Origin of the sequence: Brevibacillus halotolerans (genome assembly GCF_026891775.1) — a bacterium.
Lineage (GTDB): Bacteria > Bacillota > Bacilli > Brevibacillales > Brevibacillaceae > Brevibacillus_B > Brevibacillus_B halotolerans.
On record NZ_JAPTNK010000006.1, the window covers coordinates 57,672 to 115,342 of the forward strand.

47 protein-coding genes and 1 pseudogene (2 of these 48 cut by a window edge) are annotated in these 57,671 nt (G+C 39.6%); 5 read left to right on the forward strand and 43 right to left on the reverse strand.

The window, feature by feature from the left end; translation table 11 throughout:
• The 3 genes in view from O0550_RS10150 to nadE are tightly spaced (at most 14 nt apart) and all read left to right on the forward strand, a layout consistent with a single transcriptional unit that may run on beyond the window.
• Positions 1–1,254, forward strand: the 3' portion of a protein-coding gene (locus O0550_RS10150) for a nicotinate phosphoribosyltransferase (RefSeq protein ID WP_258426218.1). The gene continues 381 nt to the left of window position 1, outside the view; only the last 1,254 of its 1,635 coding nucleotides appear in the window; the start codon falls outside the window, past its left edge; the stop codon is at positions 1,252–1,254.
• A 14-nt stretch (positions 1,255–1,268) separates the two neighbouring features.
• On the forward strand, positions 1,269–1,907 hold the full coding sequence (gene nadD / locus O0550_RS10155) for a nicotinate (nicotinamide) nucleotide adenylyltransferase (protein WP_003342037.1): 639 nt from the start codon (positions 1,269–1,271) through the stop codon (positions 1,905–1,907).
• 1 nt (position 1,908) lies between these two features.
• Positions 1,909–2,730: an NAD(+) synthase gene (gene nadE, locus O0550_RS10160; protein WP_258426220.1), complete on the forward strand. Its 822-nt coding sequence runs from the start codon at positions 1,909–1,911 to the stop codon at positions 2,728–2,730.
• A 152-nt stretch (positions 2,731–2,882) separates the two neighbouring features.
• On the opposite strand, the gene O0550_RS10165 is transcribed toward nadE, so the two are convergent.
• From O0550_RS10165 to O0550_RS10325, 34 genes and pseudogenes are all read right to left on the reverse strand, one after another.
• Positions 2,883–3,779: a macrolide 2'-phosphotransferase gene (locus O0550_RS10165; protein ID WP_258426316.1), complete on the reverse strand. Its 897-nt coding sequence runs from the start codon at positions 3,777–3,779 to the stop codon at positions 2,883–2,885.
• Between the two features lie 660 nt (positions 3,780–4,439).
• Positions 4,440–4,829 carry a DUF6941 family protein gene (locus O0550_RS10170; RefSeq protein WP_181748533.1) on the reverse strand — a complete coding sequence of 130 codons (390 nt, stop codon included), beginning with the start codon at positions 4,827–4,829 and terminating at the stop codon, positions 4,440–4,442.
• Between the two features lie 26 nt (positions 4,830–4,855).
• Complete coding sequence (locus tag O0550_RS10175) at positions 4,856–5,272, reverse strand: hypothetical protein (RefSeq protein ID WP_258426221.1); 417 nt, start codon at positions 5,270–5,272, stop codon at positions 4,856–4,858.
• Positions 5,269–5,802, reverse strand: a complete 534-nt coding sequence (locus O0550_RS10180; protein WP_309304376.1) for a MauE/DoxX family redox-associated membrane protein — start codon at positions 5,800–5,802, stop codon at positions 5,269–5,271. The genes O0550_RS10175 and O0550_RS10180 overlap by 4 nt, the downstream gene beginning before the upstream one ends.
• Positions 5,799–6,233, reverse strand: coding sequence for a peroxiredoxin family protein (locus O0550_RS10185; RefSeq protein ID WP_258426224.1), 435 nt, complete (start codon positions 6,231–6,233; stop codon positions 5,799–5,801). Before O0550_RS10185 ends, O0550_RS10180 begins: the two co-directional genes overlap by 4 nt.
• A 4-nt stretch (positions 6,234–6,237) precedes the next feature.
• Positions 6,238–8,019 carry an ATP-binding cassette domain-containing protein gene (locus O0550_RS10190; RefSeq protein ID WP_258426225.1) on the reverse strand — a complete coding sequence of 594 codons (1,782 nt, stop codon included), beginning with the start codon at positions 8,017–8,019 and terminating at the stop codon, positions 6,238–6,240.
• 71 nt (positions 8,020–8,090) lie between these two features.
• Positions 8,091–8,576: a hypothetical protein gene (locus tag O0550_RS10195; protein ID WP_258426226.1), complete on the reverse strand. Its 486-nt coding sequence runs from the start codon at positions 8,574–8,576 to the stop codon at positions 8,091–8,093.
• 88 nt (positions 8,577–8,664) lie between these two features.
• Positions 8,665–8,826 carry a laterosporulin family class IId bacteriocin gene (locus O0550_RS24655; protein WP_138976957.1) on the reverse strand — a complete coding sequence of 54 codons (162 nt, stop codon included), beginning with the start codon at positions 8,824–8,826 and terminating at the stop codon, positions 8,665–8,667.
• A 245-nt stretch (positions 8,827–9,071) separates the two neighbouring features.
• Positions 9,072–9,749: a helix-turn-helix transcriptional regulator gene (locus O0550_RS10200; RefSeq protein WP_258426227.1), complete on the reverse strand. Its 678-nt coding sequence runs from the start codon at positions 9,747–9,749 to the stop codon at positions 9,072–9,074.
• 496 nt (positions 9,750–10,245) lie between these two features.
• A complete protein-coding gene (locus tag O0550_RS10205) occupies positions 10,246–10,791 on the reverse strand; it encodes a DUF4241 domain-containing protein (protein WP_101668171.1) in 546 nt (181 codons plus the stop codon).
• A 554-nt stretch (positions 10,792–11,345) separates the two neighbouring features.
• Positions 11,346–11,831 (reverse strand): GAF domain-containing protein, encoded by a 486-nt coding sequence (locus O0550_RS10210; protein ID WP_258426228.1) that lies wholly within the window; start codon positions 11,829–11,831, stop codon positions 11,346–11,348.
• A gap of 124 nt (positions 11,832–11,955) precedes the next feature.
• Positions 11,956–12,129 carry a hypothetical protein gene (locus O0550_RS10215; RefSeq protein ID WP_176489375.1) on the reverse strand — a complete coding sequence of 58 codons (174 nt, stop codon included), beginning with the start codon at positions 12,127–12,129 and terminating at the stop codon, positions 11,956–11,958.
• 114 nt (positions 12,130–12,243) lie between these two features.
• Positions 12,244–13,113: a GNAT family N-acetyltransferase gene (locus O0550_RS10220; protein WP_258426229.1), complete on the reverse strand. Its 870-nt coding sequence runs from the start codon at positions 13,111–13,113 to the stop codon at positions 12,244–12,246.
• 12 nt (positions 13,114–13,125) lie between these two features.
• Positions 13,126–13,551 (reverse strand): MarR family winged helix-turn-helix transcriptional regulator, encoded by a 426-nt coding sequence (locus O0550_RS10225; RefSeq protein WP_003337385.1) that lies wholly within the window; start codon positions 13,549–13,551, stop codon positions 13,126–13,128.
• Positions 13,552–13,573: 22 nt separating this feature from the next.
• Complete coding sequence (locus tag O0550_RS10230) at positions 13,574–16,060, reverse strand: excinuclease ABC subunit UvrA (protein WP_258426230.1); 2,487 nt, start codon at positions 16,058–16,060, stop codon at positions 13,574–13,576.
• A gap of 201 nt (positions 16,061–16,261) precedes the next feature.
• Positions 16,262–19,546 (reverse strand): collagenase, encoded by a 3,285-nt coding sequence (locus tag O0550_RS10235; RefSeq protein WP_258426231.1) that lies wholly within the window; start codon positions 19,544–19,546, stop codon positions 16,262–16,264.
• A 364-nt stretch (positions 19,547–19,910) separates the two neighbouring features.
• Positions 19,911–21,096 (reverse strand): annotated as a pseudogene (locus tag O0550_RS10240) (IS3 family transposase).
• Between the two features lie 103 nt (positions 21,097–21,199).
• Positions 21,200–24,493 carry a CBM96 family carbohydrate-binding protein gene (locus O0550_RS10245; RefSeq protein WP_258426232.1) on the reverse strand — a complete coding sequence of 1,098 codons (3,294 nt, stop codon included), beginning with the start codon at positions 24,491–24,493 and terminating at the stop codon, positions 21,200–21,202.
• A 62-nt stretch (positions 24,494–24,555) separates the two neighbouring features.
• Complete coding sequence (locus O0550_RS10250; protein ID WP_258426233.1) at positions 24,556–26,877, reverse strand: RCC1 domain-containing protein; 2,322 nt, start codon at positions 26,875–26,877, stop codon at positions 24,556–24,558.
• Between the two features lie 13 nt (positions 26,878–26,890).
• Positions 26,891–28,615: a glycine-rich protein gene (locus O0550_RS10255; RefSeq protein ID WP_258426234.1), complete on the reverse strand. Its 1,725-nt coding sequence runs from the start codon at positions 28,613–28,615 to the stop codon at positions 26,891–26,893.
• A gap of 162 nt (positions 28,616–28,777) precedes the next feature.
• Entirely contained in the window at positions 28,778–30,955 is a 2,178-nt protein-coding gene (locus O0550_RS10260) for a hypothetical protein (RefSeq protein WP_258426235.1), read from the reverse strand.
• A gap of 15 nt (positions 30,956–30,970) precedes the next feature.
• A complete protein-coding gene (locus O0550_RS10265) occupies positions 30,971–31,579 on the reverse strand; it encodes a hypothetical protein (RefSeq protein WP_050816503.1) in 609 nt (202 codons plus the stop codon).
• 35 nt (positions 31,580–31,614) lie between these two features.
• Positions 31,615–32,115 (reverse strand): hypothetical protein, encoded by a 501-nt coding sequence (locus O0550_RS10270; RefSeq protein ID WP_003342097.1) that lies wholly within the window; start codon positions 32,113–32,115, stop codon positions 31,615–31,617.
• Between the two features lie 191 nt (positions 32,116–32,306).
• A complete protein-coding gene (locus O0550_RS10275) occupies positions 32,307–33,143 on the reverse strand; it encodes a hypothetical protein (protein WP_258426236.1) in 837 nt (278 codons plus the stop codon).
• A gap of 13 nt (positions 33,144–33,156) precedes the next feature.
• The gene (locus tag O0550_RS10280) at positions 33,157–34,248 is read right to left on the reverse strand and encodes a cell adhesion protein (RefSeq protein ID WP_258426237.1); all 1,092 of its coding nucleotides are present in this window, start codon (positions 34,246–34,248) and stop codon (positions 33,157–33,159) included.
• Complete coding sequence (locus tag O0550_RS10285; RefSeq protein ID WP_258426238.1) at positions 34,249–37,704, reverse strand: hypothetical protein; 3,456 nt, start codon at positions 37,702–37,704, stop codon at positions 34,249–34,251.
• A 23-nt stretch (positions 37,705–37,727) separates the two neighbouring features.
• Positions 37,728–39,554, reverse strand: a complete 1,827-nt coding sequence (locus O0550_RS10290) for a hypothetical protein (RefSeq protein ID WP_258426239.1) — start codon at positions 39,552–39,554, stop codon at positions 37,728–37,730.
• 57 nt (positions 39,555–39,611) lie between these two features.
• The gene (locus tag O0550_RS10295; protein ID WP_003342108.1) at positions 39,612–41,081 is read right to left on the reverse strand and encodes a hypothetical protein; all 1,470 of its coding nucleotides are present in this window, start codon (positions 41,079–41,081) and stop codon (positions 39,612–39,614) included.
• Between the two features lie 33 nt (positions 41,082–41,114).
• Positions 41,115–43,436, reverse strand: a complete 2,322-nt coding sequence (locus tag O0550_RS10300) for a PKD domain-containing protein (RefSeq protein ID WP_258426240.1) — start codon at positions 43,434–43,436, stop codon at positions 41,115–41,117.
• A gap of 13 nt (positions 43,437–43,449) precedes the next feature.
• Complete coding sequence (locus O0550_RS10305) at positions 43,450–43,836, reverse strand: hypothetical protein (RefSeq protein ID WP_003342111.1); 387 nt, start codon at positions 43,834–43,836, stop codon at positions 43,450–43,452.
• A 507-nt stretch (positions 43,837–44,343) separates the two neighbouring features.
• Positions 44,344–45,165 (reverse strand): SPL family radical SAM protein, encoded by an 822-nt coding sequence (locus O0550_RS10310; protein WP_258426241.1) that lies wholly within the window; start codon positions 45,163–45,165, stop codon positions 44,344–44,346.
• Positions 45,166–45,222: 57 nt separating this feature from the next.
• Positions 45,223–45,936 carry a 2OG-Fe(II) oxygenase gene (locus tag O0550_RS10315; RefSeq protein ID WP_258426242.1) on the reverse strand — a complete coding sequence of 238 codons (714 nt, stop codon included), beginning with the start codon at positions 45,934–45,936 and terminating at the stop codon, positions 45,223–45,225.
• Positions 45,929–46,477 (reverse strand): methylated-DNA--[protein]-cysteine S-methyltransferase, encoded by a 549-nt coding sequence (locus O0550_RS10320; RefSeq protein WP_258426243.1) that lies wholly within the window; start codon positions 46,475–46,477, stop codon positions 45,929–45,931. The genes O0550_RS10315 and O0550_RS10320 overlap by 8 nt, the downstream gene beginning before the upstream one ends.
• Positions 46,461–47,081: a bifunctional transcriptional activator/DNA repair enzyme AdaA gene (locus tag O0550_RS10325; RefSeq protein WP_258426244.1), complete on the reverse strand. Its 621-nt coding sequence runs from the start codon at positions 47,079–47,081 to the stop codon at positions 46,461–46,463. Before O0550_RS10325 ends, O0550_RS10320 begins: the two co-directional genes overlap by 17 nt.
• A 146-nt stretch (positions 47,082–47,227) precedes the next feature.
• Between O0550_RS10325 and O0550_RS10330 the strand changes: the two genes are divergently transcribed.
• Positions 47,228–48,334, forward strand: a complete 1,107-nt coding sequence (locus tag O0550_RS10330) for an Ada metal-binding domain-containing protein (protein ID WP_258426245.1) — start codon at positions 47,228–47,230, stop codon at positions 48,332–48,334.
• 209 nt (positions 48,335–48,543) lie between these two features.
• Here O0550_RS10330 and O0550_RS10335 read toward each other — a convergent pair whose 3' ends face one another.
• From O0550_RS10335 to O0550_RS10370, 8 genes are all read right to left on the reverse strand, one after another.
• Positions 48,544–49,470 (reverse strand): DMT family transporter, encoded by a 927-nt coding sequence (locus O0550_RS10335; protein WP_003342125.1) that lies wholly within the window; start codon positions 49,468–49,470, stop codon positions 48,544–48,546.
• Positions 49,471–49,515: 45 nt separating this feature from the next.
• Entirely contained in the window at positions 49,516–50,181 is a 666-nt protein-coding gene (locus O0550_RS10340) for a GntR family transcriptional regulator (RefSeq protein ID WP_003342127.1), read from the reverse strand.
• 259 nt (positions 50,182–50,440) lie between these two features.
• Positions 50,441–51,457, reverse strand: a complete 1,017-nt coding sequence (namA, locus tag O0550_RS10345; protein WP_258426246.1) for an NADPH dehydrogenase NamA — start codon at positions 51,455–51,457, stop codon at positions 50,441–50,443.
• A gap of 50 nt (positions 51,458–51,507) precedes the next feature.
• Complete coding sequence (locus O0550_RS10350) at positions 51,508–52,533, reverse strand: LLM class flavin-dependent oxidoreductase (RefSeq protein ID WP_258426247.1); 1,026 nt, start codon at positions 52,531–52,533, stop codon at positions 51,508–51,510.
• A 119-nt stretch (positions 52,534–52,652) separates the two neighbouring features.
• Positions 52,653–52,958, reverse strand: coding sequence for an ArsR/SmtB family transcription factor (locus O0550_RS10355; protein ID WP_003337371.1), 306 nt, complete (start codon positions 52,956–52,958; stop codon positions 52,653–52,655).
• Between the two features lie 61 nt (positions 52,959–53,019).
• The gene (gene yfcE / locus O0550_RS10360) at positions 53,020–53,565 is read right to left on the reverse strand and encodes a phosphodiesterase (RefSeq protein ID WP_003337370.1); all 546 of its coding nucleotides are present in this window, start codon (positions 53,563–53,565) and stop codon (positions 53,020–53,022) included.
• Between the two features lie 52 nt (positions 53,566–53,617).
• Positions 53,618–54,454: a protein phosphatase 2C domain-containing protein gene (locus O0550_RS10365; RefSeq protein ID WP_258426248.1), complete on the reverse strand. Its 837-nt coding sequence runs from the start codon at positions 54,452–54,454 to the stop codon at positions 53,618–53,620.
• A gap of 149 nt (positions 54,455–54,603) precedes the next feature.
• On the reverse strand, positions 54,604–55,833 hold the full coding sequence (locus O0550_RS10370) for a D-alanyl-D-alanine carboxypeptidase family protein (RefSeq protein ID WP_258426249.1): 1,230 nt from the start codon (positions 55,831–55,833) through the stop codon (positions 54,604–54,606).
• A gap of 185 nt (positions 55,834–56,018) precedes the next feature.
• Here O0550_RS10370 and O0550_RS10375 point away from each other — a divergent pair, with 185 nt between their 5' ends.
• Positions 56,019–57,398, forward strand: a complete 1,380-nt coding sequence (locus O0550_RS10375; protein WP_258426250.1) for a class II fumarate hydratase — start codon at positions 56,019–56,021, stop codon at positions 57,396–57,398.
• A 108-nt stretch (positions 57,399–57,506) separates the two neighbouring features.
• On the opposite strand, the gene O0550_RS10380 is transcribed toward O0550_RS10375, so the two are convergent.
• On the reverse strand, positions 57,507–57,671 hold the 3' end of the coding sequence (locus tag O0550_RS10380; RefSeq protein ID WP_003337365.1) for a GTP pyrophosphokinase. Its footprint extends 669 nt past the window's final position; the window shows 165 of its 834 coding nt (coding positions 670–834); its start codon lies beyond the right edge, outside the window; its stop codon occupies positions 57,507–57,509.

Genomic DNA, 57,671 nt, shown 5'->3' on the forward strand with positions numbered 1-57,671 from the left:
AGTGACATTGAATATCTGCGGTCCAAGGGCATGTATGAGGAAGCTTTCCTGTCAGAACTTCGCTCACTACGTTTTACCGGGAGCTTGCAAGCAATGAAAGAAGGTCAAATCGTCTTTCCAAACACTCCTTACATACGAATGATTGCCCCTATCATGGAGTGTATCTGGATCGAAGCACAATTGCTTAATACAGTGAACAGTGAATCCCTGCTCATGACAAAAGCGTCTCGAATTGTGACAGCAGCAGATGGGCAAAGTGTAATTGAAATGGGAAAAAGACGTGCTCAGGGACGTGACGCATCCGTACAGGGAGCTAGATCAGCCTATATCGCAGGATTTGACTACACCTCTAATCTGAAAGCTGGGAAAAAATATGGTGTTCCTACTACAGGTACACATGCTCATTTATTTGTTCAATTTTTCCCAAATGAACTAGATGCCTTTCTCGCCTTTGCTGAGGTTTTTCCCGCTAAAAGTATTCTTCTTGTCGATACCTTTGATGTTTTAGGTTCAGGTATTCCCAATGCCATTAAAGTGGCTAAACGGATGGAGGAACATGGTCAGAAGCTTACTGGCATTCGTTTAGATAGTGGCGATTTAGCCTTCTTATCTAAACGAGCTCGAAAAATGCTAGATCACGCAGGGTTTCCCTATGTAAAAATTGCCGCATCCAGTGACCTAGATGAGCACACGATTACCTCTCTGAAGCATCAAGGAGCTAAAATTGATATTTGGGGCATTGGAACCAAATTTATCACTGCCTATGATACTCCTGCCCTAGGTGGTGTACACAAAATTGTTGCAAGAAGAACCGAAAAGGACTGGGTGGCTCTAATTAAAGTCTCTGAAAATATAGACAAGATTATTAATCCTGGTTGTAAAAAAACCTATCGGATATACGATCAGGATGGTATGGCAAAGGGGGATTATATTTGCCTTGAGCATGAGAATATTCAAGGCCTCAAGGAGATTCAACTGAAGCATCCAGTGAATCCATTAAAAATGAAGCGTGTAAGCCATTTTACAGCAGTCCAGCTATTAGTTCCTATCTTTGAAGAAGGAAAGCTGATTTATGATAAACCAGCTCTGGAAGAAATCAAGCAGTTCCATCAAGCCCAAAAGAATACATTCTGGGAGGAATATCTTCGCTTAGACAATCCAGAGGTATATCCCGTTACTTTATCTGATGAATTACGGGAGCTGAAAGATAAAATGATTAACGAAATACGCGAGCTTGCTCTCATAGAATCTTAAAGGAGGAACCCTTCATGCGATATGGTATTTACGGAAGTAGCTTTGATCCTATTACCTATTCACACCTTTTTACAGCTGCTGCTGTGGCAAAACGTAAACGTCTGGACAAAGTGTTTTTTATTCCCTGCTCTTCCTTGCGTAGAGATAAGATACTTCAGACTGAAGATCACCATCGCTTACATATGCTTCAGCTTGCCTTAGAAACGTGCAAAAACAAGAAAAATCGTTTTGGGGAACCTTTATTTGAAATCTCTACCGTTGAAATGAACGCGTTACCCGGTGAAACATATACCTTTGACACAATGAATCATTTCAAAAATCTGTATCCGCAAGATGAAATCTTTTTTATCATGGGAGCAGATCTTTTAGAGGGCATATCCGCCTGGGGGAATGCTGAAAAATTGGTGAAAAACAACAAGTTTATAGTTATGGCAAGAGAAGGCTATCATTCTGATGATTTAATCGCTAAGGACCCCTTATTACGCAATAATGATGAAAATTTCCTGACAATGTCAAAAGGAATCAGTATGGGAATTAGCTCTAGCTACATTCGCGGTGAGCTTCGCAATGATGGTGAAGCTAGTTTTCTCCTGCCTGAGGAGGTTTTGGATTACATCAAGGAACATCAATTATATGTGAGTGAGGTCCGTTGAGATGGCAAAACAAACAGAAATAATCAAAAAGCTCCATGTTCATGTAGATGCACAGCCCAAACGTGAATTTCGTGACAGGGTAGATTTTTTAAAGCAATACCTTCTTATATCTGGAGCTAATGGATACATTGTGGGAGTAAGCGGCGGAATTGACTCTACCTTAACAGGTATCATGGCCCGGGTTGCTTGCGATGAGCTGACGCATGCGACGGATAAACGATATCAATTCACGGCTGTTCGTCTTCCCTACGGAACTCAAATAGATGAAGCTGACGCCCAGAAGGCACTTCAATTCATCAAGCCAAATCAAAATATGCTGGTTAATATCAAGCCGGCCGTTGATACTTCTCTTGAACAGCTTAAACAATCAACGGGGATTGAACTGTCAGATTTTCACAAGGGTAATGCAAAGGCAAGAGAACGCATGAAGGTTCAATATGATATAGCCGGTCACTTAGGACTATTAGTTCTTGGGACTGATCAGGCAGTCGAGGCAACTACCGGATTTTTCACTAAATATGGAGATGGAGGCGCTGACGTTGTCCCCCTTTCCGGTCTGACCAAGGGGCAAGTAAGACAAATTCTGCAATATCTAGGAGCACCTGAAATTTTATATTTGAAAGTTCCTACAGCCGATCTTGAAGATGACCATCCTCAATTACCTGATGAAACCGCCCTTGGCTTTTCTTACGATGATTTAGATAACTATTTAACCCTGAAGCCCGTATCTGCTGAAATCGTGGAAAAAATCGAAGAAAAGTATGATAAAACCGAGCACAAGCGCCGCTTACCAGTAACTCCATTCGATGACTGGTGGAAGTAAAAAGTCCCCTCCAAGTAGAGTGTACCACCCTCCGTCAGGTGGGTGAGCTTTTTACACTGTCTACTTGAAGGGGATAATATCATGCTTTTTCGAAGGGGCAGCTTTTTCAATCCATACATGTTCAATCTGAGCCTGCTCTCCTTATCAAGGAATTATACACCCAGCACTTGTTTGGCCATCTGCTTGTACTCTTCTAGCCCTGATTTTTCGGCAAATTCAGCAATGGCAACAGGATAACTAGCAGCTAATTCAATAACATGATCAGTCATATTCGGCCAAACGTTTCCACCTGCTTGCTCATAGTGATAGATTAATCTTTGCAGAGCTTCTTCTCCAAAAGTCCGATAATGAGCCACAAAATCATGGGCAGGATCAGTTACCCTTGCCTCTGTCCAATCAATCAAGCCTGTTACTCGTGATGCTTCATCAACTAGGATATGTCCCGCATGCAGATCCCCATGAACGAGTACCGTTTCCGTGGGCCAAAGCGTATCATTTGCAAGCCAATTTTGCCAGCGATTCCAGAGATCATTACTTACTCCAAATGTCATTTTGATTTTATCCATCCTCGCTCTCATCGAGGCCCTTGCTTCTTCAGCAGTCTCCAGTTCTATCCCCGCCTCTCTGCAAGTGTTCGGATTAATCCGATGTAGGGAGGCGATTGCAAGGGCAAGCGTTTCATGAAAGACATCTGGTACATTTTTTTCGTTAATTTCCCAAATATATGCCTTTGCTTCTGGATCAATCGTTCCTGCTGGTACACCTTTTAACAACTGATAGGCAATCAGCTCTTCTGAGTAAATTCTCCAAATCGGTACTTGTACCGACACTCGCGATTCTATCAGGGTTAGAATCTGTCTCTCTTTTTTTGCCGAGGGTAGCACGTCTATTCGTCTTGGATACCGTAACACCCATTGTACTCCATTCAGATCGCGCGCCATAACAACCTGAAAATCTATTCCAGAATCATTTCTCTGTAACGAATCCTCTTTTAGTAGCAGTCCATGCTTTTTCGCATCCGCCAGAATTTGTTCGTCTGTTTTTATCATCATATGCTGCACGTCCTTTATTTTAGTATTTTTACACCCGAAACTGTGTCAAAACAAAATACACAGGCATTGCTACCTGTGCTTGAGTAACGGGAAAAGAACACCAAAAATAAGTCGGGTGCCATTTACGTTGTTCGTGTGAGACGGCGCGATACAAGAGAACATGTAAATAGTTGGTGCAAACCTACTCTTTACTAGCTATCAGGGTAGTAAAACAGCGTGCTTCTATCCCAAAATGATGATCTTACCAATACACGCGTCTCTTGGCTTACATAAATTTACGATACAAAAAAAGACAGACAGCGAATGTCCATCCCTTTTTTATATCGTTCTCATAGAGTTTTCTTATAAAAAGGCAGACTAATCCCGATTACTCTACACACAGGCAGAGCCTTTGATCACTATTAAATTAGTGGGACAAAGTAGTAAATCGGAATCTTATGTATGCCATGAGAAAACCCTCCGTTCAATAAATTTGTTTCAGAATACCATAAATCTTAAAAAAATACAATTTTTTCTTGCTTATACCGCTTTGTCAGCGCCTTTCACATTTAGTTGTCTTTTTGCAATTCCGAAAAGCCCTAATGAATAACGAAGCTTAGGTAGCTTCATAAAATGATCATTCACTATCTATTGCAATAAAAAGCAGGCTTCCTGTTCCTATGATGCTTGCTCCAGCCGTACATGGACTGGATGAGTTGTAATCACTTCTCCATCATAATATAGTTCTGCTTTATATGTTCCTTCCAAGCTAAGTACCGTAGACATTTTTAACGATGTTTCCATTTCAGAGGATTGCTCATTCTTGCGTTCATGATACATTGTGATGGGACTCGAAATCCCAACATCTTTTCCATTCCGATCTTTGATTTTCAATTGAAGCTCAAAGGTTGCCTGATCAGGTAATTCTTTCAGAGCGATAAACATCTGAAAAGTATACACGTAGGGCAATGCTGGAATCGTGATGTCATGAAGAATTTGCCCTATGTCGTGTTTTTTATGTTCCTTGCTAAATTCGATGTTATCTACTACTACCAATTGACTATGCATGAATGACAAACACCTCGCTTGTAATTTTAATACGTATGAAAGCGTACAATCGATATTTTCTTGAAAACCTCCTGGTAAGTAAGAAAAGCAGGAAAAGCTGAAATCCCTAAATCATCAGACACGATCCCCTGTTCATCAACCCGTAGCTTCGTATGTTCATTGATTTGGCGAGAAAACACCCTTGCTTTCCATTCAGGCGCCTTATAGATGATATAGATCTGATAATCAGGGAAGCGGTGGCTGATTTCCGCAAGATATTCAGCATTGCTAGGATCTGTATAAGATAGAAAGAGAAAAATACTCTTGTCATGCAGATCCGTAATCTCCTTACTGCCAGAAACATAGATTTGAAGATACCTTTTATAATAGAAGGCTTTGGTTATCTTCATCCCGATGATCAAAACAAGTATGATGCCCCCAACACTTAACAAGAAACCCATCATGGCACCAGCATCCTCATTTTCTTTCTCAGTTTAGATAAAATGGTCAATTCCTTGTAAATAGGTATGAAAAACGCAGCTACAATGAGACACGGCATGATCTGCTCAGGGGGATTTGGTATTGCCTCTAGCTGGTTAGCTATCCAAAAACCTCCGATCGCTCCAAGCAATAACAAGCAATTTCGCAGGATGGCAAGTTTTATGTTTGTCTTTTTGGTACTACCCCCAAAACAGCTACAGGCAAAGCTTTTTTTCTGCTTACTTGCTCGTATAAAAAGTCCGGTAAAAAAAATCATCAGCAAACCAGTTAGGATAAAAGCCGCATGTAAAAAAGCAAGCTGGGCAAAACAAATCGCTAAGACAAATTCCATAAGAATAACCAGAAAGGAGCTGAGCATCACATATTTTCTCGATATAACATCAAAGTGTACAATCGATTGTCTGAATTCAAACATTGAAAAGCACTTTGTAATAGCGGAAACAAAGAACATGAACGCAAAACCATACGGAAGTAAGAGCAGATATGACATCATTGGAGTGTTACACTTTCTAGAATTTTATGAAAATCTTCTGCCTTGTAGATATCTCCTTTGCTAGTAATCACACCCTTTGAATCAGTAAGAAGGAGGAACGGGTGGTAGCTAACCTTAAAGATTTCGTTCATTTCCTGATGTTTCAGTTGAATCACGGGGAAATTCCATTCAAAATAATCTGCCATTTCTGCGTGATCCTCGATTTCTCCATCTGAAAAAAGATAAAGCTGCATATCCTGACTCTGACTTATCGATCCAAGGTGGGGTAATAAATCGATACAATAGGAGCAAAAGACGGAGACGAAAACTAAAGCAGCCCCTTTAGGCAAAAATTTCAGCTCTAGTTGTGATGAATCCCAATTTGTGAAGTGAATGGGTGGAATGGTTGTACCTATTTCTAAACCGGTATCACGAACTAGTTTTTTTGACATGGTATTATGACCCCCTATTTTCGTAGACTAATTCTGAATTGTACCACTCGCTTTGGCGTTCCCAGGTTCGATAGTATTCACCCTTTGCATCCATTAATTGCTGGTGAGTTCCTTGCTCGATAATACTTCCTTGCCTCATATAATAGATGCGATCTACCTTTTTCCCGATTCCAATTCGATGAGAAATAATGAAGAGTGTCTTATCCTTCGCTAGCTCTAGGATATCGTCAAATACCTTCACTTCACTGTTTGGATCTAATGCTGAAGTGGGTTCATCTAAAACCATCAGATCCAGATTGCGATATAATAATCTAGCAAGTGCGATTCTTTGCCATTGACCACCGGATAGGTCTACCGAATCCTCATGAATGTCTCCAAGCTTGGTAGACAAACCGTTTTTTAACCGATAAAAATCTTGTATATTCAGATGTTCAAGCAAATGATACAGCTCCTGATCATCTTTCCTTTCATTTCCCAAGCAGATATTATCCTGAATCGATACCTTGTATTTCATAAAATCCTGAAAGATTGCCCCACAGCTTTTCCATAAACCTGCAACATCTAATTGCTTTTGCTCCACACCATCATAAAAAATCGTATTATCCGGTGCCTGATATAAGCCTAGCAATAGCTTGATCAGCGTAGATTTTCCTGCTGCATTATCCCCAATAATAGCAATCTTCTCCCCTTTTTTTATCGAGAGATTGATCTTATGAAGTGCGGGTTCCTCCCTATTCGGATAGGTGAAGGTTAAATCGATTACCTCTATCCCCTGCTTTAGCTGAAAATCTGTTATCGCTGCTTGGTTTTCCCTCTTGCTCGGAGTAATCAAATCTAATTTCTGATACTCATCTACATAGCGCAGGTTTTCTAATAGATTTTTGCACTGGAGAAATAAAGACAGGATATTTCGTTCAGCCAACGAGGCAGCCAAAGATATTGCAACGAAATCTCCGATAGTCATCCTCTTCTCTACCACAAGGAAGACCATCATCACCATAATCATTAATCTGCTGCATACCGTTAACAAATTACTTATAAATTCTGGTCTTACATTTAATTTCGTGATTTCTATATTCATGTTCATGATGTTTGTTTTTGCATCGAGCCATTTTTCTTTAAAAAAGGAGAAAGCCTGAAATAAGAGAAACTCTTTTTGTGCCTCTTTTCGAACTAGCAGATCGCGAAAATATGTAGATAGGTTATGGGCCCGCGCCATTTGTAAATTCATAGAAACCAGCGGATCGATAACCTTAAACACAAATACACTTTTTACAAGGGAAAACCCAATAATAATAGCACCGATAAGCCAATACCCACTTACCAGCACATAAATGGAAATTCCCCCCGTCAGTAATGCTTTTACACATTGTATTCCGGATTGAAAGGTAGCTTGTATTTTCATCAGTCCAAGCGACCATACCTGTATCTTTCCTAAAAAGCTGGGATGCTCACGCTCTAGCAATTGCATACCTGCTAGCTTGTCAAATAAGATTTGTTCCCTGTAAATTCCAAATTGTTCATCACATTTCGTATTATAGAATCGCAAGAAAAGTTCAAACGTCTCCTGAAGCAGTTCAAGGAACAGCATTATTCCAATTCCAAGTAGTGCAAGATAGATTTGTGAACTGACAAGATTATCGATTGTATATTTATTCGCAACAATAATAGCGTTTGATTGCAGAGCAAGAATAATACTCAAGGAGCAGACCAAAAGCATATAGGTTTTGTTAAAATTCCAGATGATTTTACATGCATACAGGAATAATTGTTGTCTGTGTCGCATCTTTTGAAAAAATCCCAAATGCTCTCGGTTGCTCGAGCTATGTACAGAACTCTTGCCATTTAGGCTCATTTTTACATATTCTCCAAGGAGTAATAGACATCCAGAAACGGTTCCATTCTCATCTCAAGTGACTCCACTTCATTGCGAAAACTACCGCAAGTGATAATTTGGCCTACACGATTCATAGCAATCATAGTGGGAACCAACTCTATAAATAATTTTTCCCCTATCTCTTTTAAATCCGTTAACTCGATCGGAATAGAGATTCCATACTCTTCCTTTATCTGCTCTTTATATTCCTCTGATCCATATAAGAAAATCAGATGATTAAACTTATTATATTTATCAGCGAATTCTTTTATCGCATCATATTTACAAAAATTGCATGTTTCACTCATGATGTAAATAACGGTTCCGCAAGCCTCTTTACGAACCCATGTAAAATCTATGGCCGGTCCATCCTTCATTACATTCATTTCTTCCGGAAAATAAGTCCCGATCTTTTCCAAAAAACGATTGGGGTTTTTGAGAAATTTTTTATGATTATCTGTTTCCATTCTTTTATCCTCTCCTTTACATAAAGGACCAGGAACACTCTATATGAATATAGAGTGTTCCTTTTCTTCCCTTATTAATGTGTAGAACCTAGCAGCTGCTACCCCACTCTGTTCTGCAATATACTTGAGTACCGTTCATGCAAATTGCATAAACATGTCTATACATTTTATTCTCCAAACCGTGACACTGGTAATCTGTATGCGTCCAACCTGAGATCGCATCTGGACATTGGCAAGCCATATTCTTCATCCTCCATTCAAATGTTTGAATTTTTTGAATTTAATTAATTTTGTTTTGTGGTACAGACTTCATACTCTATTCCATGGAAAAAGCGCACTAGAGATATAAAGACCTGCGAACCACTTCGAAAAATTACCAGTAATGAATACTGAGGTAAAACTATCAGGTGATTCAATGTGGTAACTTTTACACTTTTATTATATTATATCCAATTTCATTTAAAATCACCTTCAGGGGGGATTTTTCTACTGTAGTTATACAAATCTTCTAACTAAGTCCACTCTATTATTTACTCCAACCTTATTGTATATATTTTTTACATGGGTTCGAACCGTCTCTACCGATATAAAATGATGTTTCGAAATATCTTTAATTGAAATATTTTCAAGAAGACTATGGACAATCTCGCATTCTTTCTTGGTTAACTGAAAATCTTTACATTTTTTCTCCAGTTCCTGCTCTTTGTGAGAAGTACTTACATTGTTTAATCGCCATTCTACTGTTTTTATGATGTAGCAAAAAATATTCACTATGTAGGAGATATGCTCTTCTGATTGATAGTTTAGGCTAATATATCCCTTTTTTGTATTATTAATAAAGATCGGACTTCCAAGACTGATCCATCCTGGCAGTTCATTTGGAAACATTTCATTTCCATAGCAAATTGCGGGATTTCTTGTAGAACTTGCCTCTTGGATCGTTTCCATTGATAACGATATCATTTTCTTCTTAAAAGAGTCATCCAGCTCCTCATTCATCGTCTTTCCATCTGAGCACATGAAATCTATGCTGTTCGCATCCTTGTTGGTAACAATGAAGAAATGAGGATTATGAAAAAAAGGCTGAACAAAGTGAATTTCTTCTTTAAGATACGCTAGCAAATGGTTAATTGTCACTATCGGTATCTCTGTGTGCTGTTGCAACGATAACACCTCACTAATATTTATGTTTTAATAAAACCTAACATATATTGTAAATTAAAACAAAAATATATAACAGATGTCGACTGAAAATTATATTTTTTCAAAAATTAAACATTTTTATTACCCGCATAAAATTATATTTAAGTTATCAACTAAATGTAGGATATCCAGTCGTACAATTCCGCTACCCTTGCTATATATCATTACTTTCACGAATTCCTAAAAATAAAAAAACCTTTTTGTTGCATGTCTATCCAAAGAGAGAAGACAACAAAAGGTGAGGTTACTATCTTATCATTCTTTGTATAGGTGCCGATATCTATAAATTTATCTAATTTGTATGTAAACTTTTTCTTCATGGGCTTCTCCTTTCATGGACGTATCCCTACCCCCCACTCTTCTATAAAGCTGACTTGACTTGAATGTATTTGATAACGAGAGCAGTAGTAGAAATATTGAAAAATAATGCAAAAAAGGAACCGTCCAGGTCCCTTTGGATGTCAGGCTACTTCTCGTCTTCCTCATCTTCCTCCTCTTCAAGTAAATCCTCTTCAGTAATAAATACGATCTGTACCGCTATTACTTTTCCTTCAGCATTTTTCGCGATAAATGCCTCATAGCCACCGTCGCCAAATCCTGAGCTAGATACGACACCACCATTAATCACTCCAGCTTGGAGTTCACTCAATGTCTGGTCGCAACAGGAAGAATACCATCTTTGCTCAGGCATGAATTTCGTTTCTCCAATTACAGACTCATCCACTCGATAGATTTGACGCTCAAAGATTCCTGCTTGACCACTGTCTACTCCTACAATAAAGTCACATACTTCCCAATTCGTCACCTGTTCAAGGTCAATTGACTCGTGATAAGCACATACTAAGGCACATCGCTCTCCCCAATCTCCTGTGTCTATTCGATCAATGACACCAATCCACGTACCGACTACCGCTTCCTCTACAACTCCTGAAATGCCTTGTTCATAATTATAACAAGGATCTGATACCACTAATGCTCCAGATGTAACTTGAAATGTCCCTAGATTAATCATTCCTCGTTTCCTCCTCAAAAGTGATCAACATATACTAGTAAAAAAGAAGAGATTCCCAAACAGGTTGGAGAAAAAATGATACGATCAGCAAAAAAATGAATTCAGATTTCCTGTTATTCATTATACAGGTTCTTTTTTCTTACAACATGAACCATTCGGTATATTTCAGCCTTTCTTAACATAGTGACAAGATACTTGAAACAGCCCCCAGCTTCCAACAGCTAGTAGTAATAAAATCCCACCAAACATTACTGCAATAAAAAAAATAGATAGCTGTGATACCTGACCAAACTTTCAAAGGCTTATATGTATGTCAATCCCCGCTATATACAGCACTCCGCCAATCACTGAGACAAAACAGCAAATGTACATTCCTAAAGAGAAGACAGCAAATACTGGCACTGCAACCAGACCCACTACACCTCTGCATAAATAATGAAAGGTCATAATACCCACTAATTGTTATGTAGCAAAAAGAAACCAAGCGCCCTTATTCGTGAGACGCCTGGTTGTTAGTCATTTCTATTCTGCTATCAATTCTTTTTTGTTCTATTCTACACACACTTTGCTACACGTAGGACAAATTCTTCTAAATACTTCTCGTCTGTTTCGTCAAAACGATCTGTAATCGGGCTATCGATATCGAGTACCCCAAAGATTTCTTCCCCTTTAAAAATAGGAATAACAATTTCAGAGCGAGATGCCGCATCGCAAGCAATATGGCCAGGGAAAGCATGGACATCTGCTACTCTCATCGTGCATCGTTTCGAAACTGCTGCTCCGCACACACCCCTCCCTGTTGGAATACGTGTGCAAGCCGGCAGTCCTTGGAATGGACCAAGAGTTAGTGAATCTTGCTCCTTTTCATATAGGTAGAACCCTACCCAGTTTACTTCCGTCAAAAATTGATTTAATAAAGCAGTTGCATTACTCAGATTAGCGAGCACATTGGGTTCCCCATCTACTAATGCATCTAGCTGTTTTATAAGAAGCTCATAGTTCTCTTGTTTATTGCCTGTATATCCCTCTGCTTGAAACATGGATGCCGTCACCTCACGATTTTAATAGCGAAATGAGATTGTCAGTTAGTACTCTCTCTTTTTCCTATTATAACGCTTTATCCTCCCATTAGAATTGAAATTGTATATCTTCTTACACTTTTATCTACTGATACACGATCTGCTTATCCCCAGCTATTATGATTAGCGAACCGGCTTTTATGAGTTTACCTTTGTGAGTGAAATCCTGCTTTGAAACGTTAGCCATAACCTTCAAATCAGCTCCGTAAGCTGTCATTTGAACTTGACGATCCGGGGACAAAATTTGATAGTCTGTCATTTGCGAGTAACAGCTTTTTCATTGCAGAATAAGTAGACCCTGACAGGAGAATGTCAGGGTCTTGTGTGTTCCTGCTATTGAAGCAAACGGGTGCTTCATTCGGATTGGAATGCTTCATCCAAATATCTGTGCTGCAATTCCGAATAATGTTTTGTTACGAGCAGGTAAATGATTTGCTTTTGTAATCATGATAGGTGGCTGATTCGCCTTTACAAACCCGCATGCTTCAAGATAATACATAAACGACTCATTGTCTGAGGGTACGTCAATTCTTACCTTACCTGAATGTTGCTTAGCTAATTGATTCACTATTGCGAATGCTATATCAGCATTCGGAGCGACGATAGGGCCAACTATGAGATTAATGGGCCCAAGTATAGATAAACCATAGCCTACTACCTGACCGTCAGGACTTTTCACAAGCACTGCCTCTTTTGCCTGATTATATCTATGGCGAAGAAAAGCTCCTCTCTCTACACCAAAGGCATCTCTATCTATTTTTATGACCTGTGGGAAATCTTCTATATGCATCGGCTGTATATGAGTTACTATATTCCTACTTGAAGGGGTAAAACGATAGGTTGAGCAAAGATATTTATGAACACAGTCTGTAGAATGAAAGCCCATCTTTTCATACATGGGTTTCCCATCCTCTGTAGCAATAAGCATAGCTGGCATATGATCAGGAATCGATTCTAAGCATTTTTGTGTAGCTTTTCTTCCTAGGCCCAATCCTCGATATTCCTGACTTACAATGACCATGCCAATAGAGGCTAGTTTCACGCCGTATGGAATAATGGCTGCACTTGAGACAATTCTCCCGTCTTTGTTTTTATGTCCATAAACGTTGCCAGATAACATAATGGTGTTGATTTCATTTTGGTCATAATCCCAACCTACCGAAGACGAGAGCTCTACTAATCCTGGAATATCAGACCCTTCAAATTTTGTTATCGGGGATATTACATTTTCTAGCCCATTCATAGGGTCAGTCACCTACTTTGCTTTATGATCAGTCAAATATGTATGCAACTTGGAACAAATTCGGCTAAAGGCTTCGATTTCTTCTTTTGAAAGTGCTTTTCCGATTAATTGAAGGATCTCCTTGCGTGAGTTTTCTGCTTTCCTGAGAAAATCCACTCCCGCTTCTGTCAAGACAATATGGTAATACCGCCTATCTGCTTGACTGCGTTGTTGTTCAATCAATCCTTTCTGCAAAAGCTTTTTGGTTAATTTTGAGATTCCTGATACCGTTATCCCTAGTGCGCTTGCCAGTTCATTTGTTGTTTTTGGACCTTGTGTTTGGACAAGCTCTAAAACATTGTACTGAGCAGACGTAATTCCCTCGATATTAAATTTATTATGACGGCTTACTATTTCACATTGAAACGGAATAAAGCTGTCTTCCAATGATTTTGTCAAAAAAGCACCTTCCTTCAAAGCTCTATAAATATGGTTTGATAACAGAATTCGGATTGGCCTTCAGTTGTTGAGGAGTTCCTTGAGCGATTACGCGCCCCCCGGCTTCCCCACCGCCTGGCCCCATCTCGATAATCCAATCAGCCTGACGGATCAAGCTCAAATGATGTTCGATGACAACAACACTGTTTCCTCTATCAACCAATTCATGGAGAACCCGAATGAGTTTATCCGTATCTCTTTCATGTAATCCCACTGAAGGTTCGTCTAAAATATACAGTGTGTTTCGTCCAGCAGCAGTAGCTAGCTCCGAGGCCAATTTGATTCTTTGTGCCTCTCCACCAGACAAGGTATTCGCTGGTTGACCCAATTTTATATATCCTAAGCCAATTTTATCTAAGTAGACAAGCTTTTGTTTGATTTTATCCATCTTCGAAAATAAAGCTAGTGCTTGCTTGACAGTCATCTCTAATACATCAGCAATGTTATATCCATCTATTTTTACTTGCAGTACTTTTTCATTATAACGCTTTCCCTCACAAGTAGGACAAACCAGATAGCGTGGGGACATAAAATGCATCTGTAGCTTTATTTTTCCAGTTCCTTTACAGTGCTCGCATCTACCTCCTGCCACATTAAAGGAAAAATCAGATGCTGTCATTTTTATACCCTGTTGGTGTGCTGTTTCTTTATAAGCCTGACGAATATCATCGAACACCTTGGTATAGGTAGCCGCATTAGAACGTTCGATTCTGCCCATTGAGGATTGATCGACTACTACTATTCGATTGATTTTTTCTCTCCCTTCCATGTTACGATCCCACTTCTTTAGCAGCTCATCAAAGAGTAACGTTGACTTTCCAGAGCCTGAAACACCGACAATAGCCGTCATCACATGTAATGGGATATGCACGTCCACATTCTTTAAATTATGGCTATTCGCTTGTTTAATTGGTAAGCCAGCCTGACATCTCCGCGTTGTTTGCCTGATCGCTTCTCTATTCTGTCTCAAACATTTACCTGTTACGGAGTTTCCTGTATTTTGTAACTCATCAGGTGTTCCCTGTACAACTAGAAAACCGCCTTCACTTCCCGCCTCAGGACCGATATCTACAACGTAATCTGCGTGCTTGACGAGCTCTAAATCATGCTCAATCACAATCACTGTATTACCGAGATCACGCAGTAATTGCAAGGAGGTGATCAATTTATCGGTATCTTGCGGATGTAGTCCTGTAGTCGGCTCGTCCAGCACGCAGACCATGCCAGTTAAATGAGAGTTTAACAGAGCTGACAGTCGTAATCTCTGTGTCTCACCACCTGATAGCGTCGTAAAAGTTCGATCGAGAGATAAATATCCTAATCCAACTTTACAAAGACTCTCGACTCTCTCCTTCAGATCTGCCAAAATAGGACGAACGGCTTCATAATTGGAGATAGACAAATGATTTTTCAAAGCATCAATCCATTCATTCAGCGTTTCGATTGATTTTGAAAAGAGCTGGTGGATAGGTGTGTTGTTCACTTTTACTTCTAGGCTAGCCTTCTTCAATCGAGTCCCTTGGCATTCGGGGCAGACTGCATGTTGTAGGAACGGCATGTACTCTTCTCTTTCAACGCTTTCATCTTGCTGTGATTCTTCAAAATAACGCCTCATCAGACTATTAACAGCACCCTCGTATTTACCTTCTTTCATATCTTTAGGTGCTGGTTTATCTGGTTTCAAGGCTCTGATTCGCTCATCCTCCGTACCATAGAAAAGCAGTGTTTTCATGTTCTCATCAAGCTCACCGATCGGAGTATGTAAATCCTCCTCTCGAAAAGGAATCCCATAGTAATTGGCCGCCCGGACAAGCAAAGGACCGAAATGCCAAACAAAGCCTTTCTTCCAAACCTTAATCCCGCCTTCTTTAATAGAAAGAGAAGCATCAAGAATCGTTTCAAAATTTGGTTCGACGATTTTCCCTAAGCCGAAGCATTTTGAACAAGCCCCGGCTAAGGTGTTAAAAGAAAAGTGGGCCATTGTAATATTTTCTACAGGCCTACGACAAAAAGGACAAGCATACACCTCCAAGACCTCATGACCGTTTTTAATTGTATGAACGGGAGACGAGCGCAAAATTGAATATTCTATTGTTTTGGCACAATGCGGACATGCCCTCTCTCCTATTGCCGTATACAGAAGCCGGAGGTATGTATAAATTTCACTGTAGGTTCCGACCGTTGACCGGGGATTTTTATTAAATTGCTTCTGACTCACACTAATAATGGGAGATAATCCATAAATTTCGTCATAATCAGGTCTCTGTACATGATCCGGTACTCTACCAGTTGCACCAATAAACTTTCGCTCTCCCTCCTGACACAAAATATCAAACAGTAAGGTAGATTTACCTGATCCAGATACACCTGTTACCACTGATAACTTATTTCTTGGAAATTTGACGCTAATATTCTTTAAATTATTTTGTCTGGCTCCCCGAATTTCAATCCAATCCCGTTTGTTGTTCATATGATCACCACACTTGAGTTAGTTAACAGTTGACACACTCAATTATATGGATCGAATTTCATGATGTAAAGTCTCCTCACTGCTAGATAAACATGAAAACCCCTTACAGCCACACTGTTCGATACCCATAGAAAGGATATCAATGCTTACTGTAAGGGGTGCATAATTATAAATATAATTGCTTCTTACTGCTTTATAATCCTACTTATTTACCGATACGGTATATGGGATTACCTCATCTTCATATTTATAGACAAATAGATAGTATAGACCAGGTTCGGCTGTATAAGTAGCGCTCATTCTTCCCTTATCAAGCTCTACTGGATACGAAACGGGGTTCTTCAAATCATCCTCATGGTAGAGCAACCAGTTAATTCCCTCTTTTTTCGTATGCTTCAGAATAATTTCTAAATCACTCTCTTTTTTCAGTTCAAAACGGTAGACATCTGCATTGTCGCCCTCATCTAGTATTCCTTTAACAGGTTCACCTAGCGGCAATGGACCATTCGCGTCTTCGAATCGATTGTTAGGCTCACTTTCTGCAAAATCCTTCGAGCCACCAGCCAGACTTACTTGATACTTGTAGGAAACGGGCTCCTGTGTTGTTAAATACACTTTAAGATAATATCGTCCTGGTTTTGCTTCAAGAGTCGTCATTAACTGATCGCCTTCGATTTGATTTGGATAGGCAATATAATTTTTCAGATCATCCTCGTGGAATAATTTCCACGCCACTCCTTGTCCATTCTTTACTTCTACTGAAACATCAATGTTATCAGTTTTTTTCACATCAAAATAGAATACATCATTTTGTTTCTTTTGGTTCAGCTCAGCCTTCAATTGTTTACCAAATGCTTCTAGCTTGCTGGCATTTTCGAAAGAATCATTAGAGTTATCTGACGGTTTATTCGCTTTTTCACTAATGGTTACTGTTGTCTTTTTGGTCACTTTTTGTTTAGCATCATCGGTTACCTGCAAGCTTATCTCGTAGGTTCCTGCTTCAGCATACACGTGTGTTGGATTCTCTTCTTGGCTTGTCTGACCATCGCCAAAATCCCATTGGTAAGACATAATCTTTCCGTCTTTATCGCGTGTTCCTTTACTACTAAACGAAACCGACTCAGCTACAACTCCTGTATATGGACCATTTATTTCTACTACAGGGGCTAGGTTCCCGCTATAGCTACCTTTTGGCAATTTGCCGTGGAACACTACATCATAGGAGAATCTTCCATCCTTCGTTATCTTATAATTCACAAAGTAAGCGGTTACGGTTTGATAACCATTCCATGACTTATTACTTAACTCTTTCAAGAAGTCATCTGTTACTTGATTCATTTTTTTCCAGTCTTGCTCTTCTCCTGCTGATCTGTCGCCAATATAGGTTCCGTGTAAGGTGAAGGTATTGAAAAATTCTGATTCGTGCTCTGCGGTCTCTATGTCACGCAAGCCTGTAACTTCGGAAATTTCCGCATAAATTTCTTCCTTCTGCTTTGGCTCCACATCCTTTAGATAATCATCCGATACCAGTGGCACATCCCAATCTTCATAATTTTGCACCAGCTCATCAATCGTCTGTTGATATGCGTCATTTACCCACTTGTCCCTACTCAACTGCTCAATATATCGATCAAATTGGGCCACGTCGTTTTTCATAATCGCATTATGAATGCGGTCCATCATTGGAAAATCGTTTTGGAACAAATGATACTGCATGGCAAATCCATAATTATAAAAATTCCAGGAACCATATTGAGCATGCAGAGTATCTGACACAGACATACGGCTAGAGCGATCATCATACCTTATGTTACCTACAACAGATTTGCGTGGATGAATGCCATCTGTTCTGGTAGCGCCGGCAAAAAATTCTGCCCCACCTTCTTCAAACCAAGGCAAGCGTCCATTTTGATACATCTCTCCTCGACCGAACAATCCTGGAACCACATATCGACCTTGTAAGTAATGGGTAAACTCATGACGGAACAATTCCTCTAGTGAATAAATGCTTTGCTCTGGGGTTCTGTCATAGGTAAAGAATGTCCCATCCCCTTCAATGTAAATTCCACCATTTTCCGTTTCATAACCGTATAAAGATTTGTTCATTCTGTATTCATCAGGGCTATTGTAAATGACCACAGTTAGCACATCATCAGGATTACCCTTTTCTAGCTCCTGGTCATTACCTACGACACGGTGAAATTGAGCTTTTACTTCTTTCGCAGCCCAATAAAGTCGCTGTAGCTGTTCCTCCGTTAGCTGATCCCCTGTACGGAAGATAAATTTTCCTCCATCAAATTCATAGCGATTTGGCAGATATTCCTTTTTCCCTTCTTCTTTTAATTGCTTCAGATCAATTTGGTTACCATAGTAATCCTTTTCATCATAGTGATAAGAAATCTGCTCTGCTGCCACAAAATACAATTCGCTAAGCTTTGGATACAAATGCATTGCTTCCGTCAAAATTTTATTACCTTTCTCCGGGGTACTGTGATAATGCCCCAAAGAACCGGTGTAATACAAACCGTTGCTCACTAGCCACGAAAGATCACTAGATGCCCGATCCTTGTGGGCGATGCGGAACATTTGTTCCAAGTAATTATCAATACTACCATTGAACGCTTTTTGATCCTCTGGTTCACGCACTTGCCACATGAGCACGTATCCAATTCCTTGAATTACAGAATAAAAGGAACTGCTCATCTCTCGATCTTTTCCATACTCATCAAAATGATCAATAAAGTCTGAAACTAGTCCAGTCATCTTTGTTATGATCTCAACATCTACCGTAGTGTTTGAGATAAGTTTCCCCGTAGAACCGATAACTTCCTGTTGTGTCTTAGTTCCCCATGCAAAATACTTGTTTGCCATAATGGTTTTAACAGCAGGTAGTACCTTTTCCTTATAATCTGACTGATCAAGGTATTTTAACTCTTTATGGTAGTAGCCCAGATAATAACCTGAACGTAAAACCTCTACCAATGTCGAAATTCCGCGTGCATCCTGATCAGTAAAGGATCTACCACTGTCCTGAAGGGCATTAATAACGGCCTGAACCCGATCGCGGTCTGAATAGAATTCAACTGAATCTGAATTAAATTTGAATAAATCAGGAATATTCTTCCATTCTATCTTACGTAAAACTTCTACTAGCTCGTCATAGCTAAGTCGATTTAAGTCCGACATACTGTACGTTTGTTGTTCAGCATGAGTTGCTTGAAGGGCTTGTCGCTTAGCTCGCTTGCTTTTTTTCTCTAGCTGGGAAAAAGTTTCAGTACGAAGCTCCTCTTCTCCCAGTGGAGTCACCTCAGCTCCGAGTACCCCTGCACATGTTTTGAACTGAGGTAAAGGAGGCTGCTTACTTAGTGAAAATACGGATTTGTTTGCTGTGTTTGTTGCTGCATTGGCAGGTGTAGGTAGCCATAATGCACCATTGGAGAGTAAAACTGCACTTGCCGTCATCATACTTAGCCACTTGTAATTCATTTTTTTAATCGACTCCTTTTTTAAATTGGAATTTTATTTCCATACAATAGTATCGGCCAAAAAACCAAAATTGGAAATATTCCCTAATGCCTATTTTTATCTAAATTGTGTCGAAATATAGAATATTGTTAACCAAATGATTGTTTTGCATAAAATGTTTATTGAAAATTCGAAAAATAAACTATATTCCCCTCCTTTATAGACTTTTCACTATCTGGATTACGTTTTTTCTTCAATCGAACCGAATCGGATTGTTCAATTCAATAGTTCCCTCATTTGATCTACTCTTTTAGATTAAATAAAAAAAGCCCTACTTATAATTGTTCTGGTCTTACCCCTGTCAAGTAGAAAGTATTAAAAAAGCCTAAGCAACTAGTGTGTTTCGGTATTCCACCGGAGCACACTGGTTTAATTTTTTGGGAATCGTTCATGGTTATAAAACCATATTTATTTTTCAATGGCTTGAAAGAGTTCTTCTTCTGTTTTACACTTAGAAAAGTACAATGTCTCGGTTTTGAGATGCGAAAAAAAGGATTCAATGCAGGCGTTATCAAGGCAGTTTCCTTTGCGAGAGTGGCTGCCATTTATGCCAAGTTTCATTTATTAGCTTATTGTACTGCTTAGACGTGTACTGGAAGCCCTGATCAGAAAGTAGGATCGCTTCCTGCACGTCTCTTTTTTTGCTCAGTTGTTCCAAGTATCCAATACGAGCTAAGTCATTTCGATGAGAAATCTTCCAACTAACAACTTCATTGTTATAGAGATCCTGGATGACTGAGAGATAGTAAAATCGACTTTGAAACGATACAAAGGTGATATCTGTTACATACAAGTGATTTGGCTTGTCCGTTTTAAACTTATCTTAAGTAAATTAGGATGAATAACAGATACTGTTTTACCAAAATAACGTCTCTTCTTTCGGATAATAGTCCGAAGGTTTAGCTCCTTCATCAGCCAATATACGCGTTTGTGATTCACATTCTATCCTTTCTTTCTTAAAGCAATTTGCATTCTTGGATATCCAAAGTATGGATGAGCTTGGTGGATCGTTATTAGATGTTCCTTCAGATTTTGATTCTGCTCCTGTCTTAATGATGCTTTTCCTTTTGTACTAAGCCATTTGTAGTAACCGGATCGAGACACTCTCGCAATTTCCACTAACCAAGTAAGGGGATATTTTTTACGTAACTCATTTATGATTAAAAACCGATTTACTTTCCATATCTTCCCCCCAGATGCAGATTCGGATTGCGCTTTTTTAGGTATTCTACCTGTGCTTTAAGATAATCTCGTTCTTCTTCCACAGTAGAAAATTTAGTTCGTGGACGTCCAATAAAAGGGTGGTTACCAGAACGGCTCTTCCCTCGTTTATCCATAAACCCTTCTCCGCTATTGAACTTTCGAACCCACTGCCTAACCTGAGTTGAACTTGGTATTCCTAATGCTTTAGTTATCGCTTTATAGGACATCCCTCTTTCTTGATACAAATTTACTGCCTTCAGCTTAAACTCCTCGGAATAACATTTGAATTTTTGACTTTTTTTAGCCATAGGAAAATCCCCTCCAAGTAGAGTGTACCACCCACCGTCAGGTGGGTGAGCTTTTTACACTGTCTACTCAAAGGGGATAATATCACTTAGTAGGGGCTTTTTATTACATGATGAAGAAATATCCGTAGTCGGTCTCAATGTCTATCGAACAAGGTAGTTCATTTTTTACGTTTACTTCTATCTCACCAAGAATTTTATTGGAATACCATACTTCAACCTTCGCAGGCAGGTTCCCACAGTGGGTTCTTTTAATAGTAATAGTTGCCCCTAGATTACTTGCTCTACCTACGAGAATGGAGCCATCAACATTGTCGTTACCTCTTCTAACAACATTGAGTTGAGAAACTAGATTACTATTTTCCTTGCGATTAATAATAATTGTGAAAGGTATGCCATTCGTATCTGTTGCGTTTATTACAAGAGAGCAAGGTAAGGTAGTATACCTTTTCACATTAATGGAGGACGGTAAACTCCTTCTTTCTCTTTGCTGAATAATAACGCTTGCTACTACTTCGTCTACAGAAAATACACCAATGTAAGATATTAGGTTAATGTCCCTTAGAAACCCAATAACTATCTGACCTTCCAAATGATTTTTATTTCTTACACCTAACGTTGAAACAAGTAAATGATTTACTGAAGGATGCAAGCTCGAAGGCATATTATCTCTGCCTATTCCTACAATCAGGTCCACTTTACCTAATGCCTCGTTGTAGCTAGCAACGGTTAGAACGGATTGCAGATAGCTCCTTACTGTAGCTATGTCTAATGCGGATTCAATATCATCCTTTAATCTTATCCGTACGGTTAGACTACTAGATGTTTCAGGATCACCGTATCCTAATACTCCGATTTGACCAGCTAAGTTTCCAGACACGACTCTAAGAGAACACTCCATTGCGTTTTTATACCAGATATCAATGGAACCTTTAATGGAATTGCTTATTCGTATACGTTGCTGAAATACATCTATTCTAGAAGGTAACGCACTTCTCGACACACACAAATTACTATTTAAAATGGAGTGATGGAAAGGTCTCACAGTAAGTACTGAATTTATGTCGTTGAGAGAAAGTACTTCCAAGCTTGACAGGATGCTGTTCTTTGTTACTCTCAGAATACCGGGGTAATCTTCCTTTTGCATGGAAGATAGGATCGAAATATTGCAGTGATAATCAATTTTATCGACAACCTTGATCGTTACGCTTGAAGGCAAAGATTTCCTGTTAACAAATATTTCGGATGGAAGACATTTGCTGATAATTGGTCTTTGTGTCCGAAGTGTCGAAATCATGTCCAACTTATCTGCAATGGTAACGAAAATAGAGGATTCCATTACTCCTTTTGAAACTAACAGACTGGAAGGTACCTCATAGATTATCGGATACATTACCCTAATACCTCCATCAATCTGAGAACGGTCTTTTACTCTCATGGAAGATGCTAGGTTGGGCTGACTTATAAAGATAGCCCCGTCAAAGTCGTCAAAGTCTTTTAGTGAAACCTCCAATGATGAATGAAGGTTGTTACCTGTGCTTTTTCTTACATGGACATCACCTGCCAAGTTTGGACAGCTAACAATGATTTTTGAGTCCAAGAATTTTCTTCTCTCAACTTTAACACTACCACCGATGTCTGAAATCGGTCTTCTGATAATTCTCCAAGTGATAACTGGCTTAGGATCTATGTACTCCAGACCATCTAAAACCTGTTCAGCACGATTAATGGTTGCTTGAAACTCATTTGATTGTAAAGACTCCCATTTTCCTTGCTTATTGATGGAAAGCATAGGTGGGAAACTACCCACTTTATCTCTGATACCGTAAGTCAGTAGTTTTATGTTACTGGTCAAATCACCTGAAGTTCCTGGGGATACACCCTCGTAAATGATTACGTTCAATCCCTGATGTAAATCAATATCAAGAAAATCGGAGTCCGTAGAATTCCCGTAAGACTTAAGGTTCCAATTCTGCTTGATAAGTCTAACGTTACCATCTGGGGTCTGTAAGTAAACATTAACCCTTTCATTATCCTCTGTAGTGGTATCCCAAGCATATAAGGATATTCCAGCTGCTTCAGTAGATAATGTATCTAATGGAGGTAGTACTTTGAGCGTAGCAGAGATATCGTTTGGTGTAAGCAGACTTTTAACTTGAAGAGTACTATCAATGTTTGCTCTAGACGTGCTAGGTATTGTCAGAGAATGGTGCAATAGCTCCAATGCTGGTTTTTGAGATGACTCTCTGGAGAAGAATGAGTAATATATCTGATTTGTCTCATTTTCTGCTACAACGTAAAAGCTATAATTGGTCTTACCTAGCTTTCTCTGTTGATTAAGCCATACAGTTATATCAAAGGTGATACTACCTGTATGAATAGTGTGAACGTCCGTAATGAGCTCTTGTTTATCTCGTTGATTCATCCACGTAACGCCATATTCTGTCCAGTCATTGGATGTAGCATATAGTCTAAGCTTCGTGTTCGGTTCTCTTCCCTCTGTGATGTAAAATCTAAGGAGTGCAGACTCTACCTCATGATCTGTTGGTATTACGGATGAATTAAAACCTAGAATTGATCGGTATCTGGCCGTACCCAAACCTACAACTAGGGTTTGCTCTCCACCATAGTTAAGCAAAGGAACCTTTTCACTAACGAAAGCATCACGTACCGGATGTAATTCCGTTGTTTGCTTGGGTTGTTCCGTAATATCCATGATTCCGTACAGTTTGTTACTTCTATTAATTAGGACGGCAGCAGGGATCTCGTGATTTAGAATTACCCCGATAGTTCCTTGTAAATCATTATCGTCTGTCGGGATAACAGTTGCAGTGCCATACATTTTATTTCCAGAGCGAACCAGCATTGAGGACTTGATATTATCGGTAGCATGGATTGTCAGGCTGCCTTGCAGGTTACTGCGATATACCCCGTCAATAGCTATTTCAGAGGTCATTTTATTTTGGCTTCTGATACCCAAGCTAGAGGCTATCTCACCGTAGTGGATAATGGACAAAGCACTATCTATGGTAGATGTACCTACTCCCACAACCTCTATTTTTGCTTCCATTTTATTTTTGTCTCTAATTGCTAGCACGGATTCTAGTGTATCTTTTGGTGAACGAATATAAAGACTACTATTCTTACATTCTTGATAAATTCTAGCTACCTCGGTCTTCCCGAAAAGGATGTTCTCCGTAGCAATGCTAATAGAAGATAATAGTTCATTTGTTCCTGTACATGTAACTTTAATGCTACTTAGAACATCATTTACTTTCTCTCCTATTATATTAACAGTACCGCTCATCTCTAGAGCACTACTAATGCTAATAGCTGAGTATAAATCAACCTGATCTTGATCAGTATCCATTTCAATGTTTTCTATATTATTATTAGACAAATTCCCACCTCCATTACTCTGACTCTAAAAAAAGAACCCCTATACTATTATAGGGGAGTTGGTTATTGTTCGATCACAGGCTCGGCTTTGACCGCTATATTAAATTTTCCACTGGAGTTTGATTTTTTTTTCGTAACGATTCGAACATAGAAATCGATTTTTTCATCATGGTTTGTCAGCCCTGAGAATACTAGTCTATCCTTTCCAACAAACGGGGAATCAAATCTGCTTATTTCCACTCTAGTGTTGACTCCATCGAAGTCTCCTTGATCAACAGTTATGGTGATATCGTTTACTGGGAACCCTAAAGTATTCTTTACCCATACTCTTTCTGCTGGAGTTGTTTGTCCCGATATTACATCTCCAAAATCAAGGTACTTCAATAGTTCGCCGATCTCTGTTGTATACAGTGTCTCTTCGGCATCACAGAATAATAGACCAGAATGAACTCCTGTAAATCTTATGTCTTTTGAAAATGTTCCACCAATCTCGTCTAAAGCCTCAATTTTTAGTACATTTTCTTCTCCAACATTGATTAGTGTTCTGTGGAAGGATTGATTTAGCATTACAGGTGTATTCATTAGATTAGTGTAGCCGTTAGCTGGTATTACTTGCTTATTGTTTAAATACATTTTATATCTTATTCTGTCTCCGTCTTCATCTGTTATTTTTGCAGATAGGAAGGAGCCTTTTATTGTGGCTGCAATCATCGGTGGATTGTTTATTTTAGTTACTTCTGTGGTATAGGTACTCGCTCCACCTACCTCATCAACCACTTCTATCCTTACTGTATTTTTACCTATTAATAACTCATTGTTACTAAATCTAATAGAAACGTTAGCTGGAGGATTGACTAAAGGTGTATATTCGCTGGCTGGGTAGTATTGCTTCTCATTTAGGAATACCTTATACCTGACTTTATCCTCATCTTCATCGATTAAAGTCGCATTAAACGTAACATCTTGCTCATGAACCTCTGTGGCAGATAGTTGAGGGTTAATTATCTGTGGAACCTTATTTACTAGTGTTACGTATCCAGGGTGTATGATCGTGTAACCTTTAGAGTCTCTAATGGCTAGTGTTACTATATTTTCTCCAGCATCGAAGTAACTGGTCGGAAAAGTTTTTTCAAGATCCAATGGATTATTTTTTAAAGAAGTCCAACCAGAATCAGGATATTTTTGAACACCATTGACTAGAATCTTGTACTGCATTTGTAGATTATCATCATGTACAGCTTTGGCAGTCAACTTGAATGGTTTTTTTTTTATTTGATTAATCATATTTATTTCTGATAAATTTATTATTTGTGTTACGTTATTGAGTAGTCTACATACTTTGCTATATTGTATGGGTTTAAGATTCGAATTGATTTGGCTATTTGTACCCAAAGCACCAGCGTTACTTCTGCCTGCACCATACACATAACGATTAGTAGTTGGCGATATAAGTAAGTGATTGGAACCTCCACCAACGAGTACGGCCGTACCTACCTCAACTAGGGAAGGGTATGTATTATTTGTCCTTCCCTGTCCTAATTGACCATATTGTGAATCTCCACATCCCCATAGTTTAAGGTCATTTTTCTGGAAATATGCTGTATTTTCTAAAGCAAAGATAGACTTTACACTATCAGTAACGTATACAAATTCTGTAAAATTCATTCTGGAGCCTACCCCGTTGGTATTCCCCATTTGCCCATAATAATTAGAACCACAAGCGTATGCCTTCCCATCCTCTTTTACAATATATGAGTTTTTATATGAAGCAAATGCTTGCTTAACATCCGTAGCTATTAATGTCCAGATCGGTACATTTGATGGACTACTTAATGCTAACTGCCCGGCGTCATTTTCTCCACACCCATACAAATCACCATTGCCTTTTACTACCAAAGAGAATCCATTGCCTGTTGAGGCTCCTTTAACTCCTCTCATCAACATCATAGGCTTGTAAGCAGAAACCGACTTAACTCCCTGCTGATTATTTCCATTGTAACCAAATCCATATAGATCACCATTAGTTTTGATTGCAAATGAGGTATAAGCTCCTGCTGATATTTCGACCACATCATCCATAACGAATTTCAGGTTATAGTTGTAGTTGTTCGTTTGATAATTATCAAGCACACCTAACTGTCCATAGTCATTAAGCCCAGCTGAATATAGCTTACCTTCTGCTGTCAGAAACAATGTGTGATGATTACCAGACGCTACTTTTACTGTATTCATTAGGAGTGAATGCCCAACCTCCACTGGGATACGATATCCATTATTTTTTCCTAAATCTGTCCCATGCGCTAATTGCCCATAATAATTAGAACCTAAGACCATTGGAAGGTTACTACCTTCTACTACATAAACGGTATGAGAACCTCGAGGCATAAATATTCCTCCTTTATATTGGGTCTGCTGATACCCATATATCAAATTTTCCCCCACCAACAGCGTCATCTGTGGTCTTCACCCTAACGTAAAAAGGGATTGTCTGATTATGATGCATCCAATAATCTTTCCCAAAGTTTATCTCGTCAGAAGGCTCAAATGGTTCTTTTGTTTTGCTTAACTCTATTTTTTCTGACACAGGGTGCAAGTCTCTTTGATCTACCCATAACTTAGGACTCTTCATCGGTATTCCTGTAGTGTTCTTCAAAAATACCTCATAGACTACAGGTTCACTTCCTGCTATTACCCTTCCCATATCTAAGTATTTCAGCACTTCTCCCAGATCAGTAGAATAAAATTCTCCCTCTTTGGTAGTGAACATCATTCCAGCATAACTCATAGTAGCTGTAATTTCTTTGGTGCTTAAAGTGCCGACTGAATCCATTGCCTCTATCAATACTATATTTGGCTGACCAATTTTTATAAGAGTTTTAGGAATACCGTATTCAATTAATACTGGTGTATCAATTAGTTTGGTAAACTCTTTGTAAGGAAATAACTGCTTTCCATTAAATACGATTCTGTATCTTACCTTATCGTTGTCCTCATCAGTTATCTTTGCCCTCAGATAGCTTCCCTCAATAACCTCCTCAATAATTAGAGGATTGCTGTTCTGTTTAACTATTTCAATTTTTTTTGTACTTTTTACTCCTGCCGTGTTAATTGCAACTATAGTAATAATATTTTTTCCTATGATTAAATCAATGTTGCTAATCATATAAGATACACGAAATGGAGACTTTACTAGTTCAGAAGAGCCGCTGGATGGTTCCTTCTGGATATCATTTACGAGTACTTGATAATTCATTAGCAGATCTTGAGGATCGTCAAGAGTGAAAACTAATTTCACATTTTCTGCATGTACGATGGTTGGTTCTATTACGGCTGTGATTTTTGGAGATGTTGGTTTGATAAATATAATTTCAATTTTTCCATGCCCATCATTGACTCCTGATTGCCTTATCTGATTATGACCTGAGTTGTAAGAGGATCCCCCCAAACCGCCACTGACTCCTTCACCACCGTTACCTCCAGTGTAGCCTCCTCCACCGCCTCCTGCATCGTAAGGTAGACCACCACCTCCAAAGCCACCCCAGTAGGTTCCTTGGGTTCCTCCTGTTCCTCCATTAAGAAAGCTAAGCGGAGACTGTGCTATGGATGGTTCAGCATCACCAATAAATCCAGAACCACCACTATTGTAAGTGCCCTCTAATCCTATACCACCTTCACCATTACCTGTGGTTTCCCCGTTACCTGTACCTCCGCTATAGTTACCTCCGTCGTCTCCGGCACCACCACCTCCTCCAGCAATTACTAGTGGTGTTACGCTTACATTCAAAGGCTTAAAAATATAGCTAGAGTTATTATCCTGCTTAACAGCGAAGGAGCCCCCCCCTCCTCCTCCTCCGAAGTCGCTAAAGGGTTTATCTAATCCCATATGACCTACTAATAGATGAATTATATCTCCTTCATCTAAATTAAACTCTCCAGATACGAATGCTCCCTGTCCTCCTAAGTTACCCCCTACATTACCGCCTCTAGCTCCGGAAGCACTTATTTTATAAATTCCTCCCCTAGGTACAATAAACTTCTGCAGATTACCTGTTATACCAGTATCGGTATTGAAAAAATCCATCTTGAATCCTTCAGGAATATCTTTTTCATTAATAAACACCATACCAACCTCCACCTGTTCCAGCACAATTATAATTACCAAAACCTGCCTATCCCGTTTGACCCACAATTCTTAAACTTTAATATTCCCGAAATCTTTGCTACTTTAAACGTACCTCTCTAATAATGATAAAAACCTGGGCTGTTAATACGTGTTCAAGCTTGTTTATAAGTTGGTGAGTGATGGCTTACCGTATACTTTTAATTTAAACACTCCTCCACCAGCCGCATTATCATTGCATACAATCCTAAAAAAGAATGACTGTACTTGTTTTGGCTGTAACGGCTCTGGAAAAGAAACATATTCTACTGGAGTAAAGGGGCTATTATGTTGACTCAGTTCTATTTTTTCTGTAATAGGATCTAAGTCTCCTTGAATGGCTGTAACTGTTACCCCATGCATTAGATACCCTGTTGTATTTTCAATCCAAACCTGATAGATAGGAGATGTTTCGCCTGATTTTAAGCTTCCTACATCTAAATATTTTAATAACTCGCCAGTATCTGTTGTGTAATAGCTACCAGTTTTATCCCTAAACATGAGACCTGACATTTCGATTGATGATGTTACTTCTTGCTTTACAATATCCCCCGCTGCGTCCTGCACTGAGACTGATACGGTGTTTTCCTGACCAAGTTTAATCATTTGTTTAGGAATATCTACACTTGTCTCGAAAGGAACTTCGTAGTAGGGAGACATACCACTAACAGGCAAGAAACTATTACCGTTAATTGATACGCTAAATCTTACCTTATCGTTATCGTTATCTGTCGCACTAACGAATACAGTTTGACCTTTAACACTTAATTCGATGTTAGGTTTGGTATTTGTTTTTACAACAGTAATTGTGCTTACCGATACATTTTTGTTGTCTTTGAAATTATCTTTTACTTCTATCTTGATAGTATTGTTACCGATTTTTAGATCACTTGGTTTTAGCATAAATCTAATATGTAGCGGAGTTGTGTATATGGCGTCTGACCAGTCAGCGTGTACTTTTTCGTTTACAGTTACCCTATAGCTCATGTAGTCGCCTGCTTCAGTTTCAGCAGTAGCATGCACCCAGACTAGATCGGAGTGAGTAGTACTGGGATTAGCTTCTGACTTCGCTATGACAGGATCGGTGTTTACCACATTTACATATACGTCCTTACTCACTATTATGCCTTGTCCGTTATCAGCTTCAATTGTTACCTTATTTGTTCCAACTTTATTAAAATACAAGTTAGAAATCCCATTAATTGTTGCGGTATAAGGTGTTTGCTGAATATCAGTAAAATCTGAGTCTGTTGGATACACTTTTACACCGTTCACCAAAATACGAAATTTAGTTTGATCTCCTAGACCGTCAACGTCTTCTTGCTTTATAAATTTAATAGTAAGATTAACATTTTGGTGGTGAATATTATCGTTAAAGTTTATGTGCCCTATCAATGTAAGGAATACAGTTTTGTATTGTATTATCGCCTGACTATTAGTAATTGTACTCATTAAAAAAGCAATGTCACTTCTAGGGTTTAATTGTAAACAACCATAATCTTGATCAAATACGTTTAACCCATGCGATCTTAATTCAGAGGTAAGTAACGAACCTAAATATTTACCTGAATCGAAATCATATGCAAACAGTGCCTCATCAACCGGTTTAGTTGGGGATGCGCTTGAAGGCATGTATACGACTCCATTTTTAATTAACATCCCCGTACCTACATATGAGTCGATAAGCTTGTTTCTTACATCTTCTGTGATGTCTAACTTTACAATCTTCACCATAGGTAGTGTAGGATTTGTTACGTTCCACGAATAAATAAAATCATCAACACTGCTGTAAAAATATAAAGTTTCATCCCCATCCCAACAACCACGATTATAATCACCGCCTATAGTCGGGGCTACATTAAACTCGTCCTCTTTAGTTTGCATTGGAGGATACTCACCTGTTATATCCCATCGATATAATACTTTTTTTGATCTACTCCACCCGACTAAATACTCTGTGTTTCTATCACTTGCTGTATAAAAAGCAAATCCACCTGTGACTCTTGACGCTATAGGATCATTTTTTGGATCTGGTTGTACGTCCTTCAAATTGCTACGATTTTCAACCCAAGTGTTACCACCTATGTATTCACCTATTGTTCCATCGGGGTTTCTATCAAACCGACTAACAAATCCACCGAAACCGTTTTCTCCGGCATAAATAAGTGGCTTAATAGGGAATGGGGTAGTTGCAACTTTTGTTAGACTTCGTGCTATGAATGTATTATTTTTTGTATGGGATCTTGCCAATCCAGCGTTATCTAAAAATACCAGCCCATGAAAATTCAAAGGAGTTACTGTCATTTATACTCCCTCCTCTCAATGGTTGATTAAATGATTAATTTCTCCCACAATTCCTCTTTTTAAAGGAGCATCTATCTCAAATTCTTTTCTATCATTCGCTCGCATAAGAACTAATTTTCCCTGTAAGTTTTTATTAGCCATCAATGCTATGTTAAAGTACATCTGTCCGTTATTAGGTACCTTTACCAGCACTCTTAACGTAAATTTAACATTATTCACTTTCTTAACTACAGAATAGCCAACATTATATTGTACAATGCTTGTTGAAATCTTCCCGCTACCAAGTAGGTCTCCAGTGGCTTCTGCATCTTTAAAGGTGATAATGTCTTTGATCTTTTCTAGATCTCCTGTTAGTTGATATTCAACATCATCTACAACATAGCTTAACGAGTACCCTTTACCTTTAACATTAAAGAGGCCATTTGATTCAAAGAATATTTTTGATCCATTCCCTACAATTCCAAATCTATTCAACTGATCTATTTTTATATCATAAAAGCTATTCTCTTCCTTAGTCTCAAAATCAAACTCTGCTAGGTGAGTGCCGTCATAGTACTCACTCACCCATACAAAGTTTTGACTAGTGGGAGACATCGCATTTGTTGACCCGAAAAAACTTCTCACTGGTACTTCTCCCCCATTATTTTGTTTCGAATGAATTACACGTATTGATAGGAAACACGCGTTAGAAAGTTGATCAATCCTGCTGTTGCTTCAGTAGGCACATTTGCACGCAGCTTTAGCATACAGAAATTTCCTTGTGATGCTGGTGTATTGTGATTACCATCATTTGCAGTACCTTTGATTGTCTTATCTGGAGTTCCAGCAGCATGTCCTCTAATTTCTTTTGTTGTGCTTCCACCGATAGCTGTCCATGTATTCCCCGTTTCTCCTAGGGATGTTACCTGTGTCTCAATCCATTTACCAAATACTAGTTCATTCGTGACGTTTTGTGCGTCCCCGCCATTTCCACCACCGATATCCTTAGTAGTAATGGAGCAGTTTGTCATGTCGGAAACGTCTGTATCTTTTCCGCGGTTATTCCAAATTAAAACCGAAAACTCCGCTGACAAGTCACCTGCATCGACTGTGCCGATATCCCATTTATTTATTTGTGTTGTATTATCTACTGAATACCATGATACTTCTGGTGCTGGCATATTAATTGCCTCCTTATATGAAAAAATGTAGCTACCTACTGTAATAGCTAGCTACATACAATATAAGTAGAGAGGCTACTAACATAACCGATAAACTGTAGACATGAAAAAGCCGACTGATTCCCTATTCCTTAGGTATCCAGCCGGCTAATTCTATTGATGTGTTTTCTTAAATATGGGGGAGTAAAATGCTAGACGAGAGTAACTACGATCTCGAGCACAACGCCTTCTATTCCTTTTCCTAATTCGGCCACATGAACTCTAAAATGGTCGCCCATTGATACATGAGGGTCTTTGAGAGTGTATGGGCTAAGTGATGTTTTCGTTGATCTGCTATTCGCATCGAAGACGAGATTGTTCTTAAATATGTTTGTCCATTCCTGTCCAGCATCGTAGGAGTCCTGGGAGCATTTTTCTACCTGCAGTACTGTTCTTTCGGTCCCAGCCTTTGCACATGATGCATAGACTTCCGATATGGTTCCAGCATATGGGAATCTCATATCTAGCTTAAACAGTCCAGGAGTTACTCGATTCATTGCGACTACCATCGTCTTCGTTTCCATGCGTCGTTCCATATCGTCCAATCTATCATCTAAGGATCGATGAGGAGTGTCTGTGTCCCTGTACTGTCTTGCCTTCCACACTTCCTCTTCTAAGAGCTTCAAGCGAAGACCTGCCACCTCTCCACCGCATCGTGAATATTCAGGCTTCCAGATTCGAATGAATATTTCATCACCTAGAACCAATTGTATTGGCTTTCCTGTTGAGGGATGTCCTTCTGGATAAATTCCCAGCATTAATCTAATCGTGAAAGGGTCGACTTCCTCATAGCCAATTCCTTCAGTCAATCTATGTCCGTTAAAAAAAACATCTAATTGCTTCGTGTCAAGTCTGTATTCGTGCTTGAGTGTAATAGATAATCCATTTCCTTTGTCCAAGTAATCTCGGTCAACAATGATCTCTTGTTCATTCCAATACATGACCTCGTTACCGTAACGTTTAAGCGTCATTTTTGTTCCCTGAGCCATCTGAAATCTCCCCCTATTTGTGAGTCACATCTAGTAGAAAGTTCATTGGCTTAATATCAAAATGCTCCGATTTTCTTCCTACCTTCATCCAGAATTTTTTGCTTCTTAAAGGGTCAAGTCTGCCCATATTTAACTTTATTTTAAAGTCTAAAGTAGGGCTACCGTCATCATCATTACATAGATCAACCCATTGATATCCGAACTTATCCTTATATTGTAGAATACCTAAGGTACAGTCATCTGCTGGCACTTCTTCTGATGGATTAAGCAACTCCAGTTGCACCAGTATCTGGTCGTCGTACATTGTTCCTAGATACGTCTCACCCTTGACGTTAAGCTCTGTTCCCTTCCACAATACCCTAAGATCCGATCCATAAAGGAATGAGTCTCCGCCGTAAATATCAAAGTCTTCTAAACTAGACAGTAGATTTCCGTCTGAGTCAAACACCTTTATCGTTCCTCTGTACGGAATGCTTGGCAGACCTATTTCTACACCTGTCCAACCACTTTCTACTTTAGCAGAGGCTATAGAATTTCCATCTGGATCACAAAGATACACTGTATAATCTGCTGGCAGATTTCCTATCGTAATATTGCCGCTCTTACACAGAACCAACCGATTTACATCCATAGGTACATATTTTGCAGCATGTGCATTCTTTAATACAATACCTAGCTTCTCCGCTACCAGAATATCAGAATCAAATAGCTCCCAGCCATTTCCTTTATCCGCATAGAACGTCCATCTGTTTCCTTTTTTTAAAGCCCTCCATTTACTAAATTCTTTAGTGGTGGTGTCTGGACTCTCAAGAAATTCTAATCTGTGGCAACCATCCTGCCACACAAGAATACCTCCCTGGTCACCAGACTCTGTAGGTACATAATCGGCAGTTACCTCTATCAAAAGGGTGTTTTCCTCTTTTGGTATGTCAAATAAAATAGATGTTTCGATCGCAGTATGTGGAATAGTCAAGCGTCCTACGCCTTCATCCAAATAGCAGGAATTACTGGGAGAGATTTCGTAGCGAGAGTGTATGCCCTCGCTACGAAATGTATCATCAAAAATTAAGCCACTAGACTTTTTATAAATGCCCAAATGTCTCACCTACCTTGTCTTCTTCCAGTTCCAGTTGCTCCATGTAGCAAGCTTCCCTAAAATCATCCAAATTTTCCGTTTAGGTGCTACAGGTATGGTTTCATTTGCTGCTGTGGAGCCTAGCTCTGTATTAACTTCTATCGTCCGGCGCTTACGCTCACTCTCTAAGCCCTCTTTTATGTCTACATTGACTGATCGATTCATCCTAGCTGCTTTACCATCATCATTAGGCGTAACCTCTACTCTCTCTCTCACTCGGGTAGCATCATCTTGCCCACTCATTCGAGTTTCTATTGTCTTTTTCACTCCTGTTCCATCTGTGTCATTTTTCATGTCCGTATACAAGATTCGTTTTTTACGAATACTTTCAGAAATTTCTTCTGTAATGGTTGGCTCAATTGAATAGATATAGTCTGAGCTACCAGTCATTTTCATAAGTGTTTCGTCCTCACTATTTGCAGCATCAGCATAATGAATTTCTTTAACAATCGCGTTCTCATCGAGTTGGTTTAAGGCTACCTCATCTTTACATAAAATTGCTCCCCTGTCATTATCACTATAAGCTAAATCCCTCGTCTCAATAACAGTATCATATGTACGGCTATAGGTTGACTCAGTGATTGGGTGTACTTCCGTTTCATCAATACGATTAAGTAATGTGCTTTCGTTGTAACCATCAGTGATTGCTTCGATTTCCTTGCTTGTAGTACCGCTCATTGTAAGCTGTGTAACAGTATCTAGGTTTTGGTGGTGGATCCCACCTTCAATAACATGAAGGATAGATCCGTCATGTCCATATCTTAATACGTATCTGTCCACATTACTGCTCTGCGTATCTATGATGTTGCGGTCCAAACAACTCCATTCTGTCCCTAAAGTAACACCGTTTTCTATTAGACGCATATCTGCACATTCTAATGCCTTTGGTTCGTAAGCTTCAGCACTATGGTCACGAGTGGCAGTATTACATTCTAAAACAATACCAAGTTTATTATTTGCTTCACTAATCGCTCTACTTAGCTCCTCTGCGCTCGTCGCTTCTCCTAATCCATTGTGCTTCCCTATATGAAGTAAGTCGGAGTCTGTTTCATTATTGCTTTGTTGTAAACTTGCCTCTGTACCTGCTTCAGCTTCTCTTATAAAATCTGCTTGAAATACAGAATCACCTCTAACAGACTCTTCGTGATTAGCGTTAACGCTCTTATCACTATTAGCATGCTCGATGTAATCTAAAATGCCCTGCATGTTACTTCCGGTCGTTACTGCTTGTAGCTTGTCTACTACAGCTTGAGTAATGTTTTCCAAGGAGCATGTTCTAACTGCTTTGTCGATAAATCCATTGCTGATGATCTTGTCCATGCCAGCTTCTATAATTTCAGCTGCTCTATCTCCATACATGATCCTCATAATCCTAGCTGTCTCAATAACATCGGGATGTCTTATAATTTGCTCTCGTATGTGTTCAGCTTTTGAAAATCTTCCCTCATCTACTTCGTCCACTTTAATGAAAGGAAACGCCTCAGATAGTTTATTGTCATTTTCAATGCTTTCCATTTGGTTAGCTAACAGATTAACTAATTTTATTTGATACGTTAATCCATTACTGGTGTTGTCACTACTTCCTTCGCTTATTTCCACAGTGACTGCAGTATCTGGCTCTACACGATAAGAAGCAAACTCATTCCGATCTTTCCAAGCTAAATCATTATGTGTACCCAATACTGAAGATGTGCTACGAACTGTTGTTCCATCTATATACTCATATTGCTTTCCTGATTCTGATCTATTTATCTCAGAGTACTCGGTCTTGGTTGATTCAGCCACTAAACCACGACTAATGGTAACTTCCCTATCCATTGAGTGACTTGCTTGTTCTTTACCATTCATTATAAATTCATAACTAGATTCACTGTCTGCTACCGAATGTCCTAACTTTATTGTGTCCTCTATTTTCAGTGATTCAGCTCGTGCTGCTTGGTGATAGATAATTTCATTTGGGTGGTCTCTGAATGCATTACAGTCTTTATCTACTATTCCATCGAGCAGATGATCCTTAACTTCATTTGCGCTACCTAATGTAAAAGCATTATATATATTATTGCCACTAGAGATGGTAACCTGATCCTCTACAGCTTGAAAGGTTCTCTTCGAATGGCTGGCTGACTCTAGTATATTTACTCCAACGCTCTCTTGGTAACACTCACCTTTTTCTTCCTGATGTACGGTTGCATCTACTGCTGTATAATCTTTAACAGCATGTATACCGATTTTATCTGCTTCGACTTCTCTATTGGATTTTAACTTAGATAGTCTCTCTATAAATTTGTGTTCATCCACAGCTTGTCCTGCATCTAGCAAGGAATGCGTAAGCCCAACGTTATCATTTCGTTTTGTATTCACACGCGTACTGTACACTACGTCACTATCTGTTATGAAAGTTGAATTGATAGTAACGAAATCATCTCTACAAAGCTCTTTTATAGTAACTCTAGTCAGATTATGTCCCCTGTCCTCCAAAGAGAGATCTAACAGATATTCCTCAACTTTCTTTCGTGCATCGTTTATTTCCTTAACTTGGGTAGAATTCAATATCCGATCTTCTGCGGTATGTGTAATAATATCTGTATCAGCTGTTTCCAGATTAGTGATTCTGGCCTTATTTTGGACTATACCTTCTAGGCTTGTCTCGTTGTTGATGATGTTTGTGATATTAAAATCATGGATCAATCCTTTATTTATTTCATTCGTTCTTGTAGAATTGGATAATTTATCAGTGCTAAACCCTGGAACTCGGCTTATCGGATCGGCTAAGATGCTATTTTTTAGGTAAGTCTCTAATACATTTTTATCACTACCGATCTCTAAGCTAATAGCGTCTGTGTTCATTTGCTTTAGGATAGGGTTACTAAATCTCTCAACTTCTAATTCTGAGCTATTCATAAATGGCTCAGAAAATATGCTACCTGCATCATGAATTCTTGCATTACATATTGAATAGTCTGAGAATGTAATTCGAAATACTTCAAGCTCGGGAGTAGATGGGCCTGCTTGCTCCATGTCTGCAACGTCACTATCTGCTACATCATTTGCTGACCTAGAACGAATATGGGTATCGATATATCCTTCATCAATTACTTTATTGATGCCGCTTAAATGCTTGTGTATGTCAGCTAAGTAAGTTACAATCTCTGCAGTAACAGTCTCCATTTCGGTAACTTCATAATCCGTAGCATACTCGGCTAGTGTGGACATTCTTCCTAAAAGACCGGTAGCTAAATAGGGTACTTTGTCAGCAGACTTCATTGTATCTTCTTTGAGAGCACGATAAGTGCTATTGACAGGGGCAGTTAAGTGGTATTTGTTATTTTTATCAAAGATCTGGTTTATACCAAACGCCAGTTTATAGCCCTTTTTAGAAAAAAGGGCGGTGAAACTGAGCAGGTAAGATTTTTTACCGTTCAGCATTTCACCGCCTACCTCCCTTACTATTAACTATTTTTTACTAAATTTTCTCTTAAAATTCCCAGACCAATTGGAGCATAGGGACTGATATTAGCTAGAGTAAATGGAGAATTAGGAGTATCTGCCATTGTATATCTATATGATTGCTTAAAATCATAAGTAGCAATAACTTCAGCACCTTTAGCAGGGGCTTTACCTTCTTTAAATATGATAGCTTTTGTGTCCATCTCTAGTGTGTAATCTACCCCATACACCATTTCCGTACACGCTACTTTGACTTCTAGCTTATAAGGAATACCTTCGTCTTTTAGTGAAGGCTGTCGAGATAGATGGAATACTTTATTAACCCCATCTCCTTTTCCTAATTCCTCATTTTCAGATGTCTCTGACACTTCTAAACTGTCCATTTGGGAAATATTCTTTGGATGAATAGCATAGCATTCATCTAGCTTTCCTACATAACCATCGTTAGGATGAACAATATACATTGGGCTGATATGGTATTTCCCATCGTATACGGAAGGATTGAATCTTGACTCTCCAGCGTCTACCATCTTGTCATGCGTAATGAATGCTAAGTAATGCTTTTGATAGTAAGTGCCGCCAATGGATTGTTGAAGCTGTACGCTACTGTTACCGTTAGATGTACCACTGCCGTAGTCAACAAATACCGCTCCTAACTTCATATCCTTTTTCCAGGTAATCTCATCCTCTTTACGACAACCAGAAATGATAACATTGTTCTTTCTTGGCGATTTTCCTACAGTAGTGAGCTTCCCAATATAAAGTGGGGCAAAGTAAGTATCTTTTGCATTAGCTGAAGGATCCGGTCTGAAAAACATCACAATTCTGTCTTTCGTAATGTTACCCCAATAATACATTGTGGAATCACGCTGCCAACCTCGATCAAAGTTCTGTAATGGCGTAAAGGACATGGCTGTCGGTAAGGATGGATAAATATAGTAGATAGCAGAATAAGCAGCATCTAATAGCTCTGTGGCCTTATCTGGATCGAATTTTTTTACTTTAATATCCCCATAATTAAGGATTCCTGTACCTGTATGATTAAGGATTTTAATGTAGCTTGTGTGTAATTCAGCACCTACATCGGGAGCCTTAGAGGTTGGTTTAAATGTAATTTTGTGCCCCGCGTAATCAACTGAATATAAGTCTGGTTCTACTTCAACGCCATTTACGTACAGCTTAACACTACCTTCTTTGATATCAGAAGTAGTAGGGATAAGGAATTGCTTGTTAGTACCGTCACCGTCCGGTAGGATTGATTCAGGGTCTCCAATGACGACTGTTCCATTCACACCTTGTACAATTTTCTCACCTCGTACATCATCGAAAGTAAAGAAATATAGGCGCTTTACTGGCAATGGTGCTGTTGGATCTGGTGAATACGAAATCGTAATTACATCTGTAGCTTCTGGCTTATCTTTTAAAGTAAGTACTCCAGTAAACAGTTCGATAGAGAAATCTTTAACATCTAATGGAAGACCGTTCTTGTACACAATTGCTGTGTCCTTTGCTACAGGATATACTTTAATTTGATAAGACTTTTCAGTACCCTCTTTTAAAGTTAGCTGACCTAGAATAGAGTTCTGTGAAATAAAATCCTGCTCACCCAGAGACATTTTTTTCGTTTCTCCATATCCATACACCATACCAAAGTTTCTAATCTGATTGTCACTGCCTTTTGATCTAAATAAGCGAACATCTGCAAACTGCCTAACAGAAGGACTTACCGCTCTATACTTAGCGAACGTATCCCATCCATGTTCATTAAACATCTTTTCTAAGTCCTGCGGCAATAATTGAATCGTAGAATCTCCCTCAATCCATGACACATGAATCACCCCTTGATTGTAAGTTACCTCCACGAATAGGTGGAGACTTTATTTTTTCTATTTCTTGCTTTTTTTAGCTGTACTTTCTTTGTTTATTTCGGTACCATTTTTATCAACTGAACTGTGATATAGGCCAATTCCTGCTGGTCTGTATTGAGTTCCTGGCTTTTTAGTGAATGGTGAAACCCCTTCTACTAAGAAATAACGGAAAACGTCAAATTCGTCTGGACAGTTGGTCTTTTTAACCCGAAGCTTGTTTGCATGAAACGAAAGCGCAGATAATGCGATTGTGTCTTTTAATGAACCTCTTACTCCCTCCTCTGGGTGAATCACGTATACCTTAGAGGTATGTACCTTTTGACTGTAACGAGAAGGATTGAAAGAGTATTTATATAATGGATTCTCTGCGTTGTTCCAAGCACGAGGGTAATCTCTTTTACCATCTTCGGAAGTACGTGCAGGAGGAATCTCGTTTGCTGGAGCGTTCCAGGATAGATAGTGTGATTGATACCTCGCGCCTAATTTAGATCGACTAATCATAATGTTATCAAGTCCGTTAGCAGGAAATTTAGGATATGATTTCATCAATGGCATAATATTTGGCATCCTAGTAGTTGTGTCATCATAATCGTATTCAGCAATGGATGTAAGTTGTGTTTCTAGACCTCCATTGTTTTTTGGAATAGGGACACTACCTGCAAACAATACATAAGGCTCGTCTCCTTCTTCTAATGCATCTAGCTTTCCGAAGTGAAATGGAATAGAAGGTACTAGGTTACCTTCTGGAGCAGGCACATTATCGCACTGAAGAATAAAGAAGAAAGAGTCCTCTGACAAATTGCCTTTAATCGAAATCTCTGAATCGTGCCACCAGTTCGTATATTGTACTGCTGTTCCATAATCTTCGGAGAAGTATTGTTCTAATAGGTTTGTACGTAGCCCAGTCTGGATGATAGGTGATTGCATCCGTGCACCCTCAGCTTTTGTTACCTCAAATCTTACGCCTTCTTGTTCGCCTGTCCATCTAGATGATTCAACTTCAATATCAAGTGCTGCACGTAATTGATCCTCAGCCTTTCCTTGCCATCCAAGTACAATGTCATCACCATTTGGCTTTAGTTCCTTTAGCTGCTCCAACATATAGACGTACATAGTGTGTGGTGCTCTATACTTACGGAACTCGTTGGTAGCCCAAACTCCAATCTCATCTAAGTTGTCGGTTTTAGGAAGCTTGTTAATTTCTATTAAAGAACCAATCGTCTGTTCCCAGGTCCCTACAATAGCTAAACCAAACATCTTCTTAGCTTTATTCGCATAGATAAAATGCTCCGCTACCGTAAATCGCGCCAAAGATGATGGTGTGGGGGCAGTTTTGGGATTTGTTAGCCGTGCATCCCATACTACTTTCTTAAAGTTAGCCGCAATTGTCCATCCTTGTGTAGCCAACAAGTCAGCTAGCCTTGCTTGGAAGTCTGACTCCGTTACTTTGGGAATAAATGAAGCTGGCGTAGTGTCAATAAAAGCCATTTAGATACACTCCTTTTATTATTTCTTATGGAATTAAGCTGACGCTTTAACTTCTATTGTCGCTGTGGCAGAGCCCTTTTGACCCTGAGCATTCGTAATTGTAAAAACTACAGTGTAAGTTCCTTCCTGACTAAATGAGACATGTAGATCATTTTCATTAAACGTGATTATCGAAGCTGAGTCAGGTTTGATCCATTTGTAATGCATGATTGGTGAATGTGTACTATATGCTACTGTAAGATTAACTACCTCCCCGATCGTAGTTACAACACGAATTGGTGTAATAGTTACTTCGAGAGGTGTTGGTTCTAACTCTGTTGGAGGTAATGTATATCCCTCCTTTAATATCCCGAGTCCCGCGGGAACATAAGCAGTACTTGGTCTCTTCGTTAACGGAGATATCCCCTCAATCAAATAATAAGAATAAATCTTATATTTATTAATTCCACCTTCGCAACGTTTATCCACTTCTCTTAATTCATCCCCATTCATTATAGTTAGGGGAGACACCAAAATAACATTTCGCAGCGTTCCATATTTTCCGTCCTCAGGGTGTACGATTGTTGCTTTCGATGTATGAGCCTTGTCACTATATCTAGAAGGATTAAATTGATAATTGTATGCTGGGTTCTCAGCATTTTGCCATGCCCTGGGGTGACTTCCCCCATCTATACCAATCCTATTTGGAGGCATCATATTAGGAGTAACATTCCATAAAAGGTAATGCGCTTGGTATCTGGCCCCGAACTTGGTTCTTTTCACCATGATGGAGTCAATTCCATTGCTTGGATAGTGTGGATATTCCTTCAACATCGGAAGTATTATCTCTTGCTCATTACTATCTTTGAAATCGTTGTAATCAAACGTAGCCGATTCCTTTAACGCTGTCTCTAGAATGCTTTTAGAATAAGAGGCTGTACCTGCAAATAAAGCAGCTGGGCTTCTCTCTTCATTACTGGTTTGTATTTCAAATTCCAACCAGACTCTAGCAGCTATTGGATTATACCTACTTACGTCTTCAGTTGTTGTTAATGTGAAATTTACTGTGCTTTTTCCCTGTAATCCAGTAAGACTAAATTCCCCAACAAAATAAGCACTGTTTTTATATACTTTTGAAGGATTCTCGTGAGTAGGTGTCTTTATTTGTGTAACTAACCTACCATCAACCTCAAACCTGATACTCTTACTTAAATTAGGGCCATCGAGGTCTCCTACTGCCCATACCTTGACAGTTGATTCCCTGTCCGTCATTGGTTTCGTAGATACAATTGTTTGCCTTTTTTGCATTGTTCTATAGAAATCATAAGTAAACGATCTATGGACAGTTTCAATATCTTCGCCTATCTTATCAAAATCCCCCATATAAATTGGGATAGATGGTACTGCGTTTCTATCCCAGATAGGAGCCGTGTCAGCTAATAGAATTAACATCGCTGATTTAGAGTCAACAAATCCATGAGCTCGGATTTTACTATCTTCCCACCAATTGGTCAGCTTCGTACGAAATTCAGCAATGCTAGTAGTTTCTTCGAGTTGGGGCAATCTGGTTCTAGCTACAGTAATAGGTGACTGAAAGTTTAGTGGCTGCTTTTTACTAACAACATGCTCAAGTACCTTCCCATCATCTTTTTTGGCCCACATACTTTGTTGTACCTCTATATCCAAGGCCATTCTTTTTTGTTCCTTGGATTTGTCCCATCCGACTAGAAAATTACCAGTAGCTACATACCTTTCTAGTTGATAGAAATATAGGGTATGCTTTTCGTAGAAGTCTTCTGCTATCTTCTCTACCCATTGAAACATCCCCTCATCCTGAGGTTCCAGATTAGAGTCCCATTTCGTTGCGTTCTTAGAAGGGATAGCAAAAGGAACTTTCTCTCTTATTTTCGCAATGGATTCTTTAATTGGAGTATACAGAGCCATCCCGAATTCATTGCCTGACGCATTCCTAACAATGATATGTTTTGCAACATGGAACTCTATTTCATCTGTGGATTTTATTGTGCTGTAATAAATCTCGACATTACCCTCAAGATCAGGATTGAATGTGATACGTAGCCCACCATTCCCCTTTACTTCCACTGTATAATCATCAGTTGATATACGGTACTCGTTTAAATAAATATGTACGTCAGAGCTGTATGCCATTTCAGGCAAATCTACGTATTTCTGTGATTGCGATAGCGTTAATTTCTTAATTACTGGTTTCGTTAAGGAAGTCGGATAGACAATCTTAGTAAATTCATCCACCTTCGTCCATCCGTTAGCTGTCAATATTCCTGCTAAATCGGTTAGTAAAAACCTTTCATTTATTAGCATCTCTACCCACGGCTGAGCAGTAGATTCCTTTGCCACATTTCCACCCCATTTACTTAAGCATTTGGTAATTCACCCAAACGTATTTATTAGTTCCCCCTTCATTGAAATACTCAAATTGAATTAACGTATTCTTAGGAATTGGTATAATGGCTGTTAAATACATGCCCTCGGGTAAATCTTTTGTATAAATATTTTGGCATATCGTATGATTCCCTACGTGTAGGTTCCAATGGTCTTTGGGTTCGTAGAAGGAAGTTCCAACAGATACTGCTAATAATTCGGCATCCTCTGCAACTGTATATTGCTTAACTGTCTTACCTATACCCATAGACTCCACCATTATGCCCTCAATGAATGGGGTTGTCTTCGTGGGCATAAATGGTGGGTCTAGTCTGCCCCCTACAATGTAACTTGCGAAATTAGATGATCCAGACAAGTTGATGCCCCCTTTCAAATATGTAAATTGAATTTTTGAGTATTACCTTTTTCTAGCCTGCCCCTACTTTCCCTATATTTCCCAACAAATACCTTCGAGCCTCTTTACTAAAGTATATCCCGTCTTTTTCTGTTTTCGAGGTAACATAATATTTGATAAAAATTTCTGGTTGAAGTAAATCAAGCATGAAGAATTTAGTTCATCCTACTTACCTCACACATATTCAGTATAAGAAAAAAAAGGATATGATTATCCATTGAACGTAATCGTTTCCTGCTCTTAATTAATGTAATAGTTCAGCATTTGATCAGAAAATTATAAAAATGTTTAGATTCGATGATGTACTAACCGTTGGCAAGAACTGCACTGGTCGAGTCAAGTACTTACATTGATACATTCGACAAGTCTATAAACGGATTAGGATTACTAGTCGCAAAGAAAATCATTTTTACACAAAAAAATAGCCTCCCCAACAGGACGCTACATGCTACTAATCGTTTGGATTTTTCAGTAAGGAGCAAATCCCTTCTGACTCACAAATACCTGATCAGTGGGAAAAACACGTGTAAATCGCTCATACACCAATTGATAGGCAGAGGGATGATACCATTCGACTGCATTTAGCTTATGATAGAACGAGTCGATCCCCAGATTCCTAGTTCGTCTTCCTCCACTACCGTCCCCCATAAAATAATCATCAATACAGATGCGATCAACTAGCGTTCGTAGCTTATCAGGGAATTCTTCACTGCTGGGCAATAGTGGAGCGATGGTTGCCTGGGTGGGTACACCTGCATCTGCTAAACGCTGAAGTGCCTCTAATCTGGCAGGAATAGGCGGTGCATGAGGTGTAAAATGCTTACGGATATCCTCTCGATCCGTCTCTATGGTCATGCTTACTCGAACCTTCTTCTCCAAGCGTAATAATAAATCAATGTCTCGACTAACAAGAGGACTACGGGTCTGGATAAATAAAAAATTAGGAGGGTTCTCCAGCATGACCTCCAAAAGAGATCTTGTCACCTTTTCCTTATGTTCAATTGGTTGGTACGGATCTGTGCTTGATGACATGAATATTGTTACCTTCCCTTTGCTTTTTTCCCTTCTGAGCTCCTTACGTAATACATTTGCCGCGTCCCGTTTGATGTCCACCCAGGTTCCCCACTCCTCCCTACGAAAAAACGATACAGGCATTTGTCGTACATAGCAATAGGAACATCCAAAGGAACAACCCGTATAAGGATTCAACGAATGAGTGTAATCGGAAAGAAAGCCTGTCCCTTTATTTAGCAATGTTTTGGGATATTTATAAAAAAACTCACTCTTCATCTCAGTCGCCCCTTTGTTGCATATTCGTTTGTTTTAGGTATATTTGTCAGGCGTAGATCACTTTGCATCATGAAAAATAATACCAAGCGTATATCTTGTACCAGAAGTAATCGTGCTGACACCATGCCTTATCTTGGTCCTATAATACCCGCGTGAACCTAGTACAGGCCGATTGTTAGTAGGAAAGATGAGTCCTGATCCTTGTTCTAGGGTTATCACATGCCCTCGGCTTTGCGCCCTTGGCCGTTGTTCCAGCAACAAAAACTCACCGCCTGTATAATCTATCTCTTTTTGAGAGAGGGCGAATACTACTTGAAATGGAAAGTAGACATCTCCATACAAATCCTGATGCAGACAATTATAACCTCCAGCTTCGTATTTAAGGAGTAAGGGTGTTGATCTTGTCTGTCCCTGCTGATGGCATTCCGTGAGAAATTCTGAGAGCAAAGGTGGGTAACATGCCTCATCATCAAGCTGCTTCAGCCATCGGTTAGCCGTTTTAGCCAATTCAGGATAGAAGCCTTCACGAAGCTGTTGCAACATAGTAGGAAGGGGAGCTTGATAATATTTATACTCCCCGATGCCGAATCGAAATCTAGCCATATTAATTGTATTCCGAAAATACTCTTCTTTTTCATACGTGTTTATTATTTCGTTACATTCCTTCTTCGTTAAGAATGCTGGAATTGTAGCATAGCCCTGCTCATCCATCGTCTGTTGCACTGTATTCCAATCTATGGCGGCACTCCGTTCTGTGAGGCAATCAGGCATATAGCTTACTCCCCTCTACCAAACTATTTTCATTTTCGAAGCGCAGAAGCTTGGTTTTCATTTCCAATCCACCCCGATAGCCCGTTAGTGAGCCATTTTTCCCAATCACCCGATGGCAGGGAACCGTAATTAAAACGGGATTAGCACCAATTGCTGTTCCAACAGCACGTACCGCATTTGGTTTTTGTATTTGAAGCGCAATATCGGAGTAGGAACGGGTTTGCCCATATGGTATTTCACAAAGAGCATTCCACACCGCGAGCTGAAATGGAGTACCATATAAATCAAAGTCGATAGAGAAGTCTTTACGTGTGCCTTGAAAATACGCAACCAATTCCGCCGCATAGCCTTCTAATTTTTCATGATCCTGCACCAATTCACCTTTCGGAAATCGATTCCTTACCCAATTTTCCAATTCCTCAAAAGGATGATTTTGCGAACCTACATAACAAAGTCCCGCCGCTGTAGCAGCAATATATAGGTTCCAATCCGAATGGACCAGCCTTGAATAATAAATGATCTGTTTACTTTTTGCTGTCACTTTGCAACACCTCCATGGCTTGTGTATTCTTATTTAATTGACGAAATTTTTTAGGCGTCTGTCCTGTTATCTTCTTAAACAAAGTGATGAAGTACGGTGTGTTGGGCATCCCTACAGTCATTGCGATGTCGGTAATCGTCATATCAGATTGAATGAGATAATCCATGGCTTTCTTTATTCTCGTCTGTTGAATATATTCAATTGGGGTCATTCCTTTAATGCGTTTAAATGTTCGATGCATATGATAAGGACTTCCATGACATATATCTGCTAAAAGCTCTAGCGTTAATTCTTCACTGTAATTTTTTTTGATATAATCCGTAATCTGTGCCACCCATTCAACATCAGGCAAACGTTGTCCTGTTGGCTTGCATCGCTTACAAGGTCGGAAATTTTCTGACAGCGCCTCTTCTGCGCTACAAAATATTCTAACATTTTCCTTTTTAGGCTCTCTAGACCTGCAAGAAGGTCTGCAAAAGATACCTGTAGTTTTCACCGCATAAAAAAATGTATCATTGTACGATGAATCGTTAGTAATGATTGCTTGCCACTTTTCATCGGTTAGATAATTATTCTTCTCTCCTTGCCTTTGGATATCTCTCATCTGGTTCACCTCCATCCACAGTATACCCTCCAGAACGAACCTATGTACGATTTTATGATTGGAATAGCAAGATAGTGAAATTTTATAGAGGCCTTTTATGTTACAACTAGTAATGTGCTTGTATTGCATGGAATGGAGGATTTTTTATGGAAAAAACAACAAGGTATCCGAAGTGGGATGCTCCTTATTTCACTGGTAAAAAAATAGAGAAGATATATTGTTTCCCATGGTGTACGGAAAAGTTTCATCCTGAAAACACGATTCGATTTCAGTCGCGGGCGAATGCTGAACAGGCAGGATACCGGCCTTGTAGAAAATGCTGTTCCACTCTTCCTATAGGCGCTTGGACGGATAAACAGAGTGAGCTAACACTGGTCGTGCCAAAGGAATTCAGCTTTAACGAAAATATGAAATATTTGTCCAAAGAGCCTAATGAATGCTTATTTTATTGTAAAAACCAACGAATTTACAGAGCTATTCCTATTGAAGCCGAAACACCTGTAGTAGAAATACGTTCGGATCAGGATAACATGCTACACATTCGTTTTCTAGGAACTACAATGCCATCCTGCAAATGGATACGAGCCGAGGTCGCCCGTTATGTAAGAGATTGGTTTGATTTGGATACAGACTTGCGCCCTTTTTACGATTTGGCTAAATCAGATGCATTGCTACAAAGAGCAGTTACTACTTTTAGTGGTCTCCGAAACATTGGAATTCCTGATCTGTTCGAAGCAATCTGCTGGGGAATTATCGGACAGCAAATCAATTTGCCCTTCGCTTATACGCTGAAAAGACGACTGGTGGAGGCCTTTGGCCGAAGCATTGAATGTGATGATGAAACGTATTGGATATTCCCCTCCCCGCATGATATTGCCGCTCTGACAATAGAAGACTTAAAGAGATTACAAATGACAGGGAAAAAATGTGAGTATTTAATTGGTGTAGCTCAGCTTATGGTGGAAGGTAAAATAACCAAAGAGCAATTAGGGAACTGCGGAGATTATAAAAAAGCGGAAAACATGCTTGTCAAAATCCGTGGCATTGGACCATGGACTGCTAATTACGTTTTAATGCGTTGCCTGAGGATGCCCTCCGCTTTTCCAATAGATGATGTAGGTTTACACAATGCGATTAAATATCTTCAGGGCACCCCACAAAAGCCCACGAAAGCAGAAATGGTAAAGCTTTCTGCGACATGGACAAATTGGGAAGCCTATGCCACCTTTTATTTGTGGAGATTTCTCTATTAGCCTAGCTGTATAGCCGTATCAGATGAACTGTTCATCAGTGTTATAGCTTAGTGGAGTCAAAAATGGAGGTATTCAGGAAGTTGCCCCTACAGAGAACAGCTTTTCTTTTTTATTCACAAAAACACGAAGCCAGTATTCCCTATCGGGATACCGGCCTTTTCCTTGTATTGCTCTATTTATTTATTTTTCGTTTCGATAAGTTGGAGTAGCTAATTGGTCTTAGCTGTCTCCTTATGCCCACCCAAGGATAGGATGGCAATGGTAATAAGAATACACAGGGTACCCAACCAATCCGTTAAACCAAAGGGTATCTGTAGCCAAATCACTGATAGAACGGCGGCAGAAACAGGCTCGACACAAGCTAATAAACTAGTTTCGGGGGCACTAAGGTACTTAAGACTTTCCAAATAACAGTAAAAGGCAATCAGTGTTCCAAATAGTACAATAAACATTACGGCTAAAGTGGAAGACATCGACCATTGTCCCTCCAGCCTCCAGGGGGGATGAACAAAACTAAAGCCGATACCTCCGATTAGCATCGCCCAGCCTACAACGATAGCTGCTCCCCATTTAGCAAGAAGCTTGTGTGGATGTAATGTATAGAAAGCCAATGCTACCGCCGAGGCTAGCCCCCAGAATAATGCTAAGCCAGAAATAGAGAGGCTATTGAGGCTTCCATGTGTAACCAGTAAGAACGTTCCTAACAGAGCTAGAACGACAGCTAGTAATTCTTTTAACATGGGTAGCCTTTTTAGACGAATCGCTACATAGCATGTAATTAGCACAGGGGCCAAATATTGAAGAATAGTAGCTGTCGCTGCATTTCCATGCTTAATAGCTGCAAAATAAGTATATTGAACAGCTAACATTCCTAAAATACCAAACAAGATAAGACTGAGTCGCTCTTTGGTGCTTTTCCATATGCCCCAGATATTTTGTTTCTCTTTTCTATAGGCAACTGCTAATAGAATAATACCCGACAGTAAAAGACGTATAACGACTAACCACTCAGGGCTGAAGCCTTGTTGCTGAAACAAATATTGAGCAACAGTCCCAGATATTCCCCACAGCATAGCCCCTGTTAGTACGAGGGTAACTCCGAATTTTCTCGACATTACAATCTGTTCCGTTTTCATATGGTCTCCTCACTGATCTGTTCATCATCAAGATTGTTTATATCATTACATCAGCTGATATACTTCTTTCATAGGACGCAGCCAATTTTGTTCCATAATCTCTGCAGCTAGTTTTCCATTTTTCTGGACAAAGGCTTGCACGATTCTCTCATGTTCATCAATAGATTCTTCCTTAGGAATGTGCTGTTGCTTAAAAAAGATATATTCTAAGCGTTGAATATGTAGCTGAAGAACAGATGTAAAATTTATGATATAGGGATTGTCCACAATTTCTAAAATAAATGTATGAAATTGACTATCCATTTCTACAATTTTTGGTACATCTTTATCGTAGATTGCCTGTTTATAGCTGGCATTGATCTCGTTTAATGTAGCAATTTGCTCTTCTGTAATTGCAGTCGCAGCTAATTGGGCCGCTAATGCTTGAAGTGAAGCAAGCGGTACATACATTGTCTGTACATCTTCCTTTGAAACAGTAGTAACTCTTGTATCCCGTCCTCGATATGTTTCAATAAAGCCTTGGACCTCAAGTAGCTGAAAGGCTTCCCTCACAGGAGTCCTGCTCACACCGATCGCCTCTGCAATTTCAGCATCATATAGCTTCTCCCCTGGCTCTAAGGTTCCATCGATAATCCAGCTTTGTAGCTGACGAAAAGCTTTTTCTTTCGCAGTTAATCGAATAGAAGAAGTGTAATTCTTAGGAATTGGCATAGTAACCCCTCTTTATGAAATCATTTTGGTTTTATTTAAATTATCAGAAATATATTTCATATATATACTATAATTTATAACATTTTATCTATAAGGTCAAACGAATTGCTGGTTTTCTATACATTTCTAAAGTAGCATAGGCCTTTTAGGAATGATTTTACACAAAAAAGCTAGTATCCTATATGCTAAAAGGATTACTAGCTTCTTATGGTTAATCTATTTACATCTTGTAAGAAATTGATGTGGTCACAATTGTAGCTTACCAGCCCCTTTGATACTGTCTAGGTGCCTCAATCTCTACTTGTAATTCATCTGCCGCACCTCTAGCCCAATATGGATTTCGCAACAGCTCGCGGCCTAAGATGATTATATCTGCACGATTATTTTGTAAAATCTCCTCAGCCTGTAACGGAGAGGTAATTAACCCTACAGCACCAGTGGGGATGTTGGCCTCTTCTTTGATCTGTTCTGATAATTTTACTTGATAGCCTGGATACACATTAATAGCTGCCCGTACAAGTGCACCAGAGCTAACGTCAATGAGATCCACGCCCTGCTCTTTCATCCAAGCTGCGAATTGTACGTGATCCTCGATGGTTAAGCCTCCTTCTGTATAATCGGTAGCGGAGACACGTACCATCAATGGCCCTTCCCAAACACTTTTCACCTCTGCTATTACTTCGGATAACATGCGGTATCTATTTTCCTGAGAGCCCCCGTATTCGTCTGTTCGTTGATTAGAGAGCGGGGATAAAAATTCATGTAATAAATACCCGTGAGCCGCATGAATTTCAAGAACATCAAAGCCCGCTTGTTTAGCTCTCACCGCACCTTGCTTAAATGCTTCTATTGTCTGTTTGATTTTTTCAACTGACATTTCTTCTGGAACACGGCTGCTCTCATCAAATGCAATCGCAGATGGTCCATAGATGGAACCAGGAACCTCTGCTTTACGCCCAGCATGGGCTAATTGAATTCCCATTTTAGCTCCGTACTGATGTGCTTGCTCAACAATTTTATGTAATCCGGCTATGTGGCCATCATTCCATATTCCCAGGTCAAATTCCGAAATCCGTCCCTGTTCTTCAACAGCAGTTGCTTCCACGATTATAAGACCTACCTGTCCAACTGCGCGTGTTGTATAGTGCGTAATATGAAAGTCAGTAGCTTTTCCGTCCTTTTCAGTTACAGAATACATGCACATAGGGGCCATGACAATCCGATTTTTCAATGTAACCTCTTTTAATTGATAGGGTTGAAATAATTTAACAGTCATCTTACTTCCTCCTCGATTTTGTTTTTTTTTGCATATATTTGAATGTTTTTTTAGCGGTATGGGTTACCCGTATCGGCTTCAGCAACAGCCTGCTGTAATAAAGCATAGGATCGTTTACGGGCATTTATATCATAAATAGGGGAAACGGCCATCAATTCTTCAATCGGATATCGCTCTTGTAGCGCTCTGATTTTGAGGGCAATGGTTTTTACAGATCCGATTAGAATAGAATGCTTCATCGCTTCTAACTCAGTTAATTCATTTGCTGTATATGGATAGGTGCTTACCGTCTTTGGACTAGCAAGCGGTTGCAACCGCCCTCGATACAATAAATGCGTAAGATGTAACGCGCTTAACGCGAGTTCATTCGCCTCCTCATCCGTATCCGCCACAATAATTTTCATGGCAGCAAGTACTTTCGGTTGCATAAGACGTGGTGATGCAGTAAACGTACGTAGATAATGGCTGATAGCCTGATCCATCGCCCCTGGCTGGGAATTGATAAAATGTGCAAATGCATATGGTAATCCCAATTGTCCAGCTACAATTCCACTATTGTCACTAGATCCAAGCATCCAGATTTCAGGCTTATGCGATGGGACTGGGGTAGCTTTCAAACCTGGAAAAGGCTGCTTTTCACTCCATTTGTCATCAATATAGCTAGTCAGATGCTGGACTTGCTCTGGAAAGGTATCAATATCGCGCGCCTGTAAATCCTGTAGGGCTCTAGTTGAAAGCGGCATTCCCCCTGGCGCACGGCCAATTCCTACGTCAATACGACCTGGAGCCAAAGCACTTAAAACATTAAAATTTTCCGCCACTTTATATGCACTGTAATGAGGAAGCATTACACCCCCCGACCCGACACGGATTCTTTTTGTTTTTGCCGCTAAATAAGCGATAAGAACTTCTGGTGAAGAACCAGCCAGTGCTTCGGAATGATGATGCTCAGACACCCAATACCTGTGATACCCAATTTCATCTACGTACTGCGCTAGCTCAGTCGTTTGCTCCAAAGCTAGCTCTGGGGTTCCACCCTCTATTACATACGATTGATCCAGTAGACTAATTTTCATGGGTCTCTCCTTTTGCAAATAACTTCATGTGAAATCGCGACAGTAATCTAAATCGGTATATCGGAAATTTTCGATATTGGCTTAAAAAAAGAAAAATGAAACGGTGTTCCACTCTTCTTTTACAACTCCTCTCGGAAGTATGTAGCCAGCTTATGCAGCATTTCCTCATTTCTGCGGTAGTACGTCCATTGGCCAAAGCGTCTAGCCTCTAATAACCCCGCCCGTTGCATAATCGCTAGGTATTGTGACGTGGTTGATTGAGAAAGACCTGCTTTTTCTTGAATTTGTCCTACACAGATTCCCCCTGGAAAATTCTCGTAATTACAGGAAGATGGCGGAAAGTGCAGCTCTGGCTCCTTTAGCCAATGTAACATTTGCAATCTGGTTTCATTTGATAAAGCTTTAAAAATCATAACATAATCCATACCGTTGATTATATCGATATTTTCCGATATGTCAATAGTAGTATTCATTTTCAAATCAGTGCTAGATAAGTGAAGTCTCCATATACACTTCTCCATTCAACCTCTTAATCCAGAACTGATCCCCCTCAATCACTCCATATGTATGCGGATGATTCTCTTTAGGAATAGCTACAGAACCAGGATTTAGTATAAACAGATCTCCTTTTTTCTTGGCCACCGGGATATGTGTGTGACCATGAATTAACACATCTCCAGCCGATAATGCTGGATGATGATCCTCATGATAAATATGTCCATGTGTCACAAAAATACGCCGTTTATCCATAACTATTGTATGAGAATCACTCATAATCGGGAAATGAAGAAGCATTTGATCTACTTCCGAATCACAATTTCCACGTACAGCTACAATGCTGTCAGCATACCTATTTAGCAGATTGGCTACTTCTGACGGATTGTATCCATCTGGCAAAGCATTGCGTGGTCCATGATACATCACATCTCCTACTAGGATGATATGGGTTGCTTGCTCACGTTCAAATGCTTCTAGGGCTGCTTTCGCATAGGTCAAAGAACCGTGGATGTCTGAGAGAAAAAATAACTTCATGCTGATTACCACCTTTTCATTTGGTTCATTCCCCTATTATACCAATCTTCGCTTATAGTGTAAGAATAATACCCGTTTTGTCATCAGACGTTTTAAATCTTGGGTATTTCACACATTCTGGATCGCTTTCTTCTAGCTTTGTTAAGGCTTTTGCATAATTTTCGAGTCCCATCTCTATCATTTTATGAACCATCCTTGACCAATCCTGCTTTTCCTGATTGGCTAATGGCCAAAACAATCCGTCTGTAATAATGACCACATACTTTACTCCCGCACGATTTATTCTGCCATATTCCACATATTCTATGGCTTGTTTCTCTCCGTTTAGTACGCCGTAACCATGTGGTTCATTTTGCAATTCACGATTTTGAATCATCAAATCTCGAATGAATAGGCTTAATTCCGTGCGAGATAGTAAACCATTCTCAATACCCTCGCACCATTTTTGTAAGGTGCGCTCTTCTACAACTTCCACTTGTGGACGAGTTAATATACGTACATTGTCATTTTCATATACAGCAAAAATCATGCAATCTCCCGTCTGAGCATAAGATATACCGTTCTTCTCGATTGTCACGATTCCAACTGCGGCTCCCCAAAGATTCTGTTTGGAAGAAAGATCAATTCCAGCCTCCTGCATATGTAGGCGTATGAGCAAATTAGCAGTCGATATGTGCTCTTGTAACGGAATAAGACGATGTATCTGTGTAAAATAACGAGCAATGGTTGTTGAAGCCAAGTATCCGCCGGTCTGTTTACGATCATTCATGAAACCATGTAATGAAGTAACACCATCAACCACACCAAATAGAGGGAGGGTTGGATGAACAATCAACGCATCTTCGTTTAAAAAGCCGATACCCTTGCTAGTAAACGTTTCTATTCTCATTATAGTACCCTCCTACATTCTTCAATGTATCTGTTTATATTTTAAATAATCATACTTATTTTTCTATTATAACTTTTTTCTACAAAAAAAGAACAACCGGCATGTCCGGTTGTTCTGTCGCATCTATTGCTCATAGAGCTTGCTTATTTTTAGTTCGCTCGTTTTCTCAGCACCACATTATTCGTACGCCTCGTACGTCGTTTCGCGCGTAATAAACGAATGAAGAAAAGGATGAAAAACAAGTTAAGTAACGCCCAGAATACGACAACGCCATAAAGAGCAATTGGATTATGAGTAGGAGCCTGCTCACCAGCCTCTGTAGTAGACACTGCTGTCGGGAGTACTTCAGGTTGCAGATGTAGCCTTCTCTCTTCTCCATTGGATAAAGTCAATACAAGGTCCCCGTTGCTAAGTAGCTTTTGTTCGTATGTAGTCTGTTTGGGAACCGTGATGAATAAATCCTTATCCGTATAAAAGTTTGCTGCTTTCTCTGTATCATTCTGGGGTTGATACACCAGATACTGTCCTGCATTTACGATCTTTTTCGATTCATAATTTGCAAAGCCAAAATCGAGCATTTTGTGGACATCCTGATAGCTAACCACATTAGATGGTGCCTTCATGGTAACGGCGATCAGTTCTGTATCACCGCGTTTAGCTGTAACCACCAAAGTATTTCGTGCTTGGTCCGTGAAGCCATTTTTTAAACCTGTCGTTCCCTCATAGGTAGTTAGCATTTTATTATGATTGACCAGCACGGTATCCCATTCTTTTTGGTGCCATTCAAAACGTTTTGTACCGGCAATTTCACGTAAGAAGGGATTCTTCATAGCATACTGCGCAATCTTAGCCATGTCAGCAGCAGTTGTGTAGTGATTCTCATCATGCAACCCATGTGGATTTGTAAAATGAGTATGTTTCACTCCCACTTTTTCTTTTAAATAGACATTCACTTTTTCAGCAAATGCTTCTGTGGAACCAGCCATATGTTCGGCAATCACAATGGCAGCATCATTACCTGAATTTAAAATCAACCCAAAGAGTAAATTCCGCATGGATACTTGTTCACCCTCTGCTAGATAGACCCGGGAACCTTCTACCGTTCTCGCCTTATTAGAAACGGTCGCTATATCATTACTATTTCCGTTCTCAATAGCATAAATAGCGGTGGCGATTTTGGTAATACTAGCAGGAAATAAATACTGCTGGGGATTTTTCTCAAATAGCACGGTTCCTGACGAGCCATCCATGAGAATAGCACCTTCCCCTTTTATTTCTTCAAGCGGCAGGGCTGGTGGCTGCGCAGCGTAACTTGGCTGAATTCCAAACGTAATTAGAGAAATACCGATTGCCAAGAACGTTTTCATCCATTTTTTCATGCTTGTAAAATCCTTTCTACGAACAAGTTACCTCACCACTCTATCAAATGGAAAAGGCATTGAACAAGTACAATTTTGGACATTCTATCGATAAAATGCTGGGGAAAATGGGTAAAAATGTTGTATTGACGGCATTTCTGGCTTTTCATTATTAACATAATTTTTTTATGGAAAGGGTGTTACAAATGGATGAACGCATCAGCAAAGACACATTAGGTGAGGTATATATCCCACGATCTGTATATTACGATGCGCAAACCACACGCGCTACCCATAACTTCCCCATTAGCGGCCTTCGTTTACCACGAGCCTTTATTAAAGCACAAGGAATCATCAAGGCCTCTGCGGCTGTTGCAAATAAAGAGGTGGGAAATTTACCCGAACATATTTCTAGCGCTATTGTAACAGCCGCAGAAGAAGTGATTGATGGCAAATGGGACGATCAATTTGTAGTAGATGTCTATCAAGCTGGTGCCGGTACCTCTCAAAATATGAATGCTAATGAGGTTATCGCAAACCGCGCGATTGAAATATTAGGCGGTCAAAAAGGAGACTTCACACTTGTCCATCCTAACGATCATGTGAATATGGCACAATCAACGAATGACACGATACATGTCGCCATCAATATTAGTGCTGTCGAGATGATAAAAAAAGAATTGCTGCCATCTCTTCAGCGACTTCATTACGCTCTAAAACAGAAGGCCAGACAATTCGATCCCATTATCAAATCAGGACGAACCCATTTACAGGATGCTGTTCCCATTCGACTCGGGCAGGAATTTGGTGGCTATGCAGCAGCACTCGTAACGGCTGAAAAAAGTATTCGACATGCTCTGTTGGAGCTATACGTGATTGGTATCGGAGGAAATGCGGTAGGTACCGGGATTAACGCTCATCCTGAGTACGCTGATCGAACATTACGCGAGATTGTGCTTCGAACAGACCTACCGTTTAAAAAGCCGCGTGATCGGTTCGCTTTTATGCAAAACACCTTAGGAGCCATTCAAGCAAGCCATGCTGTTAAGGAGCTCGCGATTCATCTATTAAAAATCTCTAGCGACTTACGCTTACTTGGCTCAGGGCCACGCACTGGACTTGGCGAGCTGATCCTGCCTGCTGTTCAGCCTGGATCATCTATTATGCCAGGCAAAGTAAATCCTGTGATGGCTGAGATGATGTATATGGTTTGTGCCCAAGTAATTGGTAACGATGCCACAATCACAGCCGCTACGATGGGTGCTCAATTGGAGATTAATGTGATGATGCCAGTTATTGCATATAATCTGTTACATTCCATTCAAATTTTGACGAACGCAATGGAAGTATTCCGTGCAAAATGTATAGAGGGGCTACAAGCTAATGCAGAGCGTTGTCAGTACTATGTTGAGCATAGTACGGCGCTTGCAACATCCCTTAATCCTGTAATTGGCTATGAAAAAGCCGCCAAAATCGCCAAGACTGCTTATCAAGAGAATAAAACGGTCAGAGAAATCGTTGCGAGAGATACCGAATTGACAATAAGCGAAATCAATGAGTTATTAAATCCTGAACGGCTCGTCTAACCCAAACCTAACCAGTAGGCTTATCGACAAACATTAATCTAAGCTTTATTGATAGTAAAATAGCCTCGTCACGTAGACTGAGGCTATTTTTTGTTATACCTACATCTGTTATTTTCCAAACCGTTTACTTAACAGTTCATTGATCATACGGAATTTTGGATTATCCAGAAAAGCTTCTTCATACCCAATAAAGTGTTCCTTGTATAACGCTTCAGCTGATTCAAAATCTTGTTTGACATAAAGTGAGAAGATTTCTTCCAATTTTTCTTCCAT

What these genes read in the sequence shown, in the direction of transcription:
- nadD (WP_003342037.1), top strand. Translation starts at nt 1,269, where the DNA reads ATGCGATATGGTATTTACGGAAGTAGCTTTGATCCTATTACCTATTCA.
- nadE (WP_258426220.1), top strand. Translation starts at nt 1,909, where the DNA reads ATGGCAAAACAAACAGAAATAATCAAAAAGCTCCATGTTCATGTAGAT.
- O0550_RS10165 (WP_258426316.1), bottom strand. Translation starts at nt 3,779, where the DNA reads ATGATAAAAACAGACGAACAAATTCTGGCGGATGCGAAAAAGCATGGA.
- O0550_RS10170 (WP_181748533.1), bottom strand. Translation starts at nt 4,829, where the DNA reads ATGCATAGTCAATTGGTAGTAGTAGATAACATCGAATTTAGCAAGGAA.
- O0550_RS10175 (WP_258426221.1), bottom strand. Translation starts at nt 5,272, where the DNA reads ATGATGGGTTTCTTGTTAAGTGTTGGGGGCATCATACTTGTTTTGATC.
- O0550_RS10180 (WP_309304376.1), bottom strand. Translation starts at nt 5,802, where the DNA reads ATGATGTCATATCTGCTCTTACTTCCGTATGGTTTTGCGTTCATGTTC.
- O0550_RS10185 (WP_258426224.1), bottom strand. Translation starts at nt 6,233, where the DNA reads ATGTCAAAAAAACTAGTTCGTGATACCGGTTTAGAAATAGGTACAACC.
- O0550_RS10190 (WP_258426225.1), bottom strand. Translation starts at nt 8,019, where the DNA reads ATGCGACACAGACAACAATTATTCCTGTATGCATGTAAAATCATCTGG.
- O0550_RS10195 (WP_258426226.1), bottom strand. Translation starts at nt 8,576, where the DNA reads ATGGAAACAGATAATCATAAAAAATTTCTCAAAAACCCCAATCGTTTT.
- O0550_RS24655 (WP_138976957.1), bottom strand. Translation starts at nt 8,826, where the DNA reads ATGAAGAATATGGCTTGCCAATGTCCAGATGCGATCTCAGGTTGGACG.
- O0550_RS10205 (WP_101668171.1), bottom strand. Translation starts at nt 10,791, where the DNA reads ATGATTAATCTAGGGACATTTCAAGTTACATCTGGAGCATTAGTGGTA.
- O0550_RS10210 (WP_258426228.1), bottom strand. Translation starts at nt 11,831, where the DNA reads ATGTTTCAAGCAGAGGGATATACAGGCAATAAACAAGAGAACTATGAG.
- O0550_RS10215 (WP_176489375.1), bottom strand. Translation starts at nt 12,129, where the DNA reads ATGACAGACTATCAAATTTTGTCCCCGGATCGTCAAGTTCAAATGACA.
- O0550_RS10220 (WP_258426229.1), bottom strand. Translation starts at nt 13,113, where the DNA reads ATGAATGGGCTAGAAAATGTAATATCCCCGATAACAAAATTTGAAGGG.
- O0550_RS10230 (WP_258426230.1), bottom strand. Translation starts at nt 16,060, where the DNA reads ATGAACAACAAACGGGATTGGATTGAAATTCGGGGAGCCAGACAAAAT.
- O0550_RS10235 (WP_258426231.1), bottom strand. Translation starts at nt 19,546, where the DNA reads ATGAATTACAAGTGGCTAAGTATGATGACGGCAAGTGCAGTTTTACTC.
- O0550_RS10250 (WP_258426233.1), bottom strand. Translation starts at nt 26,877, where the DNA reads ATGCCTCGAGGTTCTCATACCGTTTATGTAGTAGAAGGTAGTAACCTT.
- O0550_RS10255 (WP_258426234.1), bottom strand. Translation starts at nt 28,615, where the DNA reads ATGGTGTTTATTAATGAAAAAGATATTCCTGAAGGATTCAAGATGGAT.
- O0550_RS10260 (WP_258426235.1), bottom strand. Translation starts at nt 30,955, where the DNA reads ATGACAGTAACTCCTTTGAATTTTCATGGGCTGGTATTTTTAGATAAC.
- O0550_RS10270 (WP_003342097.1), bottom strand. Translation starts at nt 32,115, where the DNA reads ATGCCAGCACCAGAAGTATCATGGTATTCAGTAGATAATACAACACAA.
- O0550_RS10275 (WP_258426236.1), bottom strand. Translation starts at nt 33,143, where the DNA reads ATGGCTCAGGGAACAAAAATGACGCTTAAACGTTACGGTAACGAGGTC.
- O0550_RS10285 (WP_258426238.1), bottom strand. Translation starts at nt 37,704, where the DNA reads ATGCTGAACGGTAAAAAATCTTACCTGCTCAGTTTCACCGCCCTTTTT.
- O0550_RS10295 (WP_003342108.1), bottom strand. Translation starts at nt 41,081, where the DNA reads ATGGCTTTTATTGACACTACGCCAGCTTCATTTATTCCCAAAGTAACG.
- O0550_RS10310 (WP_258426241.1), bottom strand. Translation starts at nt 45,165, where the DNA reads ATGAAGAGTGAGTTTTTTTATAAATATCCCAAAACATTGCTAAATAAA.
- O0550_RS10315 (WP_258426242.1), bottom strand. Translation starts at nt 45,936, where the DNA reads ATGCCTGATTGCCTCACAGAACGGAGTGCCGCCATAGATTGGAATACA.
- O0550_RS10325 (WP_258426244.1), bottom strand. Translation starts at nt 47,081, where the DNA reads ATGAGAGATATCCAAAGGCAAGGAGAGAAGAATAATTATCTAACCGAT.
- O0550_RS10330 (WP_258426245.1), top strand. Translation starts at nt 47,228, where the DNA reads ATGGAAAAAACAACAAGGTATCCGAAGTGGGATGCTCCTTATTTCACT.
- O0550_RS10335 (WP_003342125.1), bottom strand. Translation starts at nt 49,470, where the DNA reads ATGAAAACGGAACAGATTGTAATGTCGAGAAAATTCGGAGTTACCCTC.
- O0550_RS10340 (WP_003342127.1), bottom strand. Translation starts at nt 50,181, where the DNA reads ATGCCAATTCCTAAGAATTACACTTCTTCTATTCGATTAACTGCGAAA.
- namA (WP_258426246.1), bottom strand. Translation starts at nt 51,457, where the DNA reads ATGACTGTTAAATTATTTCAACCCTATCAATTAAAAGAGGTTACATTG.
- O0550_RS10350 (WP_258426247.1), bottom strand. Translation starts at nt 52,533, where the DNA reads ATGAAAATTAGTCTACTGGATCAATCGTATGTAATAGAGGGTGGAACC.
- O0550_RS10355 (WP_003337371.1), bottom strand. Translation starts at nt 52,958, where the DNA reads ATGGATTATGTTATGATTTTTAAAGCTTTATCAAATGAAACCAGATTG.
- yfcE (WP_003337370.1), bottom strand. Translation starts at nt 53,565, where the DNA reads ATGAAGTTATTTTTTCTCTCAGACATCCACGGTTCTTTGACCTATGCG.
- O0550_RS10365 (WP_258426248.1), bottom strand. Translation starts at nt 54,454, where the DNA reads ATGAGAATAGAAACGTTTACTAGCAAGGGTATCGGCTTTTTAAACGAA.
- O0550_RS10370 (WP_258426249.1), bottom strand. Translation starts at nt 55,833, where the DNA reads ATGAAAAAATGGATGAAAACGTTCTTGGCAATCGGTATTTCTCTAATT.
- O0550_RS10375 (WP_258426250.1), top strand. Translation starts at nt 56,019, where the DNA reads ATGGATGAACGCATCAGCAAAGACACATTAGGTGAGGTATATATCCCA.